Here is a 56,011-nt window from a genome sequence, read left to right as displayed (position 1 = left end):
GCAGGTACGACGGCGGCCGGATCGGCGTGGACTGCGAGGTCTCCATGCGCAGCGTGCCGATGAACGAGAACGTCAGGGCCAGGCCGAGCCCGCCGTCGTTCATGAGGCGGCGGCGGTCCAGCCCGTCGTAGAGGAACAGGTGCAGCGGCAGCTGGGCCTCGAACAGCTGATCGCTGGCGAGCGGGACCCCGACGGTGAGGGGCTCGAGATCGACCGTCGGCTCGTCCACCCGCGGGAAGTGGGCGGCGCAGGCCGTGAGGGCGACGAGCGCGCTCGCCAGCGCGGTCCGCGGCGCCGCCGCCCGGCGCCGGACAGCTCCACGGCTCCGCCAGCGCCATCGCGCCGCGCCGGCGCGAGCGAGGCTCCGTCCCCGAACCGCGTTCATGCTCCCCCCTGGGACGGAAAGTATGCCTCACGGTCAGTGGTGGAGCAGGCCCGGGATTGCGGGGTCGCCCGACCGGCCGCGGCCCGACGGGCGCGGGCCTCGCGGCGTCGGTGCACGGATGGTATGGTCAGCCCGTGGGGCGCGCGAAGACCACCCTGATCATCGTGGGGACCTGCGTCGCGGCGGTCGGCGCGATGGCGCTGCCGTTCCCCATCACGAACCCGAAGGTCTTCACCCAGGGCCTCTTCGCGCGGGTCGCCAGCACCGGCGCGTTCGCTCGGCCTGGCCTCCTCCTGATCCTGGTCGGCCTTGGCTGCCTCGCGGTCGCAAGGCTCTTGCCCTCCGACCGGGAGTGAGGCCCCCGCGGCGACCCCCGGACCGCTCGCCGCGGGGACGCCGACGGCTAGTACATGTGCCCCTCGATCTGGAGCGCCTTGCACAGGTGGTAGTTCCTGACGTGCGCGCTCTTCTGCATGTAGGCCACCTTCCTCAGCGCCTGGGCGTAGACCGCGGTGGCGTCGGTCAGGTAGCTCGTGTTCACGTCGCGCGCGTACCGGTACGCCGCGCTCGCGAGGAACAGCGCCTCCTCGGCCTGGGCCAGGGTCTGCGCCGCGAGCTCGGCCTTGCGCGCCCGCGTCAGCAGCGTGTCCATGTTGCCGGCGAGCCCCACCAGGATCTGGGCCTGGTGAAGCTCGGTCAGCGTGGTGGTGAGCTCGACGGGCGCGCCGCCGAACCAGCCCAGGCGCTCGTGGAAGACGGAGCGGACGAGGAACGGGATCGTCCCGGCGAACTCCTCGAGCTCCGGACGGCCGGCGAGCTCCTCCGGCAGCGTGATCGCGGCGACGATCTCCTCCAGCGGAGTGCCGGCGTTCGCCAGCTCCAGGGTCCGGTCCCGCAGGTGCACGAGCGCCGCCTTCTGGGCGACGAACCTCGCGAGCACCGCCTCGGCGCCGACGGTCGGCCCACCCTGCAAGGGCACGAGGACGTCGGGCGCGAGCAGGCGCAGCTCCTCCAGCGCGTCGATCCAGGCGGTCACCGAGACGGGCTGCTCCGCGATGGTGCCGGCGTCCGGGAGGTACGTGCCCATGTCCCCGGCGACGAGGAGGCTCGCTGCGGGGATGTACGTCAGGAGGTCGGCGTGACCGCGGCCCGTCGGGATGAGCTGCACCGTCACGGCGGGCGGCTGCAGCAGGATGGGCGTCGCCGTCGAGATGAACGCCGTCGGCTCAGCGGCGGCCTCCGGCGGCATCCAGGCGGCGTTCCGGGCCGACCCGGCACCGATCTTGCCGTCCGCGCCCCAGGTCGGACCGGCGCCGTACGCGTAGCGGCGCCGCCTCGTGAGCTCGTCGACGAGGAGGCGCTCACGCTCCAGCTCCGACGCGTAGCTCGCCGCGGCGTACACGCCGACGTTCGCGGTGCCGGCCGTCCAGGTCGAGCAGCCCCAGTCGTACTGCGGGAGCGCCGCGGGCAGGACGACGCCCGCGAGCCTGCGGCTGGACAGCCGCGTCGGATGCGTGGAGAAGAAGCGGAACATCTCCGTCCTGACGTCGCCCGCGGCGCCGTCGCCCCCGCCGCAGCCGACGATCAGGTAGGCGTACCGCGTCGTGACGAGGACCACGTTCGAGGGCGAGCCCCCGCGCCAGACGTACACCTCGAACCCCGAGCAGAAGTGCTCGTTGCCCGCGGGGTCGGTCCAGCACGGCGTCTCGCCGGGCACGGGCGGGGTCGCGTAGACGAGGTCGATGCGCCGGTCGAACTCGTCCACGGTGTGCTGCGACAGCAGGTTCTGGTTGGCCGTGTCGCGCCACCAGGCGCCGGGGCACTGCAGCACGTCGGGGTAGGGAGGGCAGTACTTCTCCCTGCCCGTGAAGAGCGGGTCGGACATCCAGCCCGGCTCCAGGTAGTAGGGATTGGTCGCCGCCAGCGCCGGAACCGACACGGTCGCGGCGATGGCCAGCAGTACGGCAGCCCGTGGTCTCGTGATCATGGATCCCTCCGTGCTCCCCCCGCGCGATGCTGAGGAGATCACCGGCGCCGGTCCATTCGCCTTCGCGGCGCACCTGAGCTGGGTTGCGCGCCGCGGACGCGACCCCGCGTGGGCGAGGACGTTCGGAGGCGGCTGGGGCGGCGAGCACCGCGTCTCGACGGAGGGACGCGGGGGCGGGAAACGCGATGAGGCCCCCCGAGGTGCCTTGCACGGTCCGTCATCGCGAAGAGGATTCCCGCCAAGGGAGACCATCATGTGCCTGAGCACGCTGCGGTCCTGGTTCGTCGCGTCGGTCATCGCCTCCTCCGGCGCGGGCTGCGCCCACGCAGGTCCCGGCGCCGGCGCGCCGCGCGATCCGGCGGCGGTGCGCGCCGCCATCGGGGAGAACCTCGCGCGCTTCAGCGGCGCCATGAAGCGCGCGGACGCGGCGGCGATCGCCTCGCTGTTCACGGAGGACGCCGTGTACATGTCGTCCGCGAAGGAGGGCTTCGTCACCGGGCGGCCCGCGATCCAGGCGCTGTTCGCGGCGAGGTTCCAGGCCGCACGGTTCCTGGAGGTGACCATCGCGACCGCCTCGGTGCAGGTCGAGGGCGACGCGGCCTACGAGCTCGGGACGAACCGCCTGACCGTGCAGACCGGCGACGCGCCGCCGGTCACGCGCACCGGCCGCTACCTGACCATCTGGAAGCTCCAGCCGGACGGCGCGTGGCGCATCCACCGCGACGCGCTGGTCCCCGATCCGGCGCCCTAGCAGGAGCGCGCGCCCGGCAGGCGGCCCATCACGCCGCGGCGGGGCGGCGCCGCGCGTCACGCCGCCGCTCCTCCTCGAGGCCGTGACCCTTGGCCCGATTGACGCGCCGGAGCGGGCGCGGGGGAATGGCTCCGCGAACCCATGCGCGAGGAGGGCGCCATGGCGGGGTCGATCGCGGGGACGCTGAGGGCGCACGGCAGGTCGCCGACGCGGGAGCTGCGCGTCGCCGGCCTCGTCCGGCCGGGGTTCGAGGCGGTGCGGCGGGCCTTCGAGGAGAACTTCGAGCGGCGCGGGGAGGTCGGCGCCGCCTGCGCGGTCTACCTGCGCGGCGAGAAGGTGGTGGACCTGTGGGGCGGCGTCCGCGACGCGGCGACGGGCGAGCCGTGGCGCGAGGACACCATGGCGCTCGTCTTCTCCGCCACGAAGGGCCTGGCCAGCCTCGCGATCGCGCTCGCCCATTCCCGCGGGCTGCTCGACTACGACGAGCGGGTGAGCACGTACTGGCCGGAGTTCGCGCAGGCGGGGAAGGCGGAGATCACCGTCCGGCAGCTCCTCGCCCACCAGGCCGGCCTGTTCGCGCTCGACGAGCGGCCGGTGAGGGGCCTCGTCGCGGATCCCGATCGGCTGGCCGCCGTCCTCGCCCGCCAGCGGCCGGCCTGGCCCGCCGGGACGCGGCAGGCGTACCACGCGATCACCGTCGGCTTCTACCAGGGCGAGCTGCTCCGCCGGGTGGATCCCGCACACCGGACGCTGGGCCGGTTCTTCCAGGAGGAGCTGGCGGCGCCGCTGGGCGCGGACTTCTACATCCGGCTGCCCGAGGACATCCCGGACGCGAGGCTCGCGCCGCTGGTCCGGTCCGGGTCCATGCTGCGCATGCTCCTCACCATGCCTCCCTTGCTCGCGCTCGCCGGCCTGAGCGCGCGGTCCCGCCTGCGCCGCGCGCTGCAGGGGTCGGAGCTCCCGGAGCAGTGCGCGCGCGGCGTCTACGCGCGCAACCTCGAGATCCCCGCGGGCGGCGGCGTCGGCACCGCGCGCGGCATGGCGCGGGTCTACGGTGCGTTCGCGTCGGGCGGCACGGAGCTGGCGCTGCGCGAGGAGACGCTGCGGCAGCTCGCGGCGCCGCCCGTCCGGCCGTCCCGCGGGTTCCGCGACGCGTGCCTGAAGGTCGAGATCCCGTTCTCGCTCGGGTTCGCGAGGCCGAGCGCCGGCAGCCCCTGGGCCCATCCGAGCGCCTTCGGGGCGCCGGGGGCGGGAGGGGCGTTCGGGTTCGCGGATCCGCACGCAGGGATGGGCTTCGGCTACGTCCCGAACAAGATGGGCACGCACCTCGACGACCCGAGGGCGGCCGCGCTGCGCCGGGCGGTGTACGGCTCGATCGGCGTGGAGGACCCGTACCGCGGCTGAGGGTCGATCGAGGCTCGCACTGGGCGGAGCGCCTCCCCGCGGGGGAACCCCGGTCTGCCGAGCCGAGGGGATGGCGGCTGCGGCACGCCGTCCCGCGCCGAGGGCCGACCCCGTCCTCCCCGCGGCCGGTGGGCGCCAGCGGCGCACGATCCTCCCAGCGCCGGGGGGCAGGAGGAGGGCCATGGTGCGCGCGCTCCACGGGATCGTTGCGGGACTGGTCGCCATCGCTGCCGCGGGAGTCGTCGCCTGCAGTGGGGGAGGCGGTGGCGACGGCGGCGGGGACGGGGACGGCGACGTCGTCGGCTTCGCGTTCAACCCGGCGAACATGGAGTTCGCGGCCGGGCTGGCCTCGCGCGTCGTGGACACGTTCCCGGCGGTCACGGACCTCCTGACGCCCGCGCTCGTCGAGCTGGGCGGGGGCACGCTGCGGAGCGGCGAGGCCCGGGCGCTGCAGGCCTGCGCGAGCGGCGGCGCGTCGCTGCGGTGGACCGACGGCTCGGGCGACGGGGCCTGGTCCGCGGGCGACACCGCCCGGATCGACCTCACCAGCTGCCGCGTGCACGCCGGCGACGGCGTGGTGCTCGGCGGCTCCCTGAACCTCGCCTTCTCGAACGTGGTCCGGGGACCTCCGCGCACGGTCGCGGCGACGCTGGAGCTGGCGCTCGACACGAACGACGGGCAGCCCGGGACGCTGCGCGGGCGGGCGGCGGTCGCGGCCACCTCGGCGGACGGCGTGCACCACGGGCTCGTGTACCAGGCGTCGGGAACGTCGCTGCTCACCGCGACCGGCAGCCTGCCCTACCAGCTCGGCTGCTTCGACGTGCGCGACGATCCGGATCCGCAGCTGGGCTTCACCCGCCGCGTGGTGCCGCTCGGCGTCATCCGGATGGACGACAAGATCATCTCGTTCGACCCGGGCTCGAGGCTCCTGTACCGCGCGGGCGACGTCCCGGGCGACGGGAGGGTCGGCCTCCTGTCCCTCGCGCAGCCGCTCTGCACCGACATCGGCGTGGACCCCGGGGGCGTCCGGTCCGACAACTCGATGGTGAACATGACGGTCGCGGGCGAGCCGGGCGACGTGCGCCTGGAGCTCTACCTCCGCGGCTCGACGCAGCCGGATCACACCGACGCGTGCCACTGGGACGACCTGCTCCACCCGAGCGCAGGCGGCGTCATCAACGGCACGAACGTCGTGGACGTGGCGGGCCTCGCGGCGTTCGCGCTCGACCTCCCGCGGCAGGTCGGGGCGGTCGGCCTGGATCTGGTCCTCGGCGTGGCCGCCGGCCATCCGGTCCCGCTCTGCAGCGCCGGCGGGTACACCGTCACCATCACGCCCGGCCCGCTGGCGGCCGGCCACGTGGCGACGGTGGCGTTCGGCGGCTGCGTCACCGGCGAGGCGGGCGACCCCGTCACGCTGGGTGGCAGCGTGACCTTCACCTTCACCGAGGTGACCGGGGATCCCCTCACCGACGGCTACTCGGTGGCGACGCGGTTCACCACCGTGGACATCGGGCTTCTGGACGACGTCGGGGAGGCGCGCATCACCGGCGCGCTGCGGTTCGCGCGCACCGCCACCCCGGCCGGCGTCACCGAGCAGTCCACCGCGGAGCCGGGCGTGGCGCTCGCCATGTCGGAGGGCGAGGGGGCCGGCGCGACCGAGACGCGGCTCACGGCCTTCACGGTGCGGAACGCCTGGTCCGACGCGCCGGGCTACACCATGGCCTCCGCCGGCGACGCGATGACCCTCGCCGCGACCGGCGTGCCCGGGCCGCTGGCGGTGAGCGTGACGGGCGCGCTCACCGGCGTCGAGCCGGCGCCGCCCGGCGCCGGCGAGCTGAAGGTCACGGCGACCGACGCGACCAGCGTCGTCGCGCGCATGGGCAGCGGCGGCGCCATCACGCTCCTGCTCGACGCGAACGGCGACGGCACCGTGGACGCGACCATCCCGACGAGCTGGGACGAGCTCGACTGATCCGGGCCGCTCCGAATCGCGCCGCACTTGTCACTCCCTTCCCTCGCGCCCCGCCGCCTAGACAAGGCGAGGCGCGGGGCGAGGTCCCCGGCGCGAGGAGGAGCACGACATGCCGGACATCATTCACAGGCTCGGGATCCGGGCCCCCGCGGCGAAGGTCTACGAGGCGCTGGCCACGGTGGAGGGGCTCGCGGGCTGGTGGACGCGGGACACGACGGGGCGCTCCGCGCCCGGCGGGACGGTTCGCTTCATGTTTCGCAAGCCGGACGGGACGGAGATCGGCGGGGCGGAGTTCGAGGTGCTGGAGCTGAAGCCGGAGCGCGAGGTGCGCTGGCGCTGCACGGGCGGGCCGCAGGAGTGGATCGGGACGGAGGTGGCGTTCCGGCTGTCCCGGGACGGCGACCAGACCCTGGTGGCCTTCGGGCACCGGGGCTGGCGCGAGGCATCGGAGTTCACGGCCCACTGCTCCATGAAGTGGGCGACGTTCCTGCTCAGCCTCCGGGAGCTCGCCGAGACGGGGAAGGGCAGGCCGGCCCCGGACGACCTCAAGATCGACAACTGGAACTGAGCGGGCGCGGGGCGGCCGCGGCGCGCCGGGACGGGCGTGCCGCGGTCCGCCTCGCAGGCAGCGCCATCAGCGGCGCTGGGACCTCGTGCCGCCGATCCCGGCGCCCTGCGCGGTGAACGCCGTCCGCATGATCTCGACGAACGCGCGGAGCTTCGCCGGGTAGAACCGCGCCTTCGGATACGCGACGTAGACGGGCAGCGTGGGCCCGCGCCACCCGGGCAGGAGGTGCACGAGGCGGCCGGCGGCGACGTCCTCGGCGAGGATCCAGTCCGAGGCGAGCGCGGCACCGAGCCCGCTGCACGCGGCCTGGCGGAGCGCGAAGAGGCTGTCGGTCACGAAGCGCGGCCGGATCCGGAGGGCGGCGGTCGCGCCGCGCGCGCCCTCGAGGCGGACGGTGTTGCGGTAGTACGGCACGAGCGCGAGCCAGGGCAGCGCGGCGAGGGCCGCGGGGCGCGAGGGGGCGTGCCCCGGGACGAGCGACGGCGCAGCGACCACGATCCGCTGCACCTCGTGGATCTTCCGCACCACGATGGCGTCGCCCTCCGGCGCGTCCACCGAGACGCAGCAGTCGACGCCGTCCTCCACGAACCGCACCGGGCCGTCGTGCAGGCGCCACTCGACGCTCAGGGCAGGGTAGCGGCGCAGGTACTCGACCACCGGGCCGACGAGCTGCTGCTGCCCGAACGCGTGCGGCGCGACCACCCGGAGGTGCCCCGCCGGCTCGTCTCCGTCGCCGCGCAGCTCCGCCTCGAAGGCGCGCCACTCGCCGACCAGCTCCCGGGCCCGGGCGGCGTACCTCTGCCCGGCCTCGGTGAGGTGGATGGCATGGGTCGATCGCTGCAGCAGGCGGACGCCGAGGGCGGCCTCGAGCGCGTGCAGGCGCCGGCTGATGGTGGGCTGGGAGGTGCCGAGCTGTCGCGCCGCGGCGGAGAGGCTCCCCGCCTCGACGATGCGCACGAACGTCTCGGCGAGGGCCAGACGATCGGTCGTCGCCTTCATACGTACGACGCATAACGGATCTCCCGGTCACGCGTCTACCGCAGGGCCACCGCACGGCGCATCGTGCCCGCCATGACGACGCACGAACTGGCCCCCACCGCCCTCGCCGCCCCCGCCGGCCACCCGGTTGGGGCGACCTCCCCCCGGCCCGAGGCCCCGATCGCCAGGCCGCTCCTCCTGCTGCTCGCGGGCGGCGCCGGGCTCTCGGTGGCGAGCCTCTACTACAACCAGCCGCTGCTCGACACGATGGCGCGCGACCTCGGCGCATCGTCCTCCGCCATCGGCGCGGTGCCCACGCTCACGCAGCTCGGCTACGCCGCCGGCATCCTCCTGTTCGGGCCGCTCGGCGACCGGCTCGACCGCCGGCGCGTGGTCGTCGCGAAGCTCGCGGCGCTCGCGGTCGCGCTGCTCGGGGCCGCGCTCGCCCCATCCGCCGGGCTCCTCGCCGTCGCCGGCCTCGCCATCGGCCTGGTCGCGACGGCGGCCCAGGACCTCGTGCCCGCCGCGGCGGCGCTCGCGCCGGCGGCGTCACGCGGGCGGACGGTAGGGTCGGTGATGACCGGCCTCCTGCTCGGGATCCTGCTCTCGCGCGTGGTGAGCGGCGTCGTCGGCGCGCACGTCGGCTGGCGGGCGGTGTACCTGGGCGCCGCCGCCGCCGTGGCGGCGCTGTCCGTCGCGGTCGGGCTGAGGCTGCCGCCCATGCCCCCCGGGGCACGCGCCCGGTACGGGGCGCTGCTCGCGTCCATCGTCCGGCTCGCGCGCGACCTCGCTCCACTGCGCCGCGCCGCGCTGGCGCAGGCGTTCCTCAGCGTCGCGTTCGGTGCCTTCTGGTCCACGCTGACGCTGGCGCTCGCGGCGCCGCCGTTCAGGCTCGGCCCCGTGGCCGCCGGAGCCTTCGGCCTCGCCGGCGCTGCCGGGGCGGCCATCGCCCCGCTCGCGGGCGCGGCCGCCGACCGGCGCGGTCCCGAGCCGGTGATCCGCGCCGGCGCGGCGCTGGGGGTGGGGTCCTTCGCGGCCATCGCGCTGTTCCCGGGATCGCTGGTGGTGCTGGTGGTCGCGACCGTGGTCTTCGACCTCGGGGTGCAGGCCAGCCTCATCGCACACCAGAGCGTCGTCTACGGCCTGGATCCCGCCGCGCGCGGCCGCCTCAACGCGGTGCTGGTGAGCGCGATGTTCCTCGGCATGGCCGCCGGCGCCGCGGCCGCCAGCGAGGTGTTCGCGCACGCGGGCTGGGTGGGGGTCGCCGCGCTCGGCGCCCTGGCCGCCGCCACCGCGCTCGCCGTCCGCCTCGCGCCCACGCGCCGGCGGGACGCGCGGGACCGCCGGTGCATCGACGCCGCCGCCCCTTGACCTGCATCGACGGGTGTCGCCCGTCTCCCCGCCCCGACCCACCCGGACCGGTGGGCCGGGTCGAGGGCCTCGGCTACCGTGTCGCGTCCCACCGGCTGACCGGGACGGGAGGTCCACGTGAGGCACGCGTCCCGATGGCTCTCGCTCGCCGCCGCCCTCGCCGCCGTGGCGTGCGGCGGCGGCTCCGGCGGCTCCGGCGGCGCGGCCCCGCCGCCTCCCCGCACCTTCCAGCTCCGGAGCCCGGACCTCGTGGTGGGCGCGGGGCAGGAGCTGGCGTCCTGCTGGTACTTCCGCACCCCGAACGCGGACGACCTCGTCGTCCGGTCCTTCACCTCGCGCCTGCCCGCGGTCGCGGCGAGCGTCGCGATGATGCTCACGCCGGACAACGTCCAGGCGCCGGGAACGCAGTCCACCGGCTGCGCGTGGGCGCCCGCGAGCGGCCCCGTGCCTGCGTACGTGGGGTCGTCCGGCACCGCCTCGTTCTCGTTCCCGCCCGACGACGGCAGCGGCAAGGCGGTCGGCCTCCGGATCCCCGCCGGCCAGGCGGGCTACCTGCGCGTGCACTGGGTGAACGCGTCGGACCAGCCGATCACCGCGCACGTCGAGCTGGACGCGGAGGCTTGGCCGGCCGGGACGGCGACGATGCTCGCGAGCCCGTACGTGTCGGTGGCGGCCTCGTTCAGCATCCCGGCCTCCGGCTCGGCGACGGCCGAGACCACCTGCGACGTCCCCGCCGGCGCGCGCTTCGTGGCGCTGACGACGCGCACGTACAAGCACTCGGTCGCGACCTCGATCGCGGACGGTTCCACCACGCTCTTCGAGAGCGCCGACTGGTCCGCGCCGGGCTTCGCGCGCCGCGACGCGGCGCCGTTCCTGGCGTTCGCGAGCGGGCGGCTCACCACGCGCTGCGACTACCTGAACACCACCGCGAGCCCCGTCCAGCCCGGCGACGACCCGGCGAGCGACGAGCTCTGCGCCGCCATCGGCTGGTACTTCCCGGCCACCCGCGCGCGCCTCTGCTACGACGGCACGCTGCTCCCCTGAGCCCCGCGGTCGCCGCTGCGAGCGCGGGCTCGAGCGCTCCCCCGTCCGAGTGGTGCAAGGCCGGTCGATCCGTGCCAGAGGTGGCGCGAGCGCGGGGGTCTCGGAGGGCCGAGCCCCGGCGCCACAGGAGCGCCGCCCGGCCGGGCGGGCGCCCCCACCTTCAACGCCGCCACGTGAGCCCAGCCGTGTTCGCCACCGTCGTCCCCCTCGTCGTCGTCGCCGCCGCCGGAACCCTCATCGTCGTCCACAAGCTCCGGGAGCGGCGCCGCTGGGCCAACGTGAAGGCGTCGGGAGGGCGGAAGTCGCTCGTCCTCAACCTGTTCGACCGGTCGTAGCGGACGGACGGCCGCAGGCGCGCCCCCGCTTCCGGGGGAGCCGGGCCGAAAAAGCCTGCCGCGGGGGAGGGTTCCGGTCGCCGGCGGCGGCGCCGTGGGCGGCGGCTTGCATCTCGACGCCGGTTCGTGCGAGGGTGCGCGCCGCTCGCGGCCGTGGATGTGGGTGGACGGCGCGGGCTTCGTCGTATCCGTGGCCGGCTCGCGTGGATGAAACGCGCGCCGAAACGGGTTCGAGACACGCGGCTCTCACGCCCCGCCGGCGGGACTGGCGAGCGACGCCGCGCAACCGATTCGCCCATGCAGCTCGGTCCGCCCCCGCGGGTGGAGGTAAGACGTGTACACGGATTTCTCGAAGCTCCGGAACATCGGGATCTCGGCCCACATCGACAGCGGCAAGACCACGCTGACGGAGCGGATCCTCTTCTACACGAAGCGCATCCACGCCATCCACGAGGTGAAGGGCAAGGACGGCGTCGGCGCGACGATGGACTCGATGGAGCTCGAGCGCGAGCGCGGCATCACCATCGCCTCCGCCGCGACGCACTGTGAGTGGAAGGGGCTCCACCTCAACATCATCGACACCCCCGGCCACGTGGACTTCACCATCGAGGTGGAGCGGTCGCTCCGCGTCCTCGACGGCGCCATCCTCGTGCTCTGCTCGGTGGCCGGCGTCCAGAGCCAGTCGCTCACCGTGGACCGCCAGATGCGGCGCTACAACGTGCCGCGCCTCGCGTTCGTCAACAAGTGCGACCGCTCCGGCGCGAACCCGCTGCGCGTCAAGGACCAGCTCCGCGAGAAGCTCCAGCACAACCCGGTGCTGATGCAGCTCCCCATCGGCCTCGAGGACAAGTTCGAGGGCGTGGTGGACCTCGTCACGATGAAGGCGTACCGCTTCAGCGGCGACGACGGCGAGGTCATCACCGAGTCCGAGATCCCGGCCGGCATGCAGGCCGACGCGGCCAAGGCGCGCGAGGAGCTGCTCGACGCGGCGTCGATGTTCTCCGACGAGCTCACCGAGGCGATCCTCGAGGACCGCGTCACCGAGGCGCTGATCAAGGCGGCCGTCCGCAAGGGCACGCTCGCGCTCAAGCTCACCCCGGTGTTCATGGGCTCGGCCTACAAGAACAAGGCCGTCCAGAAGCTGCTCGACGGCGTGGTGGACTACCTCCCGGATCCGACCGAGGTGGTCAACGAGGCCCACGACCTGACCAAGGACGAGGAGAAGGTCGCCCTCACCATCGACAACGAGAAGCCGACGGTGGCGCTGGCGTTCAAGCTCGAGGACGGGCGCTACGGCCAGCTCACCTACCTGCGCATCTACCAGGGCAAGCTCTCGCGCGACATGTTCATCACGAACATGCGCACGAAGAAGGACCACCGCATCGGCCGGCTCGTGCGCATGCACTCCGACCAGATGGAGGACATCGACGCCGCCGGCTCCGGCGACATCGTCGCGATGTTCGGCGTGGACTGCAACTCGGGCGACACGTTCACCGACGGCAAGGTCAAGCTGAACATGACCTCGATGCACGTTCCCGAGCCGGTGATCGCGCTCTCCATCAAGCCGGTGGACTCGAAGAGCGAGACCAACATGGGCAAGGCGCTCCGGCGCTTCACCCGCGAGGACCCGACCTTCCGCGCCGGCCTGGACGAGGAGAGCGGCGAGACCATCATCCGCGGCATGGGCGAGCTGCACCTCGAGGTCTACATCGAGCGCATGAAGCGCGAGTACAACTGCATCGTCGAGGTGTCGCCGCCGCAGGTGGCGTACCGCGAGACGGTCAGCCAGCGCGCCGACTTCGCCTACACGCACAAGAAGCAGACCGGCGGCTCCGGCCAGTTCGGCCGCGTGTGCGGCTACATCGAGCCCTGCGAGCAGCAGTTCGAGTTCGTGGACGACGTGGTCGGCGGCGCCATCCCGCGCGAGTTCATCTCCTCGGTGGAGAAGGGCTTCCGCTCGATGATCGCCAAGGGCCGCCTGCTCGGGTTCCCGGTGGTGAACGTGCGCGTCGTCATCAACGACGGCGCCAGCCACGCGGTGGACTCGTCGGACATCGCGTTCCAGGAGGCCGCCCGCGGCGCCTGGCGCGAGGGCTTCGACCGCGCCAAGCCGCGCCTCCTCGAGCCGATCATGCGCGTGGTGTGCGAGGGCCCGGCGGAGTTCTCCGGCGGCATCCTGGGCACGCTCATGCAGCGGCGCGCCATGATCATCGGCTCGCAGGACGACGGCGGCCTGGCCCGCATCGAGGCCGAGGTGCCGCTGGCCGAGATGTTCGGCTACTCGACGACCCTGCGGTCCGCGACCCAGGGCAAGGCCGAGTTCAGCATGGAGTTCTCGCGCTACCTGCCGGTGCCGGCGGCCATGGCCGAGGAGCTCATGACGAAGGCGTCCAAGAAGGCCGAAGGCGGGAAGAAGTAGCGATGCCGGAGCCATGATCCGCCAGGAAGCGATCCTCCAGAGCCCGCTGCGGATCCTCGACCGGAGGATCCGCGGCGGCCTCGGCAAGGGTCGCCTCGGCGTGATCGTGGCGCCCGCCGGCGTCGGCAAGTCCGCCGTCCTGGTGCAGCTCGGGCTGGACGCGCTCCTGCGCGGCCGCCCGGTGCTGCACGTGGCGCTCGGTCAGCCGGTCGAGCACGTCTCGGCCCGCTACGACGCGTTCTTCGAGGAGCTGGCCGATCGCGTGGACCTGGCCGACCGCCGGGGCGTCCACGAGATGGTCTCGCGCCAGCGGCTGATCTGGTCGGCGATGGACGGCGGCCTCGGCGTCCGGACGCTGGACGAGGCGCTGGCCGCGTTCCAGGCGCACCTCGGCTGCACCCCCGCGACGCTCCTCGTGGACGGCTTCGCCTGGGCCGGGCCCCGGCCCGACGTCGCCGGGACGCTCGCCGGCCTGAAGGCGAGCGCGGCGCGCGCGGGCGCCGAGCTGTGGATGACCGCCCGGTCCGCCCCGGGGCGCCCGCCGTGCGAGGCCGACCCGGACGACCCTGCCGCGCCGCCGGAGCGCTGCGGCGAGCAGGTGGACGTGATCCTGTCCCTGGTGCCGCAGGGGCGCGGCGCGCGGGTGCGGCTGCTCCGGGATCTCGACGGCTCGGACGAGGCCGACCTGCCGCTCGTGGTGGAGGGCGGCTCGCTGCGCTACGCGGGCGGCGAGGACGAGGACGGCGGCGACGCGCGCGGCCCGGAGGCGTTCACGCTGCTCGCGGGCGGGTCCGCCGGCGCGGAGGAGGCGTTCGGCGCCTGCGCGGAGCGCTGGGGCGTGCAGGAGGTGAACTTCACCTTCGCCGGCCGCCCGGCGCTGGCCCGGACCCGCGGACTCACGGAGCTGACCGAGGCGGAGCTGCGCCTCGGCGACGTCAGCGAGGCCTACCTGAAGGCGCACCTGCCCCGCGCGCTGGCCGGTCCGGCGGAGCACCGGCGCGTGCTCCAGCTCATCTGGCACCAGGTCGGCACCGCGGGCGAGGTGTTCGCCGTCGGCGCGCTCAACCCCGACGACACGGCCCAGGGCGGCACCGGCTGGGCGGTCGAGCTGGCGCGCCACTGGGGGAAGCCGGTCCACGTCTTCGACCAGGAGCGGGACGGCTGGTTCCGCTGGGACGGGCGGGGCTGGGCGACCGAGGCGCCGCCGGTCATCACGCACCCGCGCTTCGCCGGCGCCGGGACCCGCGCGCTCTCCGCGGCCGGGCTCGAGGCGATCCGCGCGCTCTTCGAGCGGTCCTTCGGGCCGGCGCCGGAGTAGCCTCGGGCGGCGCACGGGCTACACTGGCGGCGGACCGTGTCCACCGCGAGGAGCTCCATGCGCCCAGCCCGTCCTGCCGCCGCCCGCCGCCGCTCCGCCATCGCCGCGCTGCTGCTCGTCGCCCTCGCGCCGGCCGCGGCGACGGGGGCGGAGCCTGGCGCCGCGCCGGCCGCGGGCGCCGCCGGCGTGCTCGAGGCGCCGGCCGCCGTCGCGGCGACGCCGGGCCAGCGCAGCTTCGGCGTCGGGCCGACCCTCGGCTTCTGGTCCGGCGCGGGCCTCATCGCGGGCGGCGGGACCGGCCGGCTGAAGGGGTGGGTGTCGGGCGGCTACGCGCCGGTGATGGTCTTCTCGAACGAGCGGACGCCGGAGCGCGACCTCCGCTTCGACTACTACAACGCGTACCAGCTCAACGGCGACGTGAGCCTGCGGGTGAACGGCCCCTCCACCACCGAGATCGCGCTGCTCGCCGGCTACAAGTACAACGGCGTGCTCGGCCACGGCGCCGGCGGCGGCGTGCGCGTGCTGTTCGACGTGGGGCCGCGCACCGCGGTGGAGCTGTCCTTCGGGCTGGCGGTGTTCCCGGACGCGATGGACCGGCTGGAGCGCGATCACGCCTATCCGGCGGATCGGGACCCGGGCATCACCCCCGCGCTCCAGGGCGGGGCGAACCTCGGTCTGCTGGTGTTCCCTTGAGCGGGGGTTGACGCGGGGCCGCCCGCACGCGAAGCCTGTGCCGATGCAGCCGCTCCTCGCGCTCCTCCTCGCCACGGTGCCCCTCCTCGAGCCGGCCGCCGGCGGCGCCGACGTCCTCGGCGTGCTCGGCACCCGGATCGTGAAGCAGGGCGACTCGCTCATCGAGCTCGCCCGCGCGCACGACGTGGGCTTCAACGCCATCGAGGCGGCGAACCCCGGGCTCGACGCGTACGTCCCGACGCCGGGCGCGCCGCTGGTGGTGCCCGCGGCCTGGATCCTGCCGCCCTCCGCGGCGCCGGGGTCGATCGTCGTGAACCTCTCGGAGATGCGGCTCTACCTGCTCCCGGGCGGCGGCGCCGCGCCGGTCACGTACCCGGTGGGCATCGGCAAGGATCGCGCGAAGACGCCGCTGGGATCCTTCACCGTCATCGGCAAGACGGTCGCGCCCACCTGGTACCCGCCGGCGTCGATGCGCCGCGACGACCCCACGCTCCCGGACCGCGTCCCGCCCGGACCGGACAACCCGCTCGGCACACACGCGCTGCGCCTCTCGGCGGGCAGCATCCTCATCCACGGCACCGACGAGCCGTTCGGGATCGGCCGCAAGTTCAGCCACGGCTGCGTCCGGCTCTACCCCGAGGACATCCCCCGCCTGTTCGAGGTGGTGCCGCTGAAGACGCCGGTCCGGATGGTCCGCGAGCCGGTCAAGGTCGGCGTGCGCGGGAGCCGCGTGGTCGTGGAGGCCCACGACGATCCGGACGCGCGGGTGGACCTCCGCGCCGAGGCGCAGCGCCAGCTCGAGCGGCGCGGCCTCACCGCGCGCGTGGACGCGGGCAAGCTCGCCGCCGCGCTCGAGGCCCGGCGCGGCATCCCGGTGGACGTGTCGATCGACGTCTTCTGAGGCGCTACGGGAGCGGGTCGGGGACCGGCAGCTCCGCGCGGATCCGCCAGCGCCCGTCCTTCCCGCGCCGCCAGACCGCCAGGTAGCGGCCGGTCACCGTCATGGGCGCGCCGTTGCCCTGCTGCACGACCAGGCGGTTCGTCCCCGCCTCCCAGGCGAGATCGCCCGAGACCTCCAGCTGCACGGTGGTGATGGTCGCCTCGAGGTACCGGAGCGACCCCAGGCGCCGGGCGTCGTACGCCTCGAGCTCGGCGCGGCCGGAGACGAAGCCGCGCTGCATCGCGGGGATGACGAGCGCGTCCTCGGTGAACACCGCCGCCATCCCGCGCGCGTCGCCGGCGACGAGCGCGCGGATGAACGCGTCGTTCGCGGCGCCGATCGCCGTGCGGAGCTCCGCCTCGGGGTCGGCGCGGCCGAAGGAGCCGTGCGCGCAGGCGCCCGAGGCCAGCGCGGCGGCGACGAGGAGGGCGCGAGGGCCGTTTGCCATGGGCGAAGGAGACCGCGCCGCCAGGCGGCGCGCGCGCGGCATCCTGTCCGACGCGCACAGGCTAGGGCGGGTGGGGCGTCCGGTCGGGCCGCGCGGCGCGCGATGATGGCGCGACACGCGAGGAGGGCCGGTCATGAGCGTGGAACGAGCGGTCGTGCTGCAGGCGCCGGCGGCGGACTGGGAGCGCGCGGAGCGGGAGGCGCGCCAGGCCGCGGTCTACGTCGCCGCGTTCGTGGGCGTCCCCGCCGTCGTCGCGGCGGGCGCCGCGCTCGCGCTGTTCGCCCTCACGGCGCTCGTGCTGCTCGCGCCGGTGGTCGCCGGCGTGCTGACCTGGGCGGCGTGGCGGTACGGCCGCCCGGAGCGCCGCGCCGGGCGCCGGGCCTGAGAGCCGGGCCTGAGAGCCGCTCCGGGCGCCGAGCGCGTCGCGCGCGCCCCACGAGAGCGCACGAAACGTGAAGCGCGGCCCCGTCCATGTTTCAACGCCGCGCGTCACCCACACTGGCAGGCGATGCGTCACCATGCGTGAACGCCGTCAAGCCCCACTCAGGACGGAGACGACGACTATTCGTTCTCTTACAGCCCACGCGTGCCATCCAAGTCCGCCCGCATCCTCCGGGCTCCTGAGAATTTCCTCACCCAAGAGCAGATCACCGAGGTCTCCGCCGGACGGCGGAGCTTCCTGCGGCGCGCGTTCCTCGCCGCCGGCGGGATCGCCGCGGGCGCGGTCGCGGTACGCGCCGGCGCGGCGCCGGTCGGCGCTCCGGCCGGTGATCCGGCCATCCTCGAGCGCCAGCCCTGGAACACCTCGCTCGGCAAGCCCGTGGCCGCGCGCGGCTACGGCCTGCCGTCGCCCTACGAGGCGAACCTCCAGCGCCGCGAGAGCCCCGGCCTGACCCGCGTGAACGCGGCGTCGGTCTCCTTCGCGCCGCTGCAGGGGCTGTTCGGGATCATCACGCCGAGCGGCCTGCACTTCGAGCGCCACCACCAGGGCTGGCAGGACGTCGATCCCGCGAAGCACCGCCTGATGGTCCACGGGCTGGTGCGCCAGGCCAAGGTCTACACGATGGACGACCTGATGCGCCTGCCGTCCGTCTCGCGCATCCACTTCATCGAGTGCGGCGCCAACACCGGCATGGAGTGGGGGAACGTGGCGGTGCCCACCGTCCAGTACACCCACGGCATGCTGTCGTGCAGCGAGTTCACCGGCGTGCGCCTCTCCACGCTGCTCGACGACTGCGGCCTCGACCGGGCCAAGGGCCGCTACGTGCTCGCCGAGGGCGCCGACGGCTCGGGCATGACCCGGACCGTCGCCATCGACCGCGCGCTCGACGACGTGCTCGTCGCGTGGGGCCAGAACGGCGAGATGCTGCGGCCCGAGAACGGCTACCCGCTCCGCCTGGTGGTGCCCGGCGTCCAGGGCGTCTCCTGGGTGAAGTGGCTCCGCCGCATCGAGGTGGGCGACCAGCCCTGGGCCACCAAGGACGAGGCCATCCACTACGTGGACCTCATGCCCGACGGTCGTCACCGCCAGTACACCTCGATCCAGGAGGCGAAGTCGGTCATCACCACGCCCTCCGGCGGGCAGGTGCTGGTGGAGCAGGGCGCCTGCGAGGTGACCGGCCTGGCCTGGTCCGGGCGCGGGAAGATCAAGCGGGTGGACGTCTCCTTCGACGGCGGGCGCAGCTGGACGCCGGCGCGGCTGGAGACGCCGGTGCTCTCGAAGGCGCTGACCCGGTTCAGCGTGAGCTGGCGGTGGGACGGGCGCGCCGCGCTGCTGCAGAGCCGGGCGGTGGACGACACCGGCTACGTGCAGCCGACCACGCGGCTGCTGCGCGAGGTGCGCGGGACGAGGTCCATCTACCACAACAACGCGATCCAGACCTGGCGCGTCGATCCCAACGGCGAGGTGTCCAATGTGCAGCTGGCGTGAGCCGCTCGTCCTCGCGGCGCTGCTGGCCGCCGGCGCCGCGCAAGCGGCGGAGGGCGTCGGCCGTCCGGCCACGCCGGCCGAGCTCCGCGCCTGGGACATCGACGTGCGGCCCGACTTCCAGGGCCTGCCGCGCGGCTCCGGCTCGGTCCTGCGCGGGCAGGAGCTCTGGGACGCGAAGTGCGCCTCGTGCCACGGCACCTTCGGCGAGAGCAACGAGGTCTTCACGCCGCTGGTCGGCGGGACCACCGCCGAGGACCAGGCCCGCGGGCGCGTGGCCGCGCTCACCGGGAACGGCCACCCGCAGCGCACCACGCTCATGAAGGTGGCCACGGTCTCGACGCTGTTCGACTACATCCGCCGCGCCATGCCGTGGGACGCGCCGCGCTCGCTGAGCGACGACGACACCTACGCGGTGCTCGCGTACCTCCTGAACCTCGGCGACGTGGTCCCGTCCGACTTCGTGCTCGACCAGGACTCGATCCGCGCGGTGCAGCAGCGCCTGCCCAACCGGAACGGCATGACCCGCGCCCACGGCCTGTGGGACGTGAAGGGCAAGCCGGACGTGCGCGCGGTCGCGTGCATGAAGGACTGCGGGCCCGAGCCGCGCGTCGCCTCGACGCTGCCGGACTTCGCCCGCAACGCCCACGGGAACCTGGCCGAGCAGAACCGGACCTTCGGCCCGGTGCGCGGCGCGGACACCACCCGGCCCGCCGGCGCGGCCCGGACCGGCGCGCCCGCGGCGGCCCCGGCCGCGGTGAAGCCCGCCGCCGGGCTGACGCTGGCGCGCGCCAGCGGCTGCCTGGCCTGCCACGACGTCGAGGCGAAGCGGCTCGGCCCGAGCTTTCGCGACCTGAAGGCGCGGTACGCCGGCGACGCGGCCGCGGCGGCGAAGCTCGCCGCGCGGGTGCGCGGCGGCAGCCAGGGCGCGTGGGGGCCGGTGCCGATGCCGCCCCAGCGCCAGGTGGCGGAGGGCGACGTGGACACGATCGTGAAGTGGGTGCTCGAGGGAGCACGCTGAGGCGCCCGCGGCGCGGCGACGGTCGCCGCGCCCGGCAGAACCCGTACAGGAGAGCGGAATGAGAGAGGTAGAGCAGGCGGGCATCGGGAGGCGTCGGTTCCTCGAGACGACCGGCGGGGCCACGCTCCTCGGCATGCTGGTCGCCGCCGGCATCCTGAAGCCGAGCTGGGGCCGCGCGGCCGACTGGAACAAGGCGGCGTTCGAGGCACGGACCATGAAGGAGGCGCTGGACGCGCTCGGCGCCGGCGCGCCGGCCGACTCGAAGGACATCGCCGTCACCGCGCCGGACATCGCCGAGAACGGCGCCGTGGTGCCCATCACCGCGACCAGCAACCTGCCCGACACCGAGTCGATCGCGTTCCTGGTCGAGGCCAACCCCAACATGCTCGCCGCGTCGTTCCTCCTGACCCCGGCCTCGCTGCCGGTCGTCTCCACGCGGGTCAAGATGGCCCGGACCTCGAACGTGTCGGTGCTGGTGAAGGCCGGCGGCAGGTTCTACGTGGCGACGAAGGAGATCAAGGTCACCCTGGGCGGTTGCGGCGGGTAGGGAGCGAGGAGACAGCCATGGCAGATCCGATGAAGATCCGCGCGAGCCTCCAGGGCGACGTCGTGGAGGTGAAGGTGCTGATGAGCCACGAGATGGAGACGGGCCAGCGCAAGGACGCGAGCGGCGCGATCGTGCCGGCCCACTTCATCAGCTCGGTCCAGGCGGAGTGCAACGGCAAGGCCGTGCTCACCGCGCACTGGGGCCCGGCGGTGTCGAAGAACCCGTACCTCGCCTTCAAGTTCAAGGGCGCGGCCAAGGGCGACAAGGTCAAGGTGACCTGGGTGGACAACAAGGGCGAGACCCGCACCGACGAAGGGACCATCGCCTGAGCGCGCCGCTCGCCAGCCACGCGGCGCGGGCGGCGGGGAGGGGAGCCCGCTGGCTCCTCGTCCTCGCCGCCGGCCTCGCGGCCGCCCCGGCGGCCCGGGCCGCGCCGCCCCCCGCGCGCGCCGCCGCCCCGAGGGCGGCGCCGATCAAGGTCGTGTACCACCTGACCGAGGGGCTCGAGGAGGCGGTGCGCGCCATGCGCAACATCCGCAACCACCTCGACGCGGACCCCACCGCGAAGATCGTGGTCGTGGCGAACGGCGCCGGCATCGACTTCCTGCTCGACGGCGCCATGGACAAGAACGGCAACCCGTTCGACGCCATCGTGCAGGACCTCGTCACCCGCCACGTCGAGTTCCGGGCGTGCCGCAACACGCTCGTCACCCGCAACATCGATCCCTCGAAGCTCCTGCCGGAGGCGACGCTGGTCCAGTCCGGCGTGGCGGAGGCCGCGCGCCTCCAGGCGCGCGAGGGCTTCGCCTACCTCAGGCCCTGAGCTTCACGAACCGTTCCTTGAAGGAGATTCGGATGACCCGTCGATCGATCGGGCCGGCGCTGCTCCTCGCGGCCGCGGCCCTGGCCCCGGCCGCCCACCGCGCGCAGGAGGAGGACGCCACCGCCGCCATCGCGCGCTACCGCGAGCTGCTCCAGGACGGCAACCCCGCCGACCTGTGGGAGGCGCGCGGCGAGGCGCTCTGGCAGGAGAAGCGCGGGCCGAAGGCCGCGTCGCTGGAGGGCTGCGACCTGGGCAAGGGGCCGGGCGTGGTGAAGGGCGCCTACGCCGAGCTGCCCCGGTACTTCGCCGACGGCGACCGCGTCATGGACCTCGAGACGCGCCTGGTGCACTGCATGGGCACGCTGCAGGGGATCGACGCCGCGGAGGCCACCAAGCAGAAGTTCGGCGCGGGCGACAAGCGCTCCGACCTGGAGGCGCTCGCCGCCTGGATCGTGGCGCAGTCGCGCGGCCTGCCGGTGCGCGTGGCGCTCGCGCACCCGAAGGAGAAGGCCGCGTACGCGCTGGGCGAGCGGATCTTCTTCTACCGCGGGGGGCCGCACGACTTCTCCTGCGCGACCTGCCACGCCCAGAGCGGCAAGCGCATCCGCCTGCAGGAGCTCCCCAACCTCACCACGCCCGCCGACGCGAAGCGCGCCTTCGCGACCTGGCCGGCCTACCGCGTCTCGCAGGGCGAGGTGCGCACCATGCAGTGGCGCATGAACGACTGCCTGCGCCAGCAGCGGTTCCCGGAGCTCGTGTTCGGCTCGGAGGGCTCGGTCGCCCTCATCACCTACCTGGCCCGCCAGGCCAACGGCGCGGGCATGGACGCCCCCGCCATCAAGCGCTGAGGAGAAGACGATGCCGTTCGCTCGAACCGTAGCCGTCACGCTCGCCGGCCTCGCGCTCGCGGGCCTCGCGCACGCCGCCCAGCCGCAGCGGGGCGCGAAGGACGAGGCCCGCGCCCGCGAGGTCATCCGCGCCTCCTTCAAGGAGAAGGGCCAGGCCGGCCTGGACCGCCTGGAGCAGGACGAGGTCCAGGCGGCCTGCAGCCGCACGCCCGGCCAGGGCCCGCTGCCCGCGGCCGCCGCGAAGAAGCTGGTCGCCGCGCAGCAGGCCACGCTGGCCTACCCGGCGGACGGCAAGCTCATGGGCGACTGGAAGAAGGGCGAGCAGATCGCCCAGAGCGGCGTCGGCAAGCAGTTCTCCGACGATCCCGCGAAGCCGTCCGGCGGCAACTGCTACGCCTGCCACCGCCTCTCGAAGCAGGAGGTGTCGTTCGGCACGCTCGGCCCGAGCCTCTACCAGTACGGCAAGGTGCGCGGGCAGGGCGAGGCCATGCAGCGCTACACCTACGCGAAGATCTTCAACCCGCAGGCGTTCACGGCGTGCTCCACCATGCCGCGCTTCGGGCACCACGCCATCCTCACCGAGGAGCAGATCAAGGACCTGGTCGCGCTGCTCCTCGATCCCGCCTCCCCGGTGAACCAGTAGCGCGGAGCGAGCGAGACCATGGATCGCAGGGAGTTCATGCGGATGCTGGCGGCGGCCGCCGCCGGCGGGATGACCCTCCGCGCGCGCGCGGCGGGGCCGGAGGGCGCGGGGCTGTACGACTTGCCGCGCCACGGCAACGTGAGCCTGCTGCACTTCACCGACGTGCACGCGCAGCTCATGCCGCTCCACTACCGCGAGCCGGCGGTGAACCTGGGCGCCGGCCCGGCCCGGGGGCGCCCGCCGCACCTGGTGGGCAAGGCGCTGCTCTCGCACTTCGGGATCCGTCCCGGGACGCGCGAGGCGCACGCGCTCACGTATCTCGACTTCGAGGCCGCGGCGCGGCGCTACGGCAAGGTCGGCGGCTTCGCCCACCTCGCCACGCTGGTGAAGCGGCTCCGGGCCAGCCGGCCCGGCGCGCTGCTGCTCGACGGCGGCGACACCTGGCAGGGCTCGGCCACGGCGCTGTGGACCGACGGCCAGGACATGATCGACGCCGCCAAGCTCCTCGGCGTGGACGTGATGACCGGCCACTGGGAGTTCACGCTCGGCGCCGACCGGGTGAAGCGCGCGGTGGAGAAGGACTTCGCCGGCAAGGTCTCGTTCGTCGCCCAGAACGTGCACACCGCCGACTTCGGCGACCCGGTGTTCGAGCCCTGGGTGATGCGCGAGGTGAACGGCGTCCCGGTGGCGGTGATCGGGCAGGCGTTCCCGTACACGCCCATCGCGAACCCGAGGTACCTCGTGCCCGACTGGACGTTCGGGATCGACGAGGAGAACCTCCAGCGCACCGTGGACGAGGCGCGCGCGAAGGGCGCGCGCGTGGTGGTGCTGCTCTCCCACGACGGCATGGACGTGGACCTGAAGCTCGCGTCGCGCGTGAGCGGGATCGACGCGATCCTGGGCGGCCACACGCACGACGGCGTCCCGCGCCCGATCCCGGTGAAGAACCGGGGAGGCCAGACGCTGGTCACGAACGCCGGCTCGAACGGCAAGTTCCTGGGCGTGCTCGACCTCGAGGTCCGCGGCGGCAAGATCGCGAGCCACCGGTACCGGCTGCTCCCGGTGTTCTCGAACCTGCTCCCGGCCGACCCGGAGATGGCCGCGCACATCGAGCGCGTCCGCGCGCCGTTCCGCGAGCGGCTCGCCGCGCCGCTGGCCGTCACCGAGGGCGTCCTCTACCGCCGCGGCAACTTCAACGGCACCTACGACCAGCTCATCCTCGACGCGCTCATGGCCGAGAAGGACGCCGAGATCGCGTTCTCGCCGGGCTTCCGCTGGGGCGCGTCGCTCCTGCCGGGCGACACCATCACGCAGGAGGACCTGCTCGCGGCCACCGCCATCAGCTACCCGGCCGTCGGCGTCAACGAGATGACCGGCGCGACCGTGAAGGCGGTGCTCGAGGACGTCTGCGACAACATCTTCAACCCGGACCCCTACTACCAGCAGGGCGGCGACATGGTCCGGGTCGGCGGGCTCGAGTACGCGTGCCACCCCGGCGCGCGGAGCGGCGAGCGCATCCAGGACCTGCGGCTGCGCGGGAAGCCCCTGGAGGCGTCGAAGACGTACCGCGTCGCCACCTGGGCCTCGGTGAGCGAGGCGGCGCGCGACGCCGGCGGCGAGCCGATCTGGGACGTGGTGGGCCGCTGGCTGCGCGCCCGGAAGACGGTCGCGCCGCGCACGCCGAACCTGCCGCGCCTGGTCGGCGTGGGCCGCGACCCCGGGATGGCCGCCTGATGACCCCGGCGCTCGCCACCCTCGTCGCGGCGCTCGCCGCCGCCGGTCCCGCGCCCGCCCGCGCGGCCGATCCCGTCCTCGAGCCGGTCCGGCTCGCGCCGCGGGTCTGGCTGGTGCAGGGCGACCCGGGCGTCGCGTCGGCCGCGAACCGAGGCTTCAACTCCAACGCGGCGTTCGTCGTGACCGGCGACGGCGTGGTGGTGATCGACGCGCTGGGTACGCCCGCGCTGGGCCGCGCGCTGGTGCGCGCGATCCGCAAGGTGACGCGGCAGCCGATCCGGCGGGTGATCCTGACGCACTACCACGCCGACCACGTCTACGGCCTCGGCGCGCTGAAGGCGGCGGGCGCCGAGGTCTGGGCGAGCGGGGAGGGCAGGGCGTACCTCGAGGGCGACGAGGCGGCGAAGCGGCTCGAGCAGCGCCGCAAGGAGCTCGCGCCCTGGTTCGACGCCGGGAACCCGCTGTTCCCGGCGGATCGCTGGCTCGACGCGGACGCCGCCTTCGAGCTGGGGGGCGCGCGCTTCGAGGTGGTCCGGCTCGGGCCGGCGCACTCCCCCGAGGACCTGATGGTCGTGCTCCCGGACGACGGCGTGGTGTTCTCCGGCGACGTCATCTTCGCCGGCCGCATCCCGTTCGTGGGCGAGGCCGACAGCCGACGCTGGCTCGCGGCCATCGACCGGCTGCTGGAGCGCCGCCCGAAGCTGCTCGTCTCCGGCCACGGCCCCGCCTCGCGGGACCCGGCCACCCACCTCGCCCTGACCCGCGACTACCTCCGCCACCTCCGCGCGGTGATGGGGGCGGCGGTCCAGGACCTCGTCCCGTTCGAGGAGGCGTACGCCGCCGCCGACTGGAGCGCGTACGCGAAGCTCCCCGCGTTCGAGCCGGCGAACCGGATCAACGCCTACGGGACCTACCTCACCATGGAGCGCGAGATGCTCGAGGCGGGCCGGCGTTGAGCCGGCGCCGCGGGCAGCCCGGAGCTCCCGTTCAACCCCGCAGCTGGAGGAACCCCACATGAAGAAGTCGATCGCGATGTCCCTCGCCGCCGCCGCCGTCCTCTCCGCCGCCGGCGCCCGCGCCGCCGGCCCGGCGCCGAAGAAGACCCCCGAGCTGCTCGCCAAGGGCAAGGCGTCCTACGCCACGAACTGCGCCGCCTGCCACGGCGACAAGGGCCTGGGCGACGGCGCGGCCGCGGCCGCGCTGGACCCGAAGCCTCGCAACCTGGTGACCGGCGCGTACCGGAACGGCACCACCGCCGACAAGGTGTTCGCGACGCTCGAGCAGGGCATCGCCGGCACGACCATGACCGCGTTCGGCCACCTGCCGGCCGAGGAGCGCTGGGCGCTCACGTACTACGTGCTCGACCTCCGCGGCGCCAAGGGCGCCAAGGCCAAGAAGTAGCCGCGCCACCCCCGTCCCCCCCTCCCCGTGACCTCACTCCCGCGACCCCTCGCGCTCGCGGCGGCCGTCCTCGTCCTCGTGGCGGGCGCCGCCCGCGCGCAGACGCCCGAGCAGCTCCGCCGCGAGCTCGCCGCCATCGGCGTGGTGGAGCGGCTCGGCGCCGAGGTGCCCCGCGACCTCGCCTTCACCGGCGAGGACGGGCGCCCGGTGACGCTGCGCGCGCTGGCCGGCCGCCCGGTCCTGCTCTCCTTCAACTACACGAGCTGCGCGAAGCTCTGCAGCCTGCAGCTCGCCGGCCTGGCGCGGGCGCTCCGCGACGCGGGCTGGAAGGGGGAGGACTTCTCCGTCTTCACCCTCAGCATCGATCCCGCCGAGACGCTGCCGCAGATCCAGAAGTACGAGGAGACGTTCGTGCAGCAGGCCGGCGGCGGGGAGGGCGTGACCCGCGCCTGGCACTTCGCCACCGGCGCGAAGGCCGACATCGACGCGCTCGCCGAGGCGGTGGGCTTCCGGTACCGCTACGACCCGAAGACCGGCGAGTTCGCGCACCAGGCCACGCTGGTCGTGCTCACCGGCGACGGCAAGGTCTCCGGGTACCTGCACGGCGTCTCCTACGAGCCGGACGCGCTGCGCACCGCGGTGCGCCGCGCCGCCGACGGGCGCGTGGCGACCGCGGCCGAGCAGAAGGCGCTCGGCGGCTTCCTGCTGTCCTGCATCGGGTTCTCCCCCGACGACCCGCTCCCGCTCGCGCTCAAGGTGATGCGCGCGGCGGGCGGGGTGGTCGGGCTCTTCCTCGTCTCCTTCGTCGGCGTCCACGTCGCCCGCGACCGTCGGCGCCGAATCAGGAACGCACCGTGACCGAGCTGCCCATTCGCACCCTCCACCTCCTCGCCGGGGCAGGCCCCGGCTACCTCCCCGCGCAGGCTTCCAGCGTGGCGGCGGGGGTGGACCGGGTCTTCCTGTTCCTGTTCTGGGGGAGCGCCTTCTTCCTGGCGCTCATCATCCTCCTCACTATCGTCTTCGTGCTGCGGTACCGCCGCCGCGCGACGCGCCTCCACCCCGAGCCCTCGCCGGCGCACAGCACCCGGCTCGAGCTGGTGTGGACCGTCATCCCGCTGGTCCTGGTCCTGGCGCTGTTCGCGATGTCCACCCGCACCTGGATCCAGATGACCTCGGCCGACCCCGGCGCGGATCCCGTGCGCGTGCAGGTGACGGGGCGCAAGTGGTCCTGGTGGTTCGACCACCCGAGCGGCAAGGGCGCGAACGAGCTGCACGTGGTGGCCGGGCGGCCGGTCGAGCTGATCCTCTCCGCCACCGACGTGATCCACTCCCTGTACGTCCCGGAGTTCCGCCTCAAGCAGGACGCGGTCCCCGGGCGCTTCACCCGGCTCACCTTCACGCCCACCGTCCCGGGCAGCTACCCCATCCTCTGCGCCGAGTACTGCGGCACCGACCACTCGCGCATGCTCTCCACCGTGGTGGTCCACGCCGACCAGGCCTCGTTCGACGCCTGGTCCAAGGAGGGCCTCCCGGCCGACGCCACGCTCGCCGAGCTCGGCGAGCAGGTGTTCGCGGAGAAGGGCTGCGCCGCCTGCCACAGCGTGGACGGGACGCGGAGCGTCGGCCCGTCGGTCCGCGGCCTGTGGAAGCGCCACGAGAAGCTGGCGGACGGCACCACCGCGCTGGTGGACGAGGAGTACCTGCGCGAGTCGCTGGTCAAGCCGGGCGCGAAGGTGGTGGCCGGGTACCCGAACATCATGCCGCCCATGCCGCTGGAGGAGCGCGAGCTGAAGGCCGTCGCCGCGTACCTCGAGACGCTCGCCGCCGAGGGCGGCGCGCCGGCGAAGGGCGAGGAGACGAAGCGATGAGCACCGCGGCAGTGGCCGTGCGCGCGCCGGCGCACGAGACCGAGAGCTACCTCGAGCACGGGCGCGGCGTCCGCTCCTGGCTCTTCACCCTCGACCACAAGCGCATCGGGATCATGTACCTGACCGCGATCTCCGCCTGTCTGCTGCTGGGCGGCGTGTTCGCGCTGGTCCTCCGCCTGCACCTGTGGAGCCCGCAGGGCGCGCTGGTCTCGAACGACGCCTACAACAAGCTGTTCACGCTGCACGGCGCGGTGATGATCTTCCTGTTCATCATCCCCGGCATCCCGGCGGCGCTCGGCAACTTCGTGCTGCCGCTCCAGCTCGGCGCGAAGGACCTCGCCTTCCCGCGCGTCAACCTGCTCAGCTTCTGGCTGTTCGTGGCCGGCGCCATCTTCTTCGTGGTGGTGCTGGTGGTGGGCGGGGTGGACACCGGCTGGACGCTGTACCCGCCCTACAGCCTGGAGAGCGCGCGCGGCCTCGGGATCCTGCTGGCGCTGTCGGCGGTGGTGCTCACCGGCTTCAGCTCGATCCTCACCGGCGTGAACTTCATCGCCACCATCCACCGCATGCGGCCGCCGGGGATGGGCTGGTTCGACATGCCCCTGTTCCTGTGGGCGCTCTACGCCACCGGCGTCATCCAGATCATCTCGACGCCGGTGCTGGGCATCACCGCGGCGATGGGCTTCCTCGAGCGGATCTTCCACCTCGGCCTGTTCATGCCCGAGTACGGCGGCGATCCCATCCTGTTCCAGCACTTCTTCTGGTTCTACTCGCACCCCGCCGTCTACATCATGATCCTGCCGGCCATGGGCGTGGTGTCGGAGGTGGTCTCGGTCTTCAGCCGCAAGCCCATCTTCGGCTACCGCTTCATCGCGGTGAGCTCGATGGCCATCGCGATCATCGGCTTCCTGGTGTGGGGCCACCACATGTTCGTCTCGGGCCAGTCGCGCTGGGCGAGCCTGGCCTTCAGCTTCCTCACCATGCTGGTGTCGATCCCGTCGGCCATCAAGACGTTCAACTGGATCGCCACCATGTACAAGGGCGCCATCGTCCTGAAGACGCCCATGGTGTACGTGCTCACCTTCTTCGCGATCTTCGGCGTGGGCGGGCTGACCGGGCTGTTCCTCGGCCTGCTCGCCACCGACGTGCCGCTGCACGACACCTACTTCGTGGTGGCGCACTTCCACTTCGTCATGGTGGGCGCGGTGATGATCGCGTTCCTGGCCGGCCTGCACTACTGGTGGCCGAAGATGACCGGGCGCATGTACCACGAGGGCGTGGGCGTGGCGTCCGCGTGGCTGGTGTTCCTCGGCTTCAACCTGACGTTCGTGCCGCAGTTCCTGGCCGGCGTGCTGGGCATGCCGCGCCGCTACGCCACCTACGCGCCGCAGTTCACCGGGCACAACCGGCTCTCCACCGTGGGCGCCTTCGTGCTCGCCCTGGGCCTGGTGGTGGCGCTGGCCGGGCTGCTCCACTCGCTCCGGCGCGGCCGCCGCGCGCCGCCGAACCCGTGGGGCGCCGCGTCGCTGGAGTGGACCATCGCCTCGCCCCCCACCCACCACAACTTCGACGAGACGCCGCGCGCCCGCGGCCCGTACGACTACTCGGGGCTGCACGAGGTGTCCGAGGAAGCGGGCTGGGTGCGCGAGGAGGGACGCTAGATGGACGCGACCGCCCAGCCGGCCCCCGCCGCCCGCCAGGAGCGCGGCCGGTTCCTGGCCGTGCAGTTCGAGGACATGGCCGCCCAGCTCGCCACCGGCAAGCTGGGGATCTGGCTGTTCCTCGCGAACGAGGTGCTGTTCTTCTCGGCGCTGTTCGTGTCGTACGGCGTCTACCGCTCCCACCACCCCGAGCTGTTCCGCTACGCCAGCCAGTTCCTCGACTGGCGGATGGGCGCGACCAACACCCTCGTGCTCATCAGCAGCAGCCTCGCCGCGGCCTGGTCGGTCCGGGCCGCGCAGCTCGGGAACCAGCGCACGCTGATCCGCTCGCTCGTCCTGACCGTCGTGCTCGCCGCCACGTTCATGGTGGTGAAGTACTTCGAGTACAGCCACAAGCTCCACAACGGCGTGGGGTGGGGCACCGCCTGCAACCCGTCGCCCGAGCTGCTCGCGAGCCTGCCCGCCGCGGTGCGGGCGCTCCCGGTCCCGGCGCACCTCGGCACCTTCTTCAGCCTCTACTACCTGATGACCGGCCTGCACGGCATCCACGTGCTCGTGGGCATCGGGCTCTACGTGTGGCTGATCGTGCGCGCGCGGCGGGGCGACTTCGGCCCCGGCTACTACGGCCCGGTGGACGCGGTGGCGCTCTACTGGCACCTGGTGGACCTGGTGTGGATCTTCCTCTTCCCGCTGCTCTACCTGATCTGAGGCCGGCCCCATGAACGTCGTCGAGAACGCCTCCTCCCACCCCGCGCACGGGGACGGCGCGCACGCCGGCCCGCACGTGCTCCCGCCCTCGGTGCTGCTCGGCACCGCCGCGGCCCTGGGGGTCCTCACCGTGCTGACGGTGGCCGTTGCCCGCGTGCACCTCGGGGCCGCGAACGTGCCGGTGGCCCTCGCCATCGCCACCGTGAAGGCCTCGCTGGTGGCGCTGTTCTTCATGCACCTGAAGTACGAGCACAAGTTCCACCTCGTCATCCTGGTGGGCGCCGTGCTGTTCGCGGTGCTGTTCGGCAGCTTCGTGATGTTCGACGCCTCCGAGTACCGCCCCGACGTGCGCGCGCACGAGGAGGCGGTGCGGGCGAAGGCGGCCGAGACCGCGCGCTGAGCGGGGTGGGTCCCGGCGCGGCGCGGCCCGCGCCCGCCGGGGACGCGCCGCCGTGCCGGGGCGGTGTTATGTTCCGCGGCCACCCCGGAGGCCGCACATGTCCGACGAAGCGAAGCTGGCGAGCACGACCGCCAACGCGATCCTCGGGATCGACACGCTCTGGGGAGGCGACGTGATGAGCGCCTCCGGGACCGGCCGGTACATCGCCGACTCGTGGTTCTCGGACGAGCCGCTGCCGGCGGCGTACGCGCTGCCCGCCGCCGCGCGGCTCCGCGAGACCGGCGGGGTGGCGGCGCCGTCGCCGGACCTGGCCGCGATCGACGCGTACCTCGCCGCCGTGGACGTCCCGGGCGCCATCGACGCGCTCGCCGCGCTCGGCCGCGACGCGGGCGGGGTCCGCGGGGCGTACCTGGCCGCGCAGGGCGAGTCGCTGCGCGTCATGTGGGCGCTCGCCGAGGAGCTGCTCGGGCGCGGGCCGGAGGTGCCGTACGAGCGCTGCGTCGTCGCCTCGACGGGGCGCCCGCCGGAGCCGTCCAGGCCGGAGGCGAAGCGCGAGCGGCTGGCCGGGCTGCTCGGCGTGCCCGCGGAGCCGGACCGGCTGCTCGCGGCGGTGGACGCGTGGCGCGGCGAGCGGCTCGTCCCGAGGAAGGTCATCAAGCTGCTCGCGGACGCCTGCATCGCGCAGCTCGAGGAGGGCACGCGCCGGCACGTGGTGCCGCACCTGCCCGCCTCGCTCCACGGGATCCCGCGGGCGAACATCGAGTTCCTGCCCATCGAGAACGCCTGGTTCTCGGGGTCGATGAACTACATCGGGCGGGCGCGCACGCCCGACGGCTCGCCCCGCTACGAGGCGACCTACGAGATAAACGCGGCCCTCCAGATCTCCATGCCGGAGTTCCTCGACCTCGTGGCGCACGAGGTGGTCCCCGGTCACGTCACGAACTTCGCGCTCGCCCAGGCGCTCCACGTCCAGGGACGGCTCGGCTTCGAGGGCACGGTCCTCACCATGAACACGCGCGGCGCGGCGCTCTCGGAGGGGCTCGCGAACAACGCCATGATGATGGCGCTCGGCGTCACCGAGGTGGAGCAGCTCCCGGATCCCGACCTCCAGATCGGGAAGCTGCTCGTGCTCCTCCAGGACGACGCGAAGAACCAGGCGTCCTGGCTGACCTGGGCCGAGGGGCGGCCGCAGGCCGAGGTCGCCGCGGTGCTGCGCCGCGACTACCTGCTGTCCGACGAACGCGCCGCGAAGATCTCCGGTGCGTGGGCGCGCCACCCGCTGAACGGCCGCATGTACCTGCCGTGCTACCGCGCCGGCACCGAGAAGGTCGCCGAGCTGCGGCGGCGCCACCCGCCGGAGAAGGTGATCCCGGCGCTCTACCAGGTGCACGGCCTGGTGGACGTGGTGACCATCGACCAGGTGCTGTGAGCGGCGGGCTGCGCGCGGCTGTGGCGTTCTGTCGCCGGTGGCGGTGCACCCCGGGTAGAACTCACCAAGAGTGAGGGTCGGCGGCGCGTTCCTCGCGCCGGCGGCGGTTTCGGCGCGCGGCGCCGGCGCTCCGGGGCGAGGTCGGGCCGACCCGGCGGCGCGCGGAAGGCTCGCCGTCACGCGCGCGCAGCGTGAACGTTCACGAAGCGTTCACGCACGTTCACGCTGCGCTCGGCGGCGCTCAAGTCCTCGTCACGCATGGTGATGGCCGTGCGCTCCGCGTGAACGCGGCGTCACCCCGACGTGCAGGCCGCGAAGTCACCGAGGGTGTGTCCCGTTCTTGCACGACGGGCGGTCTCACCACGCGCGAGCCCGAATGAACGTCCTCCTCGTCGACGACAGCGCATCCGTCCGGGCGATCCTCCAGGTGTACCTGATGGGACTCCACCCGACCTTCCTGGAGGCCGAGGACGGGGAGCGGGCGCTGCGCCTCCTGCGGCTGTCCCCGGTCGATCTCGTCATCGCCGACGTGCAGATGGCGCCCATGGACGGGATCGCCTTCGTGCGGGCGCTGCGCGGGTCGGATCGACCGGCGCTGCGCACCGTGCCGGTGGTGATGCTCACCGGCGACCGCTCCGAGGAGGTCCGGGCGCAGGGGCTGCAGGCCGGGGCCGACGCGTTCGTCCGCAAGCCGGTGGACGCGAAGACGCTGCTCCGGACCATCCAGGACGTGATGCCGCCGAGGGTCACGTGAGCCTGCCGCTCGCGCTGCTCGTGGACGACAGCGACGCGGTGCTCACCTTCGGGCGCGCCGCGCTCGCCGGCCACTTCGAGACCAGCGTCGCCTCGAACGGCCGGGAGGCGCTCGAGAAGGCCGGCCGTGTGCCGCCCGACGTGATCTTGCTCGATCTGTCCATGCCCGAGATGGACGGCGCCGAGGTGCTGGCGCGTCTCAAGGCGGACCCGCGCCTGTGCGCGGTGCCGGTGATCGTGCTCTCGTCGGAGGCGTTCCGCGAGCCGGAGGTGATGGCCGCCGGCGCCGACCTGTTCCTCGGGAAGCCCGCCGCGGCCGATCGGCTGCGGTCGGCCGCGCTCGCGCTGGTGGAGGCCGAGCGCGCGCGGCGGCGCGCCGGCAGCCTGGCGGTCCTGCCGGTCGGCGCCGGTCCGCACGACCTGGCGTTGCCGCTGGAAGGGGTGACGCGCGTGCTGCACCAGGTGCGCCTCTCGCCGCTCCCGGGGGCGCCAGAGGTGGTGGCCGGCTGGTTCGAGCTGGAGGGCACGCCGATGGGCGTGCTGGATCTCGCCGCAGCGCTGGGCGTGCCCCACGCCACGCCGCTGGTGGACCGGGTGCTCGTGGTGCTCGGGCTGGCCGGCGGCCAGACCGTCGCGCTCGCCGTCGACCGCATCCACGATCCCGTGGAGATCCCCGCGGCGCAGGTGCTGCCGCGGGAGCCGATCGGCGGGGAGGGGCGCGATGCGCTGGCCCCCGCGCTCCTCGCGTTCGTCCGTCACGGCGGAGAGACGCTGCCCGTCCTCTCCGCCGTCTCCCTCGTCTGCGCGCGCGTGATGGACGCGCTCCCCGGCCTGATGGCGGCACGCGCCGCCGCCCCCTGAACCCGTGGCCGCCACCCCGCTCACCCCGGCCACCTGGTCCCGGCTGACCGCCAGCATCAGCCGCTGGACCGGGTTCCACCCCGACGCCATCTGGGCGCGCGCCGTGCTCCGCGCGCTGGCGCCGCTGCTCGACGGCGGCACCGCCCCCGACGAGCTGATCGCGCTGGCCGAGCGCGACGACCCCGCGCTGCGGCGGCGCCTCACGCAGGCGGTGCCGGTGGGCGAGACCTACTTCTTCCGGATCCCGGAGCACTTCGCGCTCGTGCGCAACGTGCTCGCGCCGCGCTGGGCGGCGGAGCCGGCGCGCCCGCGCGCGGTGTGGAGCGCGGGCTGCGCCGGGGGAGAGGAGGCGTACTCGCTCGCGGCGGTGCTGCGCGCGGCCGGCGTCCGCGCGTTCGAGGTGGTCGGGACCGACCTGGTGGAGGCGAACGTCGCGGCCGCGCGCGCCGCGCGGTACGGCGCATGGTCGCTGCGCGCCAGCGTCCCCGCGGTCGAGGACCCGTTCCTCCCGGCGGCCGGCGAGGGCCCGCGCGAGGTCGACCCGGCGCTGCGCAGCCGCGCCCGGTTCGAGGTCCACAACCTGCTCGACGCCGCGCCGCCCCCGGGCCGGTTCGACCTGATCTTCTGCCGCAACGTGCTCATCTACTTCACCCACGCCGCCGCGGCGCGCGCGCTGTCCTCCCTCGCCGCGGCGCTCGCGCCGGGGGGCGTCATCGCCTTCGCGACCATGGACCTGTCCGAGGCGCCCGCGCCACTGGTCCGCCTCGGCGCGCCGGAGCTGCAGGTCTTCCAGCGCCCGCCGGTGGACGGCGCGCTGCGCGCAGCGCCGGAGCCGGCTCGCCCGGTGAGCACGGTCCCGGCCCCGCCTCCGAGCACCGGGCCTGGGGCGCCCCTCCGTCCCCCGTCCGCGAGGGCGGCCCACCGCCCCGCGCCCCCGCCGCCGCCCGCCGCGGCGCCGGAGCCGGTGTCGCTGCACCTCCGCGTGCTCGCGCAGATCGAGCGGGGCGACCACGCCGGCGCGCGGGCGCTGCTCGGGGACCTCCGGCGGGCCGCGCCGCAGTACCTGCCCGGCCTGCTGGAGGGCGCGCTGCTGTGCGCGCGCGAGGGCCGGCGCGCGCACGCGCTCGAGCTGATGCGCTCGGTGCTGGACCGCGCACAGGCGCTGCCCTCGGAGGCTCCGGTGGCGGGGCCGGAGACGCTGCCCGCCCGCTTCTACGCCGCAGCCGCCCGGCGGTTCCTGGGCGGGGAGGTCCCACGGTGAGCGCCTCATCCCCGCGGATCCACGGCAGCGACGTGGACGAGATCCTGGCCCGGCGCGCCGAGCGCGCCCGCGCCGCCCCGGCGGCGGACCGGTCGGAGGTGGCGCTCCCGGTCGCGGAGTTCGGGCTGGGCGCCGAGCGCTACGCCATCCCGCTCGCGTCGCTCCGGGCGGTGCTCCCGCTGCGCCTGGTCACCCCGATCCCCCGCGCCCCTGCCCACGTGATCGGCCTGCTCCGGTTCCAGGGGCAGCTCGTCACCGCGCACAGCCTGATGGCGCTGCTCGGCGTGAAGGGCTGGCGGCAGGACTGTGCGGTGCTGCTCGTGCTGGAGCGGGACGACGGGCGCCGCGTGGCCATCGACTGCGAGCACGTGCCGCGCATCGACGCGCTGCCCCAGCGGGCCGTGGACCAGGCGCGCGCCCGCGGTGCGGGGCCGGTGCACGAGGTCACCGCGGAGGGCCTCCGCCCGGTGGCGCTGCTCGACGTGGCCGCCTTGCTGGCCCGCGGCGCGGAGGCGTCCCATGGATGAGGCGGTGATGGACGCGCTCGTCGCGACGTTCTCGCGCGAGGCGGAGGAGCTGGGCGCGCAGCTCACTCGCGCGCTCCTGGTGGTGGAGAAGCCGGAGCAGGGGACCGACGCCCTGGGCGCGGCGCACGCGGAGCTGCGGCGCGGCCTGCACCGGCTGAAGGGGAGCGCGGCCACCGTGGGGCTCGCGGAGCTCTCCGACCTGGCCCACGAGATGGAGGAGCAGCTCGCGCCGCACGCCCGGGACACCGCGCTGCCGCGCTCGCTGGTGGACGCGTTCCTGGCGGCGCTCGACCAGGGGCTGGAGTGGATGCGGCGGCGCGCGGCCCACCGCGCGGACCGGCCGGACCTGGCGCGGGTGGTGCGATCGCTCCGGGGCGGCGCGCCGGCGGAGGCCGGGGGCGGCGGCGCGGGGCCGGCCGGTCCCGCCCCGTCCGCCGCCGGCGCCGAGCCCGAGGTGGGCGGGTGGCGCGTGGACGCGCGCGACGTGGCCTCGCTGGTGGCGGACGTGGAGCGCCTCCGGGAGATCGCCTTGCGCCTCGAGGACCAGGGGCGCGAGGCCGCGCGGATCCTCTCGCTGCTGCCGAAGGGGCTCGCGCCCGACGTGGCCGACGCGCTCCGGGGCGCGCTGCTCGCCGCGCGCGCGGCGCTGTCCGGCGACGCGGCGGAGCTCGGGGCACGGGTCGAGGCGATGGAGGAGTGGCTGAAGGCGGTGTGCACCCTGCCGTGCGAGACCGTGATCGAGCCGCTCCACCGCACCGTGAGGGACCTCGCGCGCCAGCTCGGGAAGGAGGCGAAGGTCTCGGCGGTGGGCGTCGAGGTCGCGCTGGACCGGCGGATCCTGGAGGCGCTGCGCGCGCCGCTGGTGCAGCTGGTGCGGAACGCGGTCGACCACGGGATCGAGGCGCCGCACGTGCGCGAGCAGGCCGGGAAGCACCGCGAGGGCATCGTGGCCATCCGGGTCGAGCAGGCCGGCAACGAGGTGCTCCTCGAGATCTCTGACGACGGCGCCGGGCTGGACGGCGAGCGCATCCGCGCCACCGCGGTGAGCCGCGGCGTGGTGGGCGTCGAGGAGGCGGCCCGCCTCGACGAGCGGCAGCTGGCGGCGCTCGTCTTTCGCTCCGGGTTCTCCACGCGCGCCGCGGCCACCGGGGTCTCCGGCCGCGGAGTCGGGCTCGACGTGGTGGCCGACGCGGTCAAGTCCATCCACGGCCGGATCGAGATCCACTCCGTCCGCGGCCACGGGACCCGCTTCGTCCTGAGCGTCCCCGCCGAGCTGGGCAGCTCCCCGCTCACGCTGGTCGGCGTGGGCGACCAGGTGTTCGGGATCCCCATGCACGCGGTGCGCAAGGCCCTCCGGGCCGAGGCCACGCGGATCCGCGCCGGCCACTTCGGCCTGCAGCTCGAGGACGACGGCGCGCTGCTGCCGCTGGAGGACCTGGGCGGCCTGCTCGGGCTCCGGCAGCCGCTCGCGCCCGGGGACGGCCAGCCGGTGCTGGTGGTGAGCGCGGAGGGGCGCGAGACCGCGCTGGCGGTGGACTCCACCCCCGGCGACCGGTGGCCGGTGGTCCGGCCGCTCCCCGACGAGCTCCGGCACCTCGAGCCGTACCTCGGCGCGGCCACGCTGTCGCGCGGCGAGCCGCTGCTGGTGCTCCGGCCGTCCTGGCTGCTGGAGCGGCGGTCGGCCGCGCCCGCCGCCGGCGCCGGCCCGAGCGTCCTGGTCGTGGACGACTCGCTCACCGCGCGCGCCGCGCACCGGGCGGTGCTGGAGTCCGCCGGCTACGCGGCGCACGCGGCCGCGAGCGCCGCGCAGGCGCTCGAGCACCTGCGGCGGGGCGCCTACCACGCCATCGTGTGCGACGTGGACCTGGGGGAGGGGATGGACGGGATCGCGCTCACCGCGCTGATCCGCGGCCGGCCCGAGCTGGAGGCGGTCCCGGTGGTGCTGGTCTCCTCGCACGACGAGGACGCGGCCCGCCGCCGGGCGCGCGAGGCAGGCGCGGACGCGTTCGTGAGCAAGGCGGACTGCGCCGCGGGCATGCTGCTCGCCGAGATCGACGGGGCGATGGCGCGGCGCCGGAGGCGGGCGTGACGGCGCGGCCGCCCACCCGCGTGCTCGTCGCCGACGACTCGCCCACGCTGCGGCGGGCGCTGCGGACGCTGCTCGAGGAGGACCCGGGCATCCGCGTGGTCGCGGAGGCCGCCGACGGCGCGGAGGCGGTGGCGCTCGCGCGGACCGCCGGGCCGGACGTGGTCACCATGGACGTGGTCATGCCCGGGCTGGACGGGCTGCGGGCCACCGAGGAGATCATGGCGGTCGCCCCCACGCGCATCATCGTGGTGAGCCAGCTCGCGGAGCGCGAGCAGAGCCTGGCGTTCCAGGCGCTCGCGGCGGGCGCGGTGGAGCTCCTCGCGAAGCCGCAGGTCGGCGGGCCGGACGATCTGCGGCGCTGGGGCGTCGCGGTGCGCGAGGCGGTGCGGCTGATGAGCGAGGTGCCGGTGGTGACCCGGCGCGCGCTCGCCGGCGCGGCGCCGGCCCGCGCGGCGGCGCCGCGCGCCCTGGACGCGGTCGGCCTCGCGGCCTCCACCGGCGGGCCGCAGGCGGTGGTGGCGATCCTGGCCGCGCTGCCGGCCCGGCTCCCGCTGACGCTGCTCGTGGCGCAGCACATCGCCTCCGGGTTCGTGGACGGGATGCGCCGCTGGTTCGCCGAGTCCACCGCGCTCGAGGTGCGGGTGGCCCAGGACGGCGAGGCGCCGCGGGCCGGCTGCGTCTACCTCGCCCCTCCCGGCCGGAACCTGCTCTGGTCGCGCGCCGGCCGCCTCTCGACGCCGCCCTGTGCGAGCTGCGTCTGCCCGAGCGGCGACGACCTGCTCCGGTCCCTCGCCGAGGCGCTCGGGCCTCGCGCAGGCGGGGTGGTGCTCTCGGGCATGGGCGAGGACGGCGCCCGCGGACTGCTCGCCATCCGGCGCGCCGGCGGCCTCGCGCTCGCCCAGAGCGCCGCCACCTGCGTGGTGAACGGCATGCCCGGCGCCGCGGCCGCGCTCGGCGCGCCGGAGGCGCGCGCGGCGCCGCCGGAGATCGCCGCGCTGCTCGCCGCCGCCCGCCCGCCGGCGGACCGCTGACCCGCACCCCTCGCCCCCTCACCCATCGCGCACCGTCGCAGCCCACCGGAGGAACCCCGATGTTCGGCAAGCAGAAGCAGGCCCTTCAGACCAGTCTCTCCTTCCGCTTCCTGCGCTGGATCATCCCGCTGGTCACGGTGTCGTTCGTGGCCTTCGGCGTGGCGGGCTTCTTCGTGACCCGCGCCTCGCTGGTGTCGTTCTCGCAGCAGTCGTCCACGCTGCTCACCGACCAGACCCGCGTCGCCCTGGTGAACTGGATCCACGACCAGATCTACCTGGCCCAGTCGATCGCCGCGAACCCGAAGGTCGTGCACGCGTGCCTGAACCCGACCGACGACAAGGCGCGCGCGGAGGCCCGCGCCTACCTCCAGGGCATCCACGACCGGTACCAGTACTACGAGAACGTCCCGGTGGGCATCCGGCTGCCCGAGGGCCAGAGCCTCACCATCGACTACGAGGGGCAGCAGAAGGTCGTCCGGAACGGCGGCTTCTTCCTCGACACGGTGCAGGGGCGCACGCTGGGGAAGGCCAGCCTGGACCTGAACTACGTGCGCGCCATGTTCGACGGCGCGCCGTACTACGTCAGCCACGTCTACCCCAGCCTGCTCCGCGGCAACCCGCTGTTCGTGGTGGCCGCGCCGGTGAAGTCGGACGGGCGCGTGATCGGCTACGCGCTGGTCGCGCCGCGGATGGACTACTTCACCGACCTCTTCCTCGACAAGGTGAAGATCGGCGACTCCGGCTACCTGATGATGTTCGACGAGAATCGCCAGGTGGTGGCGCACCCGGACAAGCGGCTCATCCTCAACGACAAGGAGAAGGAGAAGGTCGCCCAGCTCACCCACCGCATCCTCGACGGCGCCGACCAGTCGTTCTTCGAGACGTACGAGGACGTGGAGAAGCTCTACGTCGTCTCGCGGCTCACCAAGAACACGTTCGACCCGCCCGGCGCGGCCGCCGGCTCGGCGCACCTGATGGCGAACGACTGGTACATCGTCTCCGGCCAGCCGAAGTCCGAGATCGTCCGGGCGTCCACCACGCAGGTCTACTCGTACCTGGGGTTCTCGATCCTGCTGTCGGTGTTCCTGGGGGCGCTGCTCTACCGGCACACCACCCGGACCATCACCCAGCCGCTGCTCGAGCTCACCCGCGCGGCCGGCGAGATCGTCCGGTCCGGCGACCTCACGCAGAAGATCGACGCGCACTCGAACGACGAGATCGGCGAGCTCAGCCGCACCTTCAACCAGATGGTGGACAGGCTCCGCGAGATGGCGAGCAGCCTGCGGCAGAGCCTCGCGTCGCTGGTGGAGGCGGTCACCAACCTGGAGGCGACCAACGCCGACCAGCGCGAGACCATCACCCGGCAGGCGGCCGCGCTCCAGGAGACGCAGGTCACCGCGCAGGAGATCAAGCAGACCTCCAACATGGCCGCGCAGAAGGCCGAGGTGGTGCTGAAGGTCGCCTCCGAGGCGGACGAGATCGGCCGCTCCGGCGAGACCTCGATCGAGCAGACGCTCACCTGGCTCGCCGACATCCGCACCGAGGCGAGCGACATCTCCACCAAGATCGGCGAGCTGGGCGCGCGCACCCGGCAGATCGGCCACATCACGCAGTCGGTCCGCGACCTCGCCGACCAGTCCAACATGCTCGCGCTGAACGCCGCCATCGAGGCGGTGCGCTCCGGCGAGCACGGCAAGGGCTTCGGGGTGGTGGCGCGCGAGATCCGCAGCCTGGCCGATCAGTCCATCCAGGCCACGCACCGGGTGAGCGACGTGCTCGACGACACCGCGAACGCCATCACCTCCACCATCGCCATCTCGGAGAAGGGCGCGCAGAAGATCGACAGCGGGCTCACCCAGGTCCGGACCTCGGGCGAGACGCTGCGACGGCTGTCCAACATCGTCCGCGAGAACTCGGCGGCGGTCCGCCAGATCGCGGCGGCGGTGAGCCAGCAGGACGCCGGGATCGCGCAGATCTTCGGCTCGGTCACCGAGCTCTCGAAGGCGGTGGACGACACCGTGAAGCGCGTGGAGACGACCGACCGCGCCACCGAGGCGGTGAAGTCCGTCACCGCGCAGGTGGAGGGGATCATCAAGGAGTACCGCGTCTGAGCCGCGCCTCCCCGCGCGAGCGGCGGCAGGCGCGCGAGTGCCGGCGCGGAGACGCGCCGGTTGGCAGTGAACCCACGACGAGAGGTGGCAACGTGGCCAACGACGAGGTGGACGTGAAGCGGGGCGAGGGCGGCCGGGCGCCGCGGACCATGGACCGCAGGGGCTTCATCCGCGACGTGGCGCTGGGCGGCGCCGCGGTGCTGGCGGCGGGCGCGCTCGGCGCGCCGGCGGCGGCGCGGGCCTGCCCCGGCGACGGCGGCGGGTACGACCTGGAGGTCCCGCTCGGCGCGCCGGTCGCCATCGGCGAGCTGAAGAGCCTGAAGGTGACCTGCCTGAGCGAGGTCGGCTGGTGGTCCACCCCGCAGTTCCTCGCGGACATCGACGCCGCGGGCGGGATGAGCACCAACCAGTGGACCATCCCGTGGACCGAGCGGAACTCGGCCGGCTACTCGGCGCTGATCGAGGCGGAGGAGTGCGACGGCACGAGGCACACCGTGCTGCTCGACACCGGCTGGGACGCCCAGTACATGAGCTGGGTCTTCCGCCGCGAGGGCGTGACCGAGAAGCTCGAGCACGGCCTCATCGACCGGGCCATCCTCTCCCACGAGCACATCGATCATTTCTGGGGGCTGCCGGCGATCACGGCCGTGAACCGCAAGGTTCCGTTCTGGGTGCCGTCCACCCTGAGCGGCGACGCCTGGAACTACATGGATCGCTGCAAGCTGAAGGGGCCGGTGACGCAGGTCACCCCGGGCGTCGTCCACAAGCACTTCCCCGGCTTCGCCACGGCGGTGATGGACGTGCCCATCATCCTCGGGGTGCGCGGCGAGCAGATCCTGTTCTTCAACGTGAAGGACAAGGGCATGGTGATCGTGACCGGGTGCGGCCACGTGGGGATCCAGAACGCGATCGCGTTCGCGCGCTCGAACATCTCGACCTCCACCGGGCGCTTCCACGGGCTGTTCGGCGGGCTGCACATCTCCTCGCTCGAGGTGTGGAGCCCCGCCGCCGACACGATGCTCGACGCCATGCAGGCGGCGCAGTTCGACGTGGTGGCGAGCAACCACTGCACGGGCATCACCGCGGTCGAACGGATGATCGAGCGCGGCCTGCCGGTGGTGGCGGGCTCCGCCAACTACGGGAGCAAGAGCACCCGGTACGTGGGGAACGGCGACTCGATCGTGTTCTGACGCCCGCGCCGCCCGGCGGGCGCGCGCACACGCCGCGGTCCCGGCTCCCCGGCGCGGGGCCGCGGCGTTCACCCCGGGTACAGCCCCCGCACGCGCGCGTGCAGCCGCGCCAGCCCGAGCAGCGTGTCGATGCGCGGGGTCGGCTCGCCCACCAGCGCGCCGATCTCGCGGACCGCCGACACGAGCGCGTCCAGCTCCACCGGCCGGCCCGCCTCCACGTCCTGCAGCATCGAGGTCTTGAACGCGCCCAGCTTGCGGGTGACCGCCATGCGATCCTCGCCGCTCTCGGAGATGGGGCAGCCGATGGCCGCGCCGATCCGCGCCGCCTCGCCCATCACCTCGAGGCAGAAGCGGTACACCTGCGGATCGTCGAGGATCCGGTCGCAGGTCGCGCCGGTGAGCGCCGAGACCGGGTTCATCGTCATGTTGCCCCAGAGCTTGTACCAGACGTCCGCCTGGATCCGCCGCGACACCTCCACGTCGAAGGCCGCCGCGCGGAGCGTCGCGGCGAGGCGGCCGAGCCGCGCGGAGTCCTCGCCGCCCGGCTCGCCCACGATGAGGCGGTTGCCCGCGGTGTGGCACACGAAGCCGGGCTCCGGCACCGCGCAGGCGAGGTGGACCACGCAGCCGATGACGTGGCGGGAGGGGATGCCCGCCGCGATGGCGCCGCCGGGATCCACCGACGCGAGCCGCGTGCCGGCGAAGCGGCCGCCGAAGCGGTCGAAGAACCACCAGGGCACGCCGTTCATGGCGGTGAGCACGACCGTCTCCGGGCCGAGCAGCGGGCCGATGTCCCGGGCCACGTGGACGAGCGCGGGCGCCTTCACCGCCACGACCACCAGCTCCTGCGGCCCGAGCTCGGCCGGATCGTCCGAGGCCGGGAGGCGGACGCGCGCCTCCCCACCCGTCGAGACGAGCCGCAGCCCGCGCGACCGCAGCGCGTCCAGCGTCGCGCCGCGCGCGACCGCGCTCACCTCGTGCCCGGCCTGGGCCAGCCGCGCGGCGACGAGCCCACCCACCGCGCCGGCGCCGTAGATCGCGATCCTCACCGCGCTGCCTCCCTGGCGATGCTCGCCTGGGACCAGCCTACCGCAGCCGGGGCCGGGCGGGGTCGTCCGGGCGCTCAGGCGGGCGGCGCCAGCTGGCAGACGGCCTCGAGGCCCAAGGCGCTCGCGAGCCGCGCGCGCCGGGTCAGTCGCCGTACGTGTGGCAGGCCTGGCAGAGCGGCTTCGGGCTCACGTCGGCGCCCGGCGGGAGCGGCGCCCCGGAGGCGTGCTCGTAGGGGGACGGGTCGCCGGGGACGACGCGGGGCCGCGTGGCCGCGCCCTCGGGGATGGCCAGGTGGTAGCGCCAGCGCGAGCGCAGCGCGTGGCAGCTCCAGCAGTGCACGCGGCCGTCCGGGAGCGCCACGCCCCGGCGCTCCACCTCGGCGCGGGGCCGCAGCGAGGACGCCGCGCCGGGCGCGTAGACCCTGCCGACCGGGTGGTTCCCGTTCGGCATGAGGGCCTCCTCGTGGCACGCGACGCAGGCCTCGACGGGCGCGTCGGCGAGCGGCGGGTGGATCTCCTCCCACCGCGCCGTCGCCCCGTCCCACTGGGCCGCGGCCGGCGGAGGCAGCGCGGCGGCGGCGCACAGGAGCGCGGGTGCCGCCGCGCGCAGGAGCGAGGCTGGGCAGGTCAGGCAGGCGACGCGGCGCTTGCCACGCGAGCGGGATCCGGTCATTCACCCTCCGTCATGATGGTGTCGCGGAGGGCGGTTGCACCCGATGTGCCGCGGGCCCGCGCGCCGCGGAGGCCCGCGAACCGCGCGCGTGCGCGGGTCGCCGCGCGGGGTCGGGGTCCACCCCGAGGCCCCGGCGCGGCTCCGCGCGCGCGTGGCGCCATGCGGCTGGCGTCGCGCGGATCGCGGACGCCGGGCCGGTCCCGGCGCTACGCCCGGACGATCACGGCCTCGAGGTACGTGCCCGGCACGACGAGCGTCCCGTCGGTCGCGGTGTTGGCCTCCTCGAGCAGCGCGAGCAGGTCGCGCTCCAGGGCGGGCCGCGCCTCGGCGGGGAGCGCCGCGAACGCGCGGTGGATGGGGCCGTACCAGGTGCGGAACACCTCGACCCAGTGCGCCGCCGAGCGGTAGCGGAAGACGTACTCGCGGCGGTGCGCGCGGACGTCGCGGGCGCCCGGGACGAACAGCTCGTGGAGGCGCGCCTCGGTGCCCCACGCGGCGGGCGGCCGGAGCCCGGCGGGCGGCGGGACGTGCCGGCCCACCACCTGGAAGACCTTCCCGATGAAGCCGTCCGGCGTCCAGGAGGCGAGCGCGATGCGGCCGCCGGACCGGCACACCCGGAGCAGCTCGCCGGCGGCGCGCGCCTGGTCGGGCGTGAACATCACGCCGAACGTCGAGAGCACGACGTCGAACGCGCCGTCCTCGAAGGGCAGCGCCTCGGCGTCGCCCTCGCGGAGCTCCAGCGCCAGGCCGTCGGCGGCCGCGCGGGCGCCCGCCCGCTCGAGGAGCGAGGGGACGTAGTCCACGCCGGTCACGCGCGCGAAGCGGCGCGCCGCGGCGAGCGCGGCGTTGCCGTTGCCACAGGCCACGTCGAGCACGCGCTCGCCGGCGGACACCGAGGCCGCCTCGCAGAGCGTCTCACCGACGATCTGCAGCGTCGTGCCGATCACCGCGTAGTCGCCCGAGCTCCAGGTGGACTGCTGCCGGGCCTTCACGGCGGCGAGGTCGAGGCCCGGGGGCGGCATGGGCGCGGGGGTCGGGGAGGGGGAGGGGGAAGCGATGCCGTTCATCTGCGGTCTCCTTGCGTTCAGGTCGGGTGGCGTGGATGCCGCGCGGGATCTAGGAAACCCGGGCCGGTCCGGACCTGCTCGCGCCGCCGCGTTCGTTGCCCGTCCGTCCGCGACCTGACCGGGGCCTGCCGGCCACCGAAGCGTCACGAGGGGGGCTCGATGGGCGCGGATCCGCTGGCCGACGTGCTCACCACGGTCCGCCTCACCGGCTCGGTGTTCTTCCGCGTCGAGGGCGCGCCGCCCTGGGTCGCCGAGGCGCCCGCCTCCCGCGCGATCGCCGCGCAGGTGATGCCCGGCGCGGACCACGTCATCGAGTTCCACGCGGTGGCGCGCGGGCGCTGCCTGGCGGGGATCGTGGGCGAGCAGCCGGTCGCGCTCGAGGCGGGGGACGTGATCTGCTTCCCGCACGGCGACCCGCACGTGCTGTCGAGCGCGGCCGGCCTCCGCGGCGGCGCGCCGGACCTCGCGCCGTACGCGGTGGCGCGGAGCGCGCCGCGGCCGTTCCTGGTGAGGGTCGGCGCCGGGCCCTCCGAGACCGAGGTGGTGTGCGGGTTCTTCGGCTGCGACGCGCGCCCGTTCAACCCGCTGCTCGCCGCGCTCCCGCGCGTGCTGCGGGCGAGCGATCGGGACGGCCCGCGCCGCGGGTGGCTGACGCGGTTCCTCGAGGTGGCGGAGGCGGAGGCGAGGACGCCGGGGCCGGGCGGCGAGGGCGTGCTGAGCCGGCTCGCGGAGCTGATGTTCCTCGAGATGGTGCGCCGGCACCTGGAGACGCTCCCGCCCGGCCGCGCCGGCTGGCTGGCGGGCCTCTCGGATCCGCACGTGAGCCGGGCCCTGGCGGCGCTCCACGCGCGCCCCGGGGACCCCTGGTCGCTGGAGCGGCTGGCCCGCGCCGCCGGGCTGGCCCGGTCCTCGCTGGCGGAGCGGTTCGCGGCGCTCGTCGGCGAGCCGCCCATGCAGTACCTGGCGCGGTGGCGGATGCAGGTCGCGGCCGGGCTGCTCGCCACCACGCGCGAGGGGGTGGCCTCCATCGCCGGGCAGGTGGGCTACGCCTCCGAGGCCGCGTTCAACCGCGCCTTCAAGAAGTGCGTCGGCGAGCCGCCCGCCACCTGGCGCCGGCGGCGCGCCGCCCCCCGGGCCGACGTCCGCCCCGGCCCGGCCGCGTAGCCGCCGATCCGTCCGCGCCGCGTCCGCCTCCGGCGGCGGCCACCCGCGAGATCCCGCGGCCGCGGCCCGGCACGCCCGTGGCATCTGCGCCCGTCCCCAACACGGAGGGTGCACATGCCCGTCGGAACCGCGTCCGCCTCACCGCTCCCGCTTTCCCTTCCCGCCGCCGCGCCCGTCCAGGCCGTCGCGGCGCCGGCCGGGCCCGATCCCGTCGCGCTCGCCGGCCTGCCCGCGGCCATCGAGGAGGCGCGCGCCGCCGCGCTGTCCGGCGCCGGCGGCCCGCCCGACCCGGCCACGTTCGCCGCGCTCCGCGCGCGCCTCGCGAAGGCGTCCGCGGCGCTCCCGCCCGCGTACCGGCGCGCCGTGGCCGAGCCGCTCGTCCGGACCCTGGACCAGCTCGGCCCGGGCGGCTTCGCGCGCCTCCTCCGCGAGGATCCGGACCGCCAGGGCGAGGCGCGGCTGCTGCTCGACGTCGCGCAGGCGGTCCTGCAGCGCGGCGAGGGCCACCGGGCCCGCGCCACCGCGGCGTTCCAGGAGGTGGTGAGCGATCTCTACGAGGGCTTCCTCTCGGCCGAGGACCGCCGCGGCGTGAAGCCCCCGGACCACGGCGTGGTCCCGCCGCTCGTCCGGTGGGGCAGCGCGGAGACGGGGCCGTACACCTGGCCCGCGACGGCCACCGCGGCCGTCGGCGTGAAGGCGGCGGTGGTGAGCCTGCCGGCCGCGAACGCCTCGGCCGGCCTGCTCGCCTGGCCGGCGCTCGCGCACGAGACCGCCGGGCACGACGTCCTCGAGGCCGACGTCGGGCTCCGTGCCCAGCTCGCGGGGGCGGTGCGCGATCGGCTGCTCGGCGCCGGGATCGCCCCGGCGGTCGCCGGCTACTGGGCGGAGCGGATCGACGAGACCGCGGCCGACGTCCTCGGGGTGCTGAACATGGGGCCCGCCGCGGCGGTGGGGCTGGTGGGCTACTTCCGCGCCATGAACGCGGCGGCGCACGGCCGCGCCGCGCTCCGGAACGTCGGGCGCGCGGAGGACCCGCACCCGGCCGACCTGGCGCGCGCGTACCTGGCGGCGGAGACCGTGCGGCTCCTGTCGTTCGAGGGCGCGGGCCGGTGGGCCGACCGGCTGGTGGCGGAGGCCGACCGCGATCTCGGGCGCGTGTGGCTGGGCAAGACCGAGGTGGCGCCGGCGGTGGTGAAGGCGTCCGCGGCGCTCGTCGCGCAGGCGATCGCGCGCACCCGGCTGCCGGCGCTGGAGGGGCGGGCGCTGCAGCAGATCCAGGACTGGCGCGACCGCGACGAGGCGGTGGTGGCGGACCTGCGCGAGGTCGTGTCGGGGCGCGGCGGGCGCTCCGGCGCGGCCCGCGCCGGCCGCGCGTACGGGGGCGGCGCCTACGCCGCGCACGTGGTGGCGGCGGCGGTCTACGAGGCGGCGGGGGGCGGCGTCGCCCCGGAGGCGGTCATGGACCGGATGGTCGGCGTGCTCGCCGCGATGCACGGGAAGAACGCCGGCTGGCGCGACGCGGCGGCGCGGCCACCGTCGCCGGGCGCGGCCGCGCCGGCGCCGCCGCGGGTGGCGTGAGCGGCCGTCGCCGGCGGCGCCCGAGTGGGACGGTGGGTGGAGGAGGCGGGCGGGAGCCCATCACGCTACGAGAAGGCCGCGCGGCGCGGCCGCGGCCGGGCGCCGAGCGCGCCGGGGAGGGGGAACGGCATGGCCTTCGAGGTGGAGACCCGCAGCCTGCAAGGGCGCGTCACGGCGATCGGCAGCGCGGGCGGGCACACGCTCGTGATCGACCGGCCGGAGGCCGCCGGCGGCGGAGGGCTGGGGTTCAACGGGGGGGAGCTGCTGCACCTCGCGGTCGCGGGCTGCGTCTCCAACGACCTGTTCCGCGAGGCGCTCGCGGCCGGGATCCGGCTCGACTCGGTGCGGGTCCGCGTCCGCGGCGAGTTCGGCGGCGACCCGGCGGTGTCCACCGGGATCCGCTACGACGTCGAGGTCGCGGGGGATGCGAGCGAGGCGCAGCTCGCGGCGCTGGTCGAGCGGGTGGATCGGATCGCGGAGATCCCGGGCACGCTCCGGCGCGGCGCCGCGGTCCAGCTCGGCGAGGCGAGCGTGCGGCGCACCACGGCCTGAGGGTGCGCGGGAACGCGCGTGCGGCGGCGCGCGGGAGCTCCTCGCGCCGCCGCTCCGATCAGGCCGCCGGGTTGCCGCTGCGCGCCATCGGGCCGCGCGCGGCCACCGGGGTCCAGGGGGAGGGCGTGGTGCGCACGAGCGACGCGAGCGCGGCGCCGGCCACGGCGATCCCGCGGCAGATCGCCGCGACGGTGAGGATCGGGATGAGGACGATGCCGAACAGCGGGACGAGCGTGGCGAGGACCGCCCACGCGAAGGTCCCCTTGACGGCCTGGGCTGCGGTGAGGTGGTGCATGTGGCCTCCTTGGTGGTCGGCAACATGCCCGCGAACCCGCGGCCGCGGAACGCGCAAGAACGGATGCGCCATCAGCGCTGGTTATGGACTGGATCGTGCGGCGCGAAGGCAGCTGATGGTCACGCGAGGTGCCCGTACGCTGCGTCAGGCCCGCCGCGGCACGCCGGCCGCGATGGACAGCAGCGGCATCGCGCCGGGGGCGGGCGCTGGTGGGGCGCTCAGCGAACCGGCCGGAACAGCGCGTTCAGCGCGGCGTACCCCGCCGCCTCGCCCAGCCGCTCGAACGTGCCGCGCTCGGCGATCTCCCGCGACGCCTCCAGGAACGCGCCCCACGCGGCGCGCGCGAGCGCGGAGCCGACGCTGACGCGCCGGACGCCGAGCGCGGCCAGCTCGGCGACGGTGAACGCCGGACCGCCTGCGAGCACGTTGACCGGCCTCGGCGCGACCGCCCGGACCACCGCCGCGACCTGCTCGCGCGTGGTGAGGCCCGGCGCGTAGAGGCAGTCGGCCCCCGCGTCCGCGTAGGCCACCAGCCGCCGGATGGTCTCGGCGAGATCGGGGCGGCCCGCGACGAAGCCCTCGCTGCGCCCCGTGAGCACCACGCCGCCGCCGGCCGCGTCGATGGCCCGGCGCGCCGCGCGCAGCCGCGCGACGGCCTCGTCGGCGGGGTAGAGCGGCGCCGCCGGATCCCCGGTGGCGTCCTCGATGGAGAGCCCGGCCACCCCGGCGTCCACGCACGCCCGCACGTTCGCCGCGACCTCCTCCGCGGTGGCGCCGTAGCCGTCCTCGAAGTCCGCGTTCACCGGCAGCGGCGTGGCCGCGACCAGCTCGCGGACGTGCGCGAGCATCTCCTCGCACCCCACCGCGCCGTCGGGCAGGCCGCGCGAGAACGCGAAGCCCGCGCTGGTGGTGGCGAGCGCCCGGAAGCCGGCGCGCTCCAGCGCCCGGGCGGTGCCGGCGTCCCACGGGTTGGGGAGCACGAAGCAGCCCTGCTGGTGGAGCGCGCGGAAGGCGCTGCGCTGCTCGTCGGTCGAGGCCATCCCGGCAGCGTAGCCTGCGCCGCGGGCTCCGGCCCGGCCCCGGCGGAGCCTTGCGCCGCCCACCCGCCGTTCGCTACTGCGAGGCGGAGTCGGAAGGAGCGCGGATGGACGGCAGCCCGGCACGTCCGGCCCCCCTCGCGCCGGACGCGGCGCCCGCCGCGCCCGGGCGCGCACGCCTCGCCGCGCTCACGCTCCTCACGCTCGGCTTCTTCGCAGCGAACTCGCTCCTGGCGCGCGCCGCGCTGCGCCCGGGCCTCGCAGACGCCGCGACCTTCACCGCGATCCGGCTCGCCTCCGGCGCGGCCGCGCTCGCGCTCCTCGCGCTCGCCTCGCGCCGGGCCCGGCCGCGCGGCGGGAGCGCCGGGTCGGCGCTCGCGCTCTTCGCGTACGCCGCCGCGTTCTCGCTCGCCTACCGCCGGATCGACGCCGGCCCGGGCGCGTTCCTGCTGTTCTTCGCGGTGCAGGCCACCATGGTCGGCTGGAGCGTGCTGCGCGGCGCCCGCCTGGCCCGGCGGCAGTGGGCGGGCCTCGCGGTGGCGCTCGCGGGCCTGGGCTGGCTCACGCTGCCGGGCGCGCACGCGCCGGACGCGCGCGGCGCGGCGCTCATGCTGGCGGCCGGCGTCGCCTGGGGCGCCTACACCTTGCGCGGGCGCGGCGTCCGGGATCCCGCCGGCGCCACCGCGGCGAACTTCGCGCTGGCGGTGCCGCTGGCGCTCGCCCTCGTGATCGCCTCGGCGGGGAGCGTGCACCTCACGGCGCGCGGGGCCGCGCTCGCCGCCGCCTCCGGCGCGGTGGCCTCCGGCGTCGGCTACGTGCTCTGGTACACCGTCGTGCCGGCGCTGGGCGCGGCCCGGGCCGCGGCGGTGCAGCTCGCGGTGCCGGCGATCGTGCCGCTCGCCGCCGCCGGCCTGCTCGGCGAGGCGATCACCCCGCGGCTGTTCGCGGCCGGCACCGCCATCCTGGCGGGCGTGGCGCTGGCGATCGCGCCGGCGCCTCAGCCGGCGCGGTCCTCCCGCGCGTCCGCGTGACCCGGCGCGAACGGCTCGGCCCCGAGCAGGTCGCGGGCCGCGTCCACCGCCTCGTGCGCGCCGGCGAGCACCAGGACGTCGCCCGGCCGCAGCACCTCGGCCGCGCTGGGGACCATCACCGACGCGCCGGCGCGGGAGATGGCGAGGACGGTCGCGCCGGTCCGGCCGCGGACGCCCAGCTCCGACAGGCTGTGGCCGGCGCCGGGGCTGCCCTCGCGCAGGCGCACCGGCGTGGGCTCGCCGATGCCGGGGAACATGGCCCGGATCCGCTCCAGGCCGTCGGTGCGCTCGGGGGGGGCCGTCGGGTGCGCGCCGCCGGCGCCGTCGCCCGAGGCCTGCCGGGCGAGCGCCTCGACGATCACCTGCGCGCCGGCGCGGACGTGCCCCTGCAGCTCCGCGGCGCTGCGCCAGAACCCGATGCCGAGCACGCCGAGGACGGCCAGCACGACCGCGACGCCGGGCACGCCGGGGAGGAAGGGTTGCGTGATGGCGAGCACCGGCAGCAGCACCGCCATGGTCGCCGCGAGCTGCACCACCGCGAGGAGCGCGCGGCGCGGCGCGGCGGCCAGGTCGGGCCGGCCGGCGGCGCCCTCCGGCAGCGCGGTGGACGCGAGCGCCAGGCCGAGCCGGCGGCCGTTGCGGACCAGGCCCACCAGGAACGGCGCGGCGAGCAGGGTGGCGGCGGCGAACAGGATCCAGCGCGCGGTGTCCGGTCCGGCGCCGAGCGTCTCGGCGATGCGCCGCGTGGCCCGCGGCGCGCCGACCGACGCGCCGATGGTGATGGCCACGACCGCCACCGCGTCCACCAGGAGCGCCACCGCGACCGCGCGCAGGCGCGTGCCCAGCGTGTGGCGATCCGGCGCGCTGCGGAGCTGCTCGAGCCAGCTGCCGTACAGCGACACCAGCGTCTGGAGGCGCGAGGGCAGCTTGCGCTCGATCCAGGTCGCGGCCGGCCCGGACGCCTGGATGAGCCAGGGCGTGGTGAGGGTGGTCACGGCCGAGACCGCCACCGCGACCGGGTAGAGGAACTCGCGCGTCGCGCCGAGGGAGGTCCCGAGCGCCGCCAGGATGAACGAGAACTCGCCGATCTGCGCGAGGCTCATGCCGGTCTGCACCGAGGTGCGCACCCCGTTGCCGGTGAGGAACGCGCCCAGCCCCACGGCCGCGGACTTCCCCGCCACCACGAGGCCGATGAACACCACCACCGCCACCCAGTGGCGCGCCACCAGCGCCGGGTCGATGAGCATGCCCACCGAGACGAAGAAGATGGCGGCGAACAGGTCGCGCACCGGCCGGACCAGCTCCTCGACCGCGTGCGCCTCGCCCGACTCCGCCACGAGCGAGCCGGCGATGAACGCGCCCAGGGCCACCGAGTACCCGGCCGCCAGCGCCAGCCAGGCGAACCCGAAGCACAGGCCCAGGCTCCCGACCAGCAGCGTCTCGTCGCTGCCGCGCCGGCGGATGTAGCGCACCGCGCGCGGCACGAGCAGCATCCCGCCCCCCAGCAGGACGGCGAGGAACGCGCCCAGCCGGCCCAGGGTGGCGCCGAGCTCGCCCGGGGAGACGCCCGCGCCGGTGGCGACGGCGGTGAGCACCGCCATGAAGAGGATCGCGAAGAGGTCCTCGACCAGCAGGACGCCCACCACCAGGTCGCGCAGGGGCCCGCGGACGCGCAGGTCGTCGAAGGCCTTCGCGATGATGGTGGTGGAGGACATCGCCACGATCGCGCCGGCGAACACGCTCTCCAGCACGGTCCAGCCGAAGGCGCGCCCGGCCACGAACCCGAGCCAGACCATGATGCTCGACTGGACCACCGCGGTGACGCCGGCGGTGGGGCCCACCTGGACCAGCTTGCGCAGGCTGAACTCGAGCCCGAGCGCGAACATGAGCAGGATGACGCCCAGCTCGGAGAGGGTCTGGACGATCTCGCGGTCGGCGACGAGCGGGACCGGGACGTACGGTCCGACGATCAGGCCGGCGAGGATGTAGCCGAGCACCACCGGCTGCCGCAGCCGCTGGAACAGCACCGTGGTGACGGCCGCCACGCCGAGCACCACGGTGAGCGCGAGGAGGAAGGTATGAGCGCCATGCATCGTCCTTCCTCGCTTCGCACGCGGCCCGCGGCCGGCTCAAGCGAAAACCGGCCCGCTCGCGCACTTTCCTCGCGCCCCGCCCCGGGTTAGAACCCGCGCCCCATGCCCCGGCAGCCCACCCACTACGCGATCGACTTCGGCACCAGCAACTCGCTGCTCGCCGCGGCCAGCGCCGATCGCACGTTCGATCCCGCGCCGCTCGACCCGGACGCGCCGGATCCGACCGTCCTGCGCAGCATCGTCTGCTTCCCCGACGAGGGGGGCGTCCACGTGGGCGTGGAGGCGCTCCGGCAGTTCGTGGAGCACGGGGGCGAGGCCCGGCTCCTCCGCTCGATCAAGCACCACCTCGGCACCCGCTCGTTCCGCGGCACGGTCATCCGCGGCCGGATGCTCTCCGCGGAGGAGCTGGTCGCGGCGGTGCTGCGCCGGATGCGCGAGCGCGCCGACGCGCACTACGGCGTCGAGGTGCGGCGGGCGCTGCTGGGCCGCCCGGTGCACTTCGACGGCGAGGACGACGCGTTCGCGGAGGCGCGGCTGCGCCGGGCCGCGGAGCTGGCCGGCTTCGAGGAGGTGCGCTTCCTGCCGGAGCCGGTGGCGGCGGCGCGCGCGTTCGGCGCCGCCGCGGAGCGCGAGGAGCTGGCGCTCATCGGCGACTTCGGCGGCGGCACCTCGGACTTCACCGTGCTCCGCGTGGGCCCGCGCGCCCTCGCCCGGGAGGACGTGCTCGCCGTGGGCGGGGTGGCGGTGGCCGGCGACGCGCTCGACGCGTCGATCATGCGCGACCGGGTGGCGCGGCACTTCGGGGCGGAGGTGCTGTACCGGGTCCCGTTCGGCAACAACGTGCTCCGGATGCCGCAGGGGATCGTGCAGCACCTCTGCTCGCCCGCGCACCTGTCGATCCTCCAGCGGCGCGACGTGGCGAGCTTCCTCGCCGACGTGCGCCGCTGGTCGCTGTCCGACGAGGACCGGCGGCGCATGGACCAGCTCACGGTCATGGTCGAGGAGACGCTCGGCTTCCAGGTGTTCGAGGCCATCGAGCGCGCCAAGCGCGAGCTGTCGGGCGCCGCCCGCGCGCGGGTGGAGCTGTCGCACCCCGGCATCGAGGTGCGCGAGCCGGTGACCCGCGCCGGCTTCGAGAAGGCCTGCCGGCGCGAGGTGGACGCCATCCTGGCCTGCCTGGACGAGACGGTGCGCCGGGCCGGCGTCGCGCCGGAGCAGGTGGGCGTGGTCTGCTGCACCGGCGGCACCGCCCGGGTCCCGCGCCTCGCCGAGGAGATCCGCCGCCGCTTCCCCGCCGCCCGCATGGAGCAGTTCAAGGGCTTCCACTCCGTGGTGGAGGGGCTGGCCCGCGAGGCGCAGGCCGTGGCGCAGGGCTGACGCGGCGGATCGGTCAGCGCTCCAGCAGCGCCTTCAGCCGCGCGAGATCCGCCTCGACCCAGCGCGCGTCCGCCTCGAACCGCTCGCCGGTCATGTCCGGCAGGCGCAGCAGCGCGAGCACCACCTCGCTGCCGCTGCCGTTCGCGATCACGCGGAGCGGGACGTGGACGGTCTCGCCGGTGGGCAGCAGCACGTCGTGGTCGAGGACGCCGAGCTCGTTCGGCGGGACGAAGCGGATCCGGACCGTGCCCGCGGGCGCGTCGGCCACCCACTCGCCGGCCACCTGCCGGATGCCGGCGGCGAGCCCCGAGGCCCACTGCGGAAGGTTCTCCGGCCGGGAGGCGAACGCGTACACCTCCGCGGGCGGGCGCGAGATCGAGACGCTCAGGTGTCGGACGGGGAGGGTGGGCACCCGCCGGTCCTAGCGCCGCCGGCGCCGGGCCGCCACCGCCGCGACGGCCTCGCTGGGGGCGCGCGCTCAGGCCTTCGCGCGCTCCTCCGGCGCCCGCCTTCCCGCCGCCGCCCTCACCCCGGCCAGGAACCGCGAGCGGAGCGCGTCGCTCATGAGCGCCTGCTTCACCGGCGGCAGCCGCAGGAAGCCGCCCACCAGCGCGCGCAGGAACGCCTGGGACTTGCTGCCGGGATCGTCGAAGAGCTGGTTCTGCAGCGTGCCGCGCTCGAGGCACTGAAGGATGAGCCGCTCGAGCAGGTCCTCGGGGTGCAGCACGCGCTGCGCCCGGTGGTGGAGCTTCATCGCGCCCGGGTTGCACGTCAGCGTGCACACCCCGCACCCCAGGCAGCGCGCCTCGTCCACCTGCGGCCGGCCGTGCTTGCGGAACCTGGGGTCGGGATCCGGCACGCGCGGGATGGCGCCGACCGGGCAGCGCTTCGAGCACTTGCCGCAGCCCAGGCACCGCGCCCGGTCCGAGGCGGCGACGTAGCTCGACGTCACCACCGCGTTCGGATACCCGTGGCGCGTCACGCCCAGCAGCATGTTGCAGCAGCAGCCGCAGCAGTGGCACATGAACGTCGCGCCGCGGCGCACGTTGTCGGCGTTGAGGACCAGGCCGAGCGCGCGCGAGCGCGCCAGGTTGTCCAGCATCTCGGCGCGCGACACCTCGCGCGCGAAGCCGTGGCGGATGAGGTAGTCGGCCCCGTGGTCGAACGACGAGCAGGTGTCGAGCGGCGCGGCGCAGCGGTGCTCGCCGAGGTGGGCCTTCTCGTGCCGGCAGGAGCAGGTGCCGATGGCGAGGCGGCGGGCCGACTCCACCATCGCGACCGCCTTCTCGTGGTCGAGGACCTCGACGTACTCCTCGGGCCGGACCGCGCCGTCGTGCGGGACGGCGCGCATGAGCGACACGCGCTGGCCGCCGGCGAAGTTGGCCCGGTAGAACGCGCCGTCCTCCAGGTACTCGTGGAAGAGCCGCGCCCAGCGCGCGTGGTCGTCCTCGGTCGCGCCGCCGGTGCGCATCATCGTGTACTCGAAGATCCCGATCGCCATCGGCGACGGCGCGTACCAGGTCCGGCCCCGCACCTCGACGTCGAGCACCAGGCCGCGCGGGCAGAGCGTGTCGAGCCGGCGCCGCACGTCGTCGGGGGCGAGGCCGGTCACCCGGGCGATCCGCTCCAGCGGCGCGAGGCCGTAGGGCATCTTCACCACCAGCTCGGCCTCGGCCTCGGAGTAGAGCTCCTTCAGGATCGCGAACAGCGCCGCGTTCCAGGGCGCACGCACGGTGAGCCCGTCCACCTTTCCGCCCAGGCGGCGGTACAGGTCCTTGCCGACGAGGTGTCCCATGGCGCGTCCCCCCGCGGCAGCATCGGCGGGCGGAACCCCGCGCGACAGGAGCGCGGACGGGGCCGCCCGAGCGGAGGGGGCCGGCGCCGCTGCGCCCCGCGGCACAGCCCCGAGCGGCAGGAGCCGGGCGGGGCCCAGACCCAGCCTACACTGCCCTCATGGATCGGCGGGAGGTCGCGGCGCTCCCCATCGCCTCGGTCCACGCCGCGCTCGGCAGCGCGCCGGACGGGCTCGACGCGGCGGAGGCCGCCCGGCGGCTACGCGAGGCGGGCCCGAACGCGTTGCCACGGCGGCGCCGCCGGCCGGCGCTGCGCCGGGCCGTCGCGCAGATCGCGCACCCCATGGCGCTCCTGCTCTGGGCCGCCGGGGCGCTCGCGCTCGTGTCGCGGATGCCGCAGCTCGCCTGGGCGGTCTTCCTGGTGATCGCGCTGAACGGCGTGTTCGGCTTCTGGCAGGAGCGGCGGGCGGAGCGCGCGCTGGAGGCGCTCGAGGCGCTGGTGCCGGCGCGGGCCCGGGTGGTGCGGGGCGGGCACCTCCTGGAGGTGGACGCGCGCGAGGTGGTGGTGGGGGACGTGCTCGCGCTGGAGGAGGGCGACCGCGTCCCGGCCGACGCGCGCCTCGTCGAGGCGGCGCTGTTCCGGCTGGACGTGTCGCTGCTCACCGGCGAGTCGCTGCCGGTGGACCGCGATCCGCGCCCGCGCGCCGGCGAGCTCGCGGCCGCGGCGCTGCCCTGCCTGGCGCCCGCGGGCGCGACGGTCGCGGCGGGCCGGGCCCGCGCGGTGGTGTTCGCGACCGGCGCCGCGACCGAGCTGGGCCGGGTGGCGCGGCTGGCCACCGCGTCGCCGCGGGCGCCG

Annotated in this window: 55 protein-coding genes (1 of these 55 cut by a window edge); 43 read left to right on the top strand and 12 right to left on the bottom strand. The window is 75.0% G+C overall.

All coding sequences use genetic code 11. From position 1 onward, the window contains the following. Positions 1-229: the beginning of a hypothetical protein gene (locus PSR1_RS00270; RefSeq protein ID WP_059435649.1), read on the bottom strand. 740 nt of this gene lie to the left of the window's left edge; the window shows 229 of its 969 coding nt (coding positions 1-229); it begins with the start codon at positions 227-229; its stop codon lies off the left edge, out of view. Between the two features lie 290 nt (positions 230-519). Here PSR1_RS00270 and PSR1_RS00265 point away from each other — a divergent pair, with 290 nt between their 5' ends. Further along, complete coding sequence (locus PSR1_RS00265) at positions 520-741, top strand: hypothetical protein (protein WP_059435648.1); 222 nt, start codon at positions 520-522, stop codon at positions 739-741. A 47-nt stretch (positions 742-788) separates the two neighbouring features. On the opposite strand, the gene PSR1_RS00260 is transcribed toward PSR1_RS00265, so the two are convergent. Beyond that, positions 789-2,372 carry an alkyl sulfatase dimerization domain-containing protein gene (locus tag PSR1_RS00260; protein ID WP_160308980.1) on the bottom strand — a complete coding sequence of 528 codons (1,584 nt, stop codon included), beginning with the start codon at positions 2,370-2,372 and terminating at the stop codon, positions 789-791. 253 nt (positions 2,373-2,625) lie between these two features. Here PSR1_RS00260 and PSR1_RS23995 point away from each other — a divergent pair, with 253 nt between their 5' ends. The 4 genes from PSR1_RS23995 (at position 2,626) to PSR1_RS00240 (ending at position 7,067) form a co-directional block, all read left to right on the top strand. Beyond that, positions 2,626-3,123 carry an SgcJ/EcaC family oxidoreductase gene (locus PSR1_RS23995; protein WP_059435646.1) on the top strand — a complete coding sequence of 166 codons (498 nt, stop codon included), beginning with the start codon at positions 2,626-2,628 and terminating at the stop codon, positions 3,121-3,123. Positions 3,124-3,282: 159 nt separating this feature from the next. Further along, on the top strand, positions 3,283-4,527 hold the full coding sequence (locus PSR1_RS00250) for a serine hydrolase domain-containing protein (protein WP_059435694.1): 1,245 nt from the start codon (positions 3,283-3,285) through the stop codon (positions 4,525-4,527). 181 nt (positions 4,528-4,708) lie between these two features. Then, a complete protein-coding gene (locus PSR1_RS00245) occupies positions 4,709-6,499 on the top strand; it encodes a hypothetical protein (protein WP_059435645.1) in 1,791 nt (596 codons plus the stop codon). A gap of 109 nt (positions 6,500-6,608) precedes the next feature. Further along, positions 6,609-7,067, top strand: coding sequence for an SRPBCC domain-containing protein (locus PSR1_RS00240; RefSeq protein ID WP_059435644.1), 459 nt, complete (start codon positions 6,609-6,611; stop codon positions 7,065-7,067). 66 nt (positions 7,068-7,133) lie between these two features. On the opposite strand, the gene PSR1_RS00235 is transcribed toward PSR1_RS00240, so the two are convergent. Continuing rightward, positions 7,134-8,066, bottom strand: coding sequence for a LysR family transcriptional regulator (locus PSR1_RS00235; protein ID WP_059435643.1), 933 nt, complete (start codon positions 8,064-8,066; stop codon positions 7,134-7,136). Between the two features lie 72 nt (positions 8,067-8,138). Between PSR1_RS00235 and PSR1_RS00230 the strand changes: the two genes are divergently transcribed. The 7 genes from PSR1_RS00230 (at position 8,139) to PSR1_RS00205 (ending at position 16,126) form a co-directional block, all read left to right on the top strand. Then, the gene (locus PSR1_RS00230; RefSeq protein ID WP_059435642.1) at positions 8,139-9,416 is read left to right on the top strand and encodes an MFS transporter; all 1,278 of its coding nucleotides are present in this window, start codon (positions 8,139-8,141) and stop codon (positions 9,414-9,416) included. Positions 9,417-9,533: 117 nt separating this feature from the next. After that, entirely contained in the window at positions 9,534-10,460 is a 927-nt protein-coding gene (locus PSR1_RS00225) for a hypothetical protein (RefSeq protein WP_059435641.1), read from the top strand. A gap of 173 nt (positions 10,461-10,633) precedes the next feature. Then, a complete protein-coding gene (locus PSR1_RS23990) occupies positions 10,634-10,795 on the top strand; it encodes a hypothetical protein (protein WP_160308979.1) in 162 nt (53 codons plus the stop codon). Between the two features lie 334 nt (positions 10,796-11,129). Next, the gene (gene fusA / locus PSR1_RS00220; protein ID WP_059435640.1) at positions 11,130-13,214 is read left to right on the top strand and encodes an elongation factor G; all 2,085 of its coding nucleotides are present in this window, start codon (positions 11,130-11,132) and stop codon (positions 13,212-13,214) included. Between the two features lie 13 nt (positions 13,215-13,227). Further along, the gene (locus PSR1_RS00215; protein WP_059435639.1) at positions 13,228-14,532 is read left to right on the top strand and encodes an AAA family ATPase; all 1,305 of its coding nucleotides are present in this window, start codon (positions 13,228-13,230) and stop codon (positions 14,530-14,532) included. 57 nt (positions 14,533-14,589) lie between these two features. Beyond that, positions 14,590-15,225, top strand: a complete 636-nt coding sequence (locus PSR1_RS00210) for a hypothetical protein (protein ID WP_059435638.1) — start codon at positions 14,590-14,592, stop codon at positions 15,223-15,225. Between the two features lie 43 nt (positions 15,226-15,268). Then, positions 15,269-16,126, top strand: a complete 858-nt coding sequence (locus PSR1_RS00205) for a L,D-transpeptidase family protein (RefSeq protein ID WP_059435637.1) — start codon at positions 15,269-15,271, stop codon at positions 16,124-16,126. Positions 16,127-16,130: 4 nt separating this feature from the next. Here PSR1_RS00205 and PSR1_RS00200 read toward each other — a convergent pair whose 3' ends face one another. Then, complete coding sequence (locus PSR1_RS00200; RefSeq protein WP_059435636.1) at positions 16,131-16,613, bottom strand: DUF4440 domain-containing protein; 483 nt, start codon at positions 16,611-16,613, stop codon at positions 16,131-16,133. 133 nt (positions 16,614-16,746) lie between these two features. Between PSR1_RS00200 and PSR1_RS00195 the strand changes: the two genes are divergently transcribed. The 25 genes from PSR1_RS00195 (at position 16,747) to PSR1_RS00075 (ending at position 41,446) form a co-directional block, all read left to right on the top strand. Beyond that, positions 16,747-16,998: a hypothetical protein gene (locus PSR1_RS00195; RefSeq protein WP_059435635.1), complete on the top strand. Its 252-nt coding sequence runs from the start codon at positions 16,747-16,749 to the stop codon at positions 16,996-16,998. A 201-nt stretch (positions 16,999-17,199) separates the two neighbouring features. Next, on the top strand, positions 17,200-18,543 hold the full coding sequence (gene soxC, locus PSR1_RS00190) for a sulfite dehydrogenase (protein ID WP_059435634.1): 1,344 nt from the start codon (positions 17,200-17,202) through the stop codon (positions 18,541-18,543). Next, positions 18,527-19,561, top strand: a complete 1,035-nt coding sequence (locus PSR1_RS00185) for a c-type cytochrome (protein ID WP_059435633.1) — start codon at positions 18,527-18,529, stop codon at positions 19,559-19,561. The genes soxC and PSR1_RS00185 overlap by 17 nt, the downstream gene beginning before the upstream one ends. 58 nt (positions 19,562-19,619) lie before the next feature. Next, a complete protein-coding gene (gene soxY, locus PSR1_RS00180) occupies positions 19,620-20,108 on the top strand; it encodes a thiosulfate oxidation carrier protein SoxY (RefSeq protein WP_059435632.1) in 489 nt (162 codons plus the stop codon). Between the two features lie 17 nt (positions 20,109-20,125). Continuing rightward, positions 20,126-20,437, top strand: a complete 312-nt coding sequence (soxZ, locus tag PSR1_RS00175; protein WP_012525641.1) for a thiosulfate oxidation carrier complex protein SoxZ — start codon at positions 20,126-20,128, stop codon at positions 20,435-20,437. A gap of 152 nt (positions 20,438-20,589) precedes the next feature. Beyond that, entirely contained in the window at positions 20,590-20,931 is a 342-nt protein-coding gene (locus tag PSR1_RS00170) for a DsrE family protein (RefSeq protein WP_059435631.1), read from the top strand. Between the two features lie 32 nt (positions 20,932-20,963). Next, positions 20,964-21,779: a sulfur oxidation c-type cytochrome SoxA gene (gene soxA, locus PSR1_RS00165; protein ID WP_059435630.1), complete on the top strand. Its 816-nt coding sequence runs from the start codon at positions 20,964-20,966 to the stop codon at positions 21,777-21,779. Between the two features lie 10 nt (positions 21,780-21,789). Further along, positions 21,790-22,422, top strand: coding sequence for a sulfur oxidation c-type cytochrome SoxX (soxX, locus tag PSR1_RS00160; protein WP_059435629.1), 633 nt, complete (start codon positions 21,790-21,792; stop codon positions 22,420-22,422). Between the two features lie 18 nt (positions 22,423-22,440). Next, positions 22,441-24,156 carry a thiosulfohydrolase SoxB gene (soxB, locus tag PSR1_RS00155; protein WP_059435628.1) on the top strand — a complete coding sequence of 572 codons (1,716 nt, stop codon included), beginning with the start codon at positions 22,441-22,443 and terminating at the stop codon, positions 24,154-24,156. Further along, complete coding sequence (locus PSR1_RS00150; RefSeq protein ID WP_059435627.1) at positions 24,156-25,112, top strand: MBL fold metallo-hydrolase; 957 nt, start codon at positions 24,156-24,158, stop codon at positions 25,110-25,112. Before soxB ends, PSR1_RS00150 begins: the two co-directional genes overlap by 1 nt. 58 nt (positions 25,113-25,170) lie before the next feature. Further along, on the top strand, positions 25,171-25,557 hold the full coding sequence (locus PSR1_RS00145; RefSeq protein WP_059435626.1) for a cytochrome c: 387 nt from the start codon (positions 25,171-25,173) through the stop codon (positions 25,555-25,557). A gap of 27 nt (positions 25,558-25,584) precedes the next feature. After that, positions 25,585-26,415, top strand: a complete 831-nt coding sequence (locus PSR1_RS00140) for an SCO family protein (protein ID WP_059435625.1) — start codon at positions 25,585-25,587, stop codon at positions 26,413-26,415. After that, a complete protein-coding gene (gene coxB / locus PSR1_RS00135) occupies positions 26,412-27,425 on the top strand; it encodes a cytochrome c oxidase subunit II (RefSeq protein WP_059435624.1) in 1,014 nt (337 codons plus the stop codon). Before PSR1_RS00140 ends, coxB begins: the two co-directional genes overlap by 4 nt. Further along, positions 27,422-29,086, top strand: coding sequence for a cytochrome c oxidase subunit I (gene ctaD / locus PSR1_RS00130; protein WP_059435623.1), 1,665 nt, complete (start codon positions 27,422-27,424; stop codon positions 29,084-29,086). The genes coxB and ctaD overlap by 4 nt, the downstream gene beginning before the upstream one ends. Then, entirely contained in the window at positions 29,087-29,794 is a 708-nt protein-coding gene (locus PSR1_RS00125; RefSeq protein ID WP_059435622.1) for a cytochrome c oxidase subunit 3 family protein, read from the top strand. A gap of 10 nt (positions 29,795-29,804) precedes the next feature. Beyond that, on the top strand, positions 29,805-30,194 hold the full coding sequence (locus tag PSR1_RS00120) for a cytochrome C oxidase subunit IV family protein (protein WP_059435621.1): 390 nt from the start codon (positions 29,805-29,807) through the stop codon (positions 30,192-30,194). 97 nt (positions 30,195-30,291) lie between these two features. Then, on the top strand, positions 30,292-31,623 hold the full coding sequence (locus PSR1_RS00115; RefSeq protein ID WP_059435620.1) for a hypothetical protein: 1,332 nt from the start codon (positions 30,292-30,294) through the stop codon (positions 31,621-31,623). A 376-nt stretch (positions 31,624-31,999) separates the two neighbouring features. Then, positions 32,000-32,377, top strand: coding sequence for a response regulator (locus PSR1_RS00110; RefSeq protein WP_059435619.1), 378 nt, complete (start codon positions 32,000-32,002; stop codon positions 32,375-32,377). Next, entirely contained in the window at positions 32,374-33,237 is an 864-nt protein-coding gene (locus PSR1_RS00105) for a response regulator (protein WP_059435618.1), read from the top strand. The genes PSR1_RS00110 and PSR1_RS00105 overlap by 4 nt, the downstream gene beginning before the upstream one ends. A gap of 4 nt (positions 33,238-33,241) precedes the next feature. Further along, positions 33,242-34,498, top strand: a complete 1,257-nt coding sequence (locus tag PSR1_RS00100) for a protein-glutamate O-methyltransferase CheR (RefSeq protein WP_059435617.1) — start codon at positions 33,242-33,244, stop codon at positions 34,496-34,498. Beyond that, a complete protein-coding gene (locus PSR1_RS00095) occupies positions 34,495-35,025 on the top strand; it encodes a chemotaxis protein CheW (protein ID WP_059435616.1) in 531 nt (176 codons plus the stop codon). Before PSR1_RS00100 ends, PSR1_RS00095 begins: the two co-directional genes overlap by 4 nt. After that, on the top strand, positions 35,018-37,114 hold the full coding sequence (locus PSR1_RS00090; RefSeq protein WP_082100058.1) for a response regulator: 2,097 nt from the start codon (positions 35,018-35,020) through the stop codon (positions 37,112-37,114). Before PSR1_RS00095 ends, PSR1_RS00090 begins: the two co-directional genes overlap by 8 nt. Beyond that, positions 37,111-38,145, top strand: coding sequence for a chemotaxis protein CheB (locus PSR1_RS00085; RefSeq protein ID WP_059435614.1), 1,035 nt, complete (start codon positions 37,111-37,113; stop codon positions 38,143-38,145). Before PSR1_RS00090 ends, PSR1_RS00085 begins: the two co-directional genes overlap by 4 nt. A gap of 59 nt (positions 38,146-38,204) precedes the next feature. Beyond that, on the top strand, positions 38,205-40,256 hold the full coding sequence (locus PSR1_RS00080; RefSeq protein ID WP_059435613.1) for a methyl-accepting chemotaxis protein: 2,052 nt from the start codon (positions 38,205-38,207) through the stop codon (positions 40,254-40,256). A 92-nt stretch (positions 40,257-40,348) separates the two neighbouring features. Then, complete coding sequence (locus tag PSR1_RS00075) at positions 40,349-41,446, top strand: MBL fold metallo-hydrolase (protein ID WP_059435612.1); 1,098 nt, start codon at positions 40,349-40,351, stop codon at positions 41,444-41,446. A gap of 68 nt (positions 41,447-41,514) precedes the next feature. Here the strand turns inward: PSR1_RS00075 and PSR1_RS00070 are convergent, their stop codons facing one another. The 3 genes from PSR1_RS00070 to PSR1_RS00060 form a co-directional block, all read right to left on the bottom strand. Next, the gene (locus PSR1_RS00070; protein WP_059435611.1) at positions 41,515-42,495 is read right to left on the bottom strand and encodes a 2-dehydropantoate 2-reductase; all 981 of its coding nucleotides are present in this window, start codon (positions 42,493-42,495) and stop codon (positions 41,515-41,517) included. Between the two features lie 142 nt (positions 42,496-42,637). After that, positions 42,638-43,168 (bottom strand): hypothetical protein, encoded by a 531-nt coding sequence (locus PSR1_RS00065; RefSeq protein ID WP_059435610.1) that lies wholly within the window; start codon positions 43,166-43,168, stop codon positions 42,638-42,640. Positions 43,169-43,374: 206 nt separating this feature from the next. After that, the gene (locus PSR1_RS00060; protein WP_059435609.1) at positions 43,375-44,235 is read right to left on the bottom strand and encodes a class I SAM-dependent methyltransferase; all 861 of its coding nucleotides are present in this window, start codon (positions 44,233-44,235) and stop codon (positions 43,375-43,377) included. Between the two features lie 159 nt (positions 44,236-44,394). On the opposite strand from PSR1_RS00060, the gene PSR1_RS00055 reads away from it, so the two are divergent. The 3 genes from PSR1_RS00055 (at position 44,395) to PSR1_RS00045 (ending at position 47,529) form a co-directional block, all read left to right on the top strand. Next, complete coding sequence (locus tag PSR1_RS00055) at positions 44,395-45,399, top strand: AraC family transcriptional regulator (RefSeq protein ID WP_059435608.1); 1,005 nt, start codon at positions 44,395-44,397, stop codon at positions 45,397-45,399. Positions 45,400-45,513: 114 nt separating this feature from the next. Beyond that, positions 45,514-46,977 (top strand): hypothetical protein, encoded by a 1,464-nt coding sequence (locus PSR1_RS00050; RefSeq protein WP_059435607.1) that lies wholly within the window; start codon positions 45,514-45,516, stop codon positions 46,975-46,977. A gap of 129 nt (positions 46,978-47,106) precedes the next feature. Then, positions 47,107-47,529: an OsmC family protein gene (locus PSR1_RS00045; protein ID WP_059435693.1), complete on the top strand. Its 423-nt coding sequence runs from the start codon at positions 47,107-47,109 to the stop codon at positions 47,527-47,529. 58 nt (positions 47,530-47,587) lie between these two features. On the opposite strand, the gene PSR1_RS00040 is transcribed toward PSR1_RS00045, so the two are convergent. Then, positions 47,588-47,824 (bottom strand): hypothetical protein, encoded by a 237-nt coding sequence (locus PSR1_RS00040; RefSeq protein ID WP_059435606.1) that lies wholly within the window; start codon positions 47,822-47,824, stop codon positions 47,588-47,590. 218 nt (positions 47,825-48,042) lie between these two features. Further along, positions 48,043-48,864, bottom strand: coding sequence for an oxaloacetate decarboxylase (locus tag PSR1_RS00035; protein ID WP_059435605.1), 822 nt, complete (start codon positions 48,862-48,864; stop codon positions 48,043-48,045). 104 nt (positions 48,865-48,968) lie between these two features. Here PSR1_RS00035 and PSR1_RS00030 point away from each other — a divergent pair, with 104 nt between their 5' ends. Continuing rightward, entirely contained in the window at positions 48,969-49,892 is a 924-nt protein-coding gene (locus tag PSR1_RS00030; protein ID WP_059435604.1) for a DMT family transporter, read from the top strand. Here PSR1_RS00030 and PSR1_RS00025 read toward each other — a convergent pair. Then, complete coding sequence (locus tag PSR1_RS00025) at positions 49,859-51,985, bottom strand: cation:proton antiporter (RefSeq protein ID WP_059435603.1); 2,127 nt, start codon at positions 51,983-51,985, stop codon at positions 49,859-49,861. The two genes, PSR1_RS00030 and PSR1_RS00025, sit on opposite strands and share 34 nt — an antisense overlap. Before the next feature lie 102 nt (positions 51,986-52,087). Here PSR1_RS00025 and PSR1_RS00020 point away from each other — a divergent pair, with 102 nt between their 5' ends. Beyond that, positions 52,088-53,362, top strand: a complete 1,275-nt coding sequence (locus PSR1_RS00020; RefSeq protein WP_059435602.1) for an Hsp70 family protein — start codon at positions 52,088-52,090, stop codon at positions 53,360-53,362. Positions 53,363-53,375: 13 nt separating this feature from the next. Here PSR1_RS00020 and PSR1_RS00015 read toward each other — a convergent pair whose 3' ends face one another. Next, a complete protein-coding gene (locus PSR1_RS00015) occupies positions 53,376-53,774 on the bottom strand; it encodes a polyketide cyclase (protein WP_059435601.1) in 399 nt (132 codons plus the stop codon). 66 nt (positions 53,775-53,840) lie between these two features. Next, positions 53,841-55,157, bottom strand: coding sequence for an ATP-binding protein (locus tag PSR1_RS00010; protein WP_059435600.1), 1,317 nt, complete (start codon positions 55,155-55,157; stop codon positions 53,841-53,843). A 158-nt stretch (positions 55,158-55,315) separates the two neighbouring features. Here PSR1_RS00010 and PSR1_RS00005 point away from each other — a divergent pair. After that, positions 55,316-56,011: cation-transporting P-type ATPase (locus tag PSR1_RS00005; RefSeq protein WP_160308978.1), on the top strand; the 696-nt coding region annotated here is incomplete at its 3' end.

Source organism: Anaeromyxobacter sp. PSR-1, from assembly GCF_000964525.1.
Classification (GTDB): domain Bacteria; phylum Myxococcota; class Myxococcia; order Myxococcales; family Anaeromyxobacteraceae; genus Anaeromyxobacter.
Note: the sequence above shows the minus strand (reverse complement) of the source record. Positions and strands in the feature narration are given on the sequence as shown.

Coding starts and splice junctions, on each gene's coding strand:
- PSR1_RS00260 (WP_160308980.1), bottom strand. CDS start 2,372: ATGATCACGAGACCACGGGCTGCCGTACTGCTGGCCATCGCCGCGACC.
- PSR1_RS23995 (WP_059435646.1), top strand. CDS start 2,626: ATGTGCCTGAGCACGCTGCGGTCCTGGTTCGTCGCGTCGGTCATCGCC.
- PSR1_RS00250 (WP_059435694.1), top strand. CDS start 3,283: ATGGCGGGGTCGATCGCGGGGACGCTGAGGGCGCACGGCAGGTCGCCG.
- PSR1_RS00245 (WP_059435645.1), top strand. CDS start 4,709: ATGGTGCGCGCGCTCCACGGGATCGTTGCGGGACTGGTCGCCATCGCT.
- PSR1_RS00240 (WP_059435644.1), top strand. CDS start 6,609: ATGCCGGACATCATTCACAGGCTCGGGATCCGGGCCCCCGCGGCGAAG.
- PSR1_RS00235 (WP_059435643.1), bottom strand. CDS start 8,066: ATGAAGGCGACGACCGATCGTCTGGCCCTCGCCGAGACGTTCGTGCGC.
- PSR1_RS00230 (WP_059435642.1), top strand. CDS start 8,139: ATGACGACGCACGAACTGGCCCCCACCGCCCTCGCCGCCCCCGCCGGC.
- PSR1_RS00215 (WP_059435639.1), top strand. CDS start 13,228: ATGATCCGCCAGGAAGCGATCCTCCAGAGCCCGCTGCGGATCCTCGAC.
- PSR1_RS00210 (WP_059435638.1), top strand. CDS start 14,590: ATGCGCCCAGCCCGTCCTGCCGCCGCCCGCCGCCGCTCCGCCATCGCC.
- PSR1_RS00205 (WP_059435637.1), top strand. CDS start 15,269: ATGCAGCCGCTCCTCGCGCTCCTCCTCGCCACGGTGCCCCTCCTCGAG.
- PSR1_RS00200 (WP_059435636.1), bottom strand. CDS start 16,613: ATGGCAAACGGCCCTCGCGCCCTCCTCGTCGCCGCCGCGCTGGCCTCG.
- PSR1_RS00195 (WP_059435635.1), top strand. CDS start 16,747: ATGAGCGTGGAACGAGCGGTCGTGCTGCAGGCGCCGGCGGCGGACTGG.
- PSR1_RS00185 (WP_059435633.1), top strand. CDS start 18,527: ATGTGCAGCTGGCGTGAGCCGCTCGTCCTCGCGGCGCTGCTGGCCGCC.
- soxY (WP_059435632.1), top strand. CDS start 19,620: ATGAGAGAGGTAGAGCAGGCGGGCATCGGGAGGCGTCGGTTCCTCGAG.
- soxZ (WP_012525641.1), top strand. CDS start 20,126: ATGGCAGATCCGATGAAGATCCGCGCGAGCCTCCAGGGCGACGTCGTG.
- soxA (WP_059435630.1), top strand. CDS start 20,964: ATGACCCGTCGATCGATCGGGCCGGCGCTGCTCCTCGCGGCCGCGGCC.
- soxX (WP_059435629.1), top strand. CDS start 21,790: ATGCCGTTCGCTCGAACCGTAGCCGTCACGCTCGCCGGCCTCGCGCTC.
- soxB (WP_059435628.1), top strand. CDS start 22,441: ATGGATCGCAGGGAGTTCATGCGGATGCTGGCGGCGGCCGCCGCCGGC.
- PSR1_RS00150 (WP_059435627.1), top strand. CDS start 24,156: ATGACCCCGGCGCTCGCCACCCTCGTCGCGGCGCTCGCCGCCGCCGGT.
- PSR1_RS00145 (WP_059435626.1), top strand. CDS start 25,171: ATGAAGAAGTCGATCGCGATGTCCCTCGCCGCCGCCGCCGTCCTCTCC.
- ctaD (WP_059435623.1), top strand. CDS start 27,422: ATGAGCACCGCGGCAGTGGCCGTGCGCGCGCCGGCGCACGAGACCGAG.
- PSR1_RS00125 (WP_059435622.1), top strand. CDS start 29,087: ATGGACGCGACCGCCCAGCCGGCCCCCGCCGCCCGCCAGGAGCGCGGC.
- PSR1_RS00120 (WP_059435621.1), top strand. CDS start 29,805: ATGAACGTCGTCGAGAACGCCTCCTCCCACCCCGCGCACGGGGACGGC.
- PSR1_RS00115 (WP_059435620.1), top strand. CDS start 30,292: ATGTCCGACGAAGCGAAGCTGGCGAGCACGACCGCCAACGCGATCCTC.
- PSR1_RS00110 (WP_059435619.1), top strand. CDS start 32,000: ATGAACGTCCTCCTCGTCGACGACAGCGCATCCGTCCGGGCGATCCTC.
- PSR1_RS00090 (WP_082100058.1), top strand. CDS start 35,018: ATGGATGAGGCGGTGATGGACGCGCTCGTCGCGACGTTCTCGCGCGAG.
- PSR1_RS00080 (WP_059435613.1), top strand. CDS start 38,205: ATGTTCGGCAAGCAGAAGCAGGCCCTTCAGACCAGTCTCTCCTTCCGC.
- PSR1_RS00065 (WP_059435610.1), bottom strand. CDS start 43,168: ATGACCGGATCCCGCTCGCGTGGCAAGCGCCGCGTCGCCTGCCTGACC.
- PSR1_RS00060 (WP_059435609.1), bottom strand. CDS start 44,235: ATGAACGGCATCGCTTCCCCCTCCCCCTCCCCGACCCCCGCGCCCATG.
- PSR1_RS00055 (WP_059435608.1), top strand. CDS start 44,395: ATGGGCGCGGATCCGCTGGCCGACGTGCTCACCACGGTCCGCCTCACC.
- PSR1_RS00050 (WP_059435607.1), top strand. CDS start 45,514: ATGCCCGTCGGAACCGCGTCCGCCTCACCGCTCCCGCTTTCCCTTCCC.
- PSR1_RS00045 (WP_059435693.1), top strand. CDS start 47,107: ATGGCCTTCGAGGTGGAGACCCGCAGCCTGCAAGGGCGCGTCACGGCG.
- PSR1_RS00040 (WP_059435606.1), bottom strand. CDS start 47,824: ATGCACCACCTCACCGCAGCCCAGGCCGTCAAGGGGACCTTCGCGTGG.
- PSR1_RS00035 (WP_059435605.1), bottom strand. CDS start 48,864: ATGGCCTCGACCGACGAGCAGCGCAGCGCCTTCCGCGCGCTCCACCAG.
- PSR1_RS00030 (WP_059435604.1), top strand. CDS start 48,969: ATGGACGGCAGCCCGGCACGTCCGGCCCCCCTCGCGCCGGACGCGGCG.
- PSR1_RS00025 (WP_059435603.1), bottom strand. CDS start 51,985: ATGCATGGCGCTCATACCTTCCTCCTCGCGCTCACCGTGGTGCTCGGC.
- PSR1_RS00020 (WP_059435602.1), top strand. CDS start 52,088: ATGCCCCGGCAGCCCACCCACTACGCGATCGACTTCGGCACCAGCAAC.
- PSR1_RS00010 (WP_059435600.1), bottom strand. CDS start 55,157: ATGGGACACCTCGTCGGCAAGGACCTGTACCGCCGCCTGGGCGGAAAG.